Source organism: Arcicella aurantiaca (assembly GCF_003148625.1).
In the GTDB taxonomy this organism is placed as follows: Bacteria; Bacteroidota; Bacteroidia; order Cytophagales; family Spirosomataceae; genus Arcicella; species Arcicella aurantiaca.
The window spans coordinates 1-53,263 of record NZ_QGGO01000038.1; the positions used below are offsets into that span (position 1 = coordinate 1).

48 protein-coding genes and 1 pseudogene are annotated in these 53,263 nt (G+C 34.0%); 33 read left to right on the forward strand and 16 right to left on the reverse strand.

Going from position 1 to position 53,263, the window contains the following annotated elements; translation table 11 throughout:
* The 3 genes from LV89_RS25635 to LV89_RS22355 form a co-directional block, all read left to right on the forward strand.
* Positions 1–195, forward strand: a 195-nt coding sequence (locus LV89_RS25635; RefSeq protein ID WP_211321257.1) for a hypothetical protein, incomplete at its 5' end; no start/stop codon positions are given.
* Between the two features lie 260 nt (positions 196–455).
* Positions 456–785 (forward strand): hypothetical protein, encoded by a 330-nt coding sequence (locus LV89_RS22350; protein ID WP_109745156.1) that lies wholly within the window; start codon positions 456–458, stop codon positions 783–785.
* Positions 786–790: 5 nt separating this feature from the next.
* Positions 791–1,018, forward strand: coding sequence for a helix-turn-helix domain-containing protein (locus tag LV89_RS22355; RefSeq protein ID WP_109745157.1), 228 nt, complete (start codon positions 791–793; stop codon positions 1,016–1,018).
* Between the two features lie 386 nt (positions 1,019–1,404).
* Here LV89_RS22355 and LV89_RS22360 read toward each other — a convergent pair whose 3' ends face one another.
* The 8 genes from LV89_RS22360 to LV89_RS25370 all read right to left on the reverse strand — a co-directional run bounded on the left by LV89_RS22360 (position 1,405) and on the right by LV89_RS25370 (position 7,510).
* Complete coding sequence (locus LV89_RS22360; protein ID WP_109745158.1) at positions 1,405–1,599, reverse strand: hypothetical protein; 195 nt, start codon at positions 1,597–1,599, stop codon at positions 1,405–1,407.
* Between the two features lie 202 nt (positions 1,600–1,801).
* Complete coding sequence (locus LV89_RS22365) at positions 1,802–2,194, reverse strand: hypothetical protein (RefSeq protein ID WP_109745159.1); 393 nt, start codon at positions 2,192–2,194, stop codon at positions 1,802–1,804.
* Positions 2,195–2,603: 409 nt separating this feature from the next.
* Entirely contained in the window at positions 2,604–3,452 is an 849-nt protein-coding gene (locus tag LV89_RS22370) for a hypothetical protein (RefSeq protein ID WP_109745160.1), read from the reverse strand.
* A 46-nt stretch (positions 3,453–3,498) separates the two neighbouring features.
* Positions 3,499–4,443 carry a hypothetical protein gene (locus tag LV89_RS22375; RefSeq protein WP_109745161.1) on the reverse strand — a complete coding sequence of 315 codons (945 nt, stop codon included), beginning with the start codon at positions 4,441–4,443 and terminating at the stop codon, positions 3,499–3,501.
* Between the two features lie 9 nt (positions 4,444–4,452).
* Positions 4,453–4,641: a hypothetical protein gene (locus tag LV89_RS22380; RefSeq protein ID WP_146199239.1), complete on the reverse strand. Its 189-nt coding sequence runs from the start codon at positions 4,639–4,641 to the stop codon at positions 4,453–4,455.
* A gap of 225 nt (positions 4,642–4,866) precedes the next feature.
* A complete protein-coding gene (locus LV89_RS22385) occupies positions 4,867–6,531 on the reverse strand; it encodes a tyrosine-type recombinase/integrase (protein ID WP_229201580.1) in 1,665 nt (554 codons plus the stop codon).
* Positions 6,532–6,591: 60 nt separating this feature from the next.
* Positions 6,592–6,939: a single-stranded DNA-binding protein gene (locus LV89_RS22390; RefSeq protein WP_109745163.1), complete on the reverse strand. Its 348-nt coding sequence runs from the start codon at positions 6,937–6,939 to the stop codon at positions 6,592–6,594.
* A 427-nt stretch (positions 6,940–7,366) separates the two neighbouring features.
* Positions 7,367–7,510: a hypothetical protein gene (locus LV89_RS25370; RefSeq protein ID WP_158279665.1), complete on the reverse strand. Its 144-nt coding sequence runs from the start codon at positions 7,508–7,510 to the stop codon at positions 7,367–7,369.
* 152 nt (positions 7,511–7,662) lie between these two features.
* Here LV89_RS25370 and LV89_RS22395 point away from each other — a divergent pair, with 152 nt between their 5' ends.
* Positions 7,663–8,724 carry an IS1595 family transposase gene (locus LV89_RS22395; protein WP_109745164.1) on the forward strand — a complete coding sequence of 354 codons (1,062 nt, stop codon included), beginning with the start codon at positions 7,663–7,665 and terminating at the stop codon, positions 8,722–8,724.
* Here LV89_RS22395 and LV89_RS22400 read toward each other — a convergent pair.
* Complete coding sequence (locus LV89_RS22400; RefSeq protein ID WP_109745165.1) at positions 8,710–9,519, reverse strand: hypothetical protein; 810 nt, start codon at positions 9,517–9,519, stop codon at positions 8,710–8,712. The two genes, LV89_RS22395 and LV89_RS22400, sit on opposite strands and share 15 nt — an antisense overlap.
* Positions 9,520–9,801: 282 nt before the next feature.
* Here LV89_RS22400 and LV89_RS22405 point away from each other — a divergent pair, with 282 nt between their 5' ends.
* Positions 9,802–10,272, forward strand: coding sequence for a hypothetical protein (locus LV89_RS22405; protein ID WP_109745166.1), 471 nt, complete (start codon positions 9,802–9,804; stop codon positions 10,270–10,272).
* Between the two features lie 1,077 nt (positions 10,273–11,349).
* Here LV89_RS22405 and LV89_RS22410 read toward each other — a convergent pair.
* Positions 11,350–14,520, reverse strand: a complete 3,171-nt coding sequence (locus LV89_RS22410) for an efflux RND transporter permease subunit (RefSeq protein WP_109745167.1) — start codon at positions 14,518–14,520, stop codon at positions 11,350–11,352.
* A 230-nt stretch (positions 14,521–14,750) separates the two neighbouring features.
* Here LV89_RS22410 and LV89_RS22415 point away from each other — a divergent pair, with 230 nt between their 5' ends.
* The 7 genes from LV89_RS22415 to LV89_RS22445 all read left to right on the forward strand — a co-directional run bounded on the left by LV89_RS22415 (position 14,751) and on the right by LV89_RS22445 (position 22,767).
* On the forward strand, positions 14,751–14,945 hold the full coding sequence (locus tag LV89_RS22415; RefSeq protein WP_109745168.1) for a hypothetical protein: 195 nt from the start codon (positions 14,751–14,753) through the stop codon (positions 14,943–14,945).
* Between the two features lie 155 nt (positions 14,946–15,100).
* Positions 15,101–15,271 (forward strand): hypothetical protein, encoded by a 171-nt coding sequence (locus LV89_RS25380; RefSeq protein ID WP_158279667.1) that lies wholly within the window; start codon positions 15,101–15,103, stop codon positions 15,269–15,271.
* Between the two features lie 64 nt (positions 15,272–15,335).
* Positions 15,336–16,493, forward strand: a complete 1,158-nt coding sequence (locus LV89_RS22425) for a DUF4221 family protein (protein WP_109745170.1) — start codon at positions 15,336–15,338, stop codon at positions 16,491–16,493.
* 73 nt (positions 16,494–16,566) lie between these two features.
* Positions 16,567–16,944 carry a hypothetical protein gene (locus LV89_RS22430; RefSeq protein WP_146199240.1) on the forward strand — a complete coding sequence of 126 codons (378 nt, stop codon included), beginning with the start codon at positions 16,567–16,569 and terminating at the stop codon, positions 16,942–16,944.
* A gap of 32 nt (positions 16,945–16,976) precedes the next feature.
* Entirely contained in the window at positions 16,977–18,527 is a 1,551-nt protein-coding gene (locus LV89_RS22435; protein ID WP_109745172.1) for a DUF6734 family protein, read from the forward strand.
* A gap of 62 nt (positions 18,528–18,589) precedes the next feature.
* Positions 18,590–19,675: an efflux RND transporter periplasmic adaptor subunit gene (locus tag LV89_RS22440; protein ID WP_109745173.1), complete on the forward strand. Its 1,086-nt coding sequence runs from the start codon at positions 18,590–18,592 to the stop codon at positions 19,673–19,675.
* Between the two features lie 26 nt (positions 19,676–19,701).
* Positions 19,702–22,767, forward strand: coding sequence for an efflux RND transporter permease subunit (locus LV89_RS22445; RefSeq protein ID WP_109745174.1), 3,066 nt, complete (start codon positions 19,702–19,704; stop codon positions 22,765–22,767).
* A gap of 135 nt (positions 22,768–22,902) precedes the next feature.
* Here the strand turns inward: LV89_RS22445 and LV89_RS22450 are convergent, their stop codons facing one another.
* From LV89_RS22450 to LV89_RS25975, 3 genes are all read right to left on the reverse strand, one after another.
* Positions 22,903–23,562 carry a transposase gene (locus tag LV89_RS22450; protein WP_109745175.1) on the reverse strand — a complete coding sequence of 220 codons (660 nt, stop codon included), beginning with the start codon at positions 23,560–23,562 and terminating at the stop codon, positions 22,903–22,905.
* Between the two features lie 64 nt (positions 23,563–23,626).
* Complete coding sequence (locus LV89_RS22455; protein WP_109745176.1) at positions 23,627–23,914, reverse strand: transposase; 288 nt, start codon at positions 23,912–23,914, stop codon at positions 23,627–23,629.
* Positions 23,915–23,968: 54 nt separating this feature from the next.
* Positions 23,969–24,247 (reverse strand): transposase family protein, encoded by a 279-nt coding sequence (locus LV89_RS25975; RefSeq protein WP_109745177.1) that lies wholly within the window; start codon positions 24,245–24,247, stop codon positions 23,969–23,971.
* Positions 24,248–24,759: 512 nt separating this feature from the next.
* On the opposite strand from LV89_RS25975, the gene LV89_RS22465 reads away from it, so the two are divergent.
* From LV89_RS22465 to LV89_RS25750, 14 genes are all read left to right on the forward strand, one after another.
* On the forward strand, positions 24,760–25,191 hold the full coding sequence (locus LV89_RS22465) for an HYC_CC_PP family protein (protein ID WP_146199241.1): 432 nt from the start codon (positions 24,760–24,762) through the stop codon (positions 25,189–25,191).
* Between the two features lie 81 nt (positions 25,192–25,272).
* Positions 25,273–27,513: a TonB-dependent receptor gene (locus LV89_RS22470; protein ID WP_109745179.1), complete on the forward strand. Its 2,241-nt coding sequence runs from the start codon at positions 25,273–25,275 to the stop codon at positions 27,511–27,513.
* A gap of 13 nt (positions 27,514–27,526) precedes the next feature.
* Entirely contained in the window at positions 27,527–28,084 is a 558-nt protein-coding gene (locus LV89_RS22475) for a helix-turn-helix domain-containing protein (RefSeq protein ID WP_109745180.1), read from the forward strand.
* Between the two features lie 32 nt (positions 28,085–28,116).
* Complete coding sequence (locus tag LV89_RS22480) at positions 28,117–29,175, forward strand: YncE family protein (protein ID WP_109745181.1); 1,059 nt, start codon at positions 28,117–28,119, stop codon at positions 29,173–29,175.
* 48 nt (positions 29,176–29,223) lie between these two features.
* Positions 29,224–29,568 (forward strand): heavy-metal-associated domain-containing protein, encoded by a 345-nt coding sequence (locus LV89_RS22485; protein ID WP_109745182.1) that lies wholly within the window; start codon positions 29,224–29,226, stop codon positions 29,566–29,568.
* A 44-nt stretch (positions 29,569–29,612) separates the two neighbouring features.
* Positions 29,613–30,212, forward strand: coding sequence for a DUF3347 domain-containing protein (locus tag LV89_RS22490; RefSeq protein WP_109745183.1), 600 nt, complete (start codon positions 29,613–29,615; stop codon positions 30,210–30,212).
* A gap of 252 nt (positions 30,213–30,464) precedes the next feature.
* Entirely contained in the window at positions 30,465–31,169 is a 705-nt protein-coding gene (locus LV89_RS22500) for a heavy metal translocating P-type ATPase (protein ID WP_109745184.1), read from the forward strand.
* Positions 31,170–31,286: 117 nt separating this feature from the next.
* Complete coding sequence (locus tag LV89_RS25930) at positions 31,287–31,565, forward strand: hypothetical protein (RefSeq protein ID WP_310588795.1); 279 nt, start codon at positions 31,287–31,289, stop codon at positions 31,563–31,565.
* An 88-nt stretch (positions 31,566–31,653) separates the two neighbouring features.
* A complete protein-coding gene (locus LV89_RS22510) occupies positions 31,654–35,985 on the forward strand; it encodes a CusA/CzcA family heavy metal efflux RND transporter (protein ID WP_109745186.1) in 4,332 nt (1,443 codons plus the stop codon).
* 11 nt (positions 35,986–35,996) lie between these two features.
* Positions 35,997–37,229: an efflux RND transporter periplasmic adaptor subunit gene (locus tag LV89_RS22515; protein WP_109745187.1), complete on the forward strand. Its 1,233-nt coding sequence runs from the start codon at positions 35,997–35,999 to the stop codon at positions 37,227–37,229.
* A 125-nt stretch (positions 37,230–37,354) separates the two neighbouring features.
* Entirely contained in the window at positions 37,355–38,548 is a 1,194-nt protein-coding gene (locus LV89_RS22520) for a di-heme oxidoredictase family protein (RefSeq protein WP_109745188.1), read from the forward strand.
* A 1-nt stretch (position 38,549) separates the two neighbouring features.
* A complete protein-coding gene (locus LV89_RS22525) occupies positions 38,550–38,993 on the forward strand; it encodes a QcrA and Rieske domain-containing protein (protein ID WP_109745189.1) in 444 nt (147 codons plus the stop codon).
* A gap of 5 nt (positions 38,994–38,998) precedes the next feature.
* Positions 38,999–39,793 carry a porin gene (locus LV89_RS25745; RefSeq protein WP_229201581.1) on the forward strand — a complete coding sequence of 265 codons (795 nt, stop codon included), beginning with the start codon at positions 38,999–39,001 and terminating at the stop codon, positions 39,791–39,793.
* Between the two features lie 188 nt (positions 39,794–39,981).
* Positions 39,982–40,233 carry a hypothetical protein gene (locus LV89_RS25750; protein ID WP_229201582.1) on the forward strand — a complete coding sequence of 84 codons (252 nt, stop codon included), beginning with the start codon at positions 39,982–39,984 and terminating at the stop codon, positions 40,231–40,233.
* Positions 40,234–41,057: 824 nt separating this feature from the next.
* Here the strand turns inward: LV89_RS25750 and LV89_RS22535 are convergent.
* Positions 41,058–41,903, reverse strand: a complete 846-nt coding sequence (locus tag LV89_RS22535; protein ID WP_109745190.1) for a ParB N-terminal domain-containing protein — start codon at positions 41,901–41,903, stop codon at positions 41,058–41,060.
* 11 nt (positions 41,904–41,914) lie between these two features.
* Positions 41,915–42,859: a ParA family protein gene (locus tag LV89_RS22540; RefSeq protein WP_109745191.1), complete on the reverse strand. Its 945-nt coding sequence runs from the start codon at positions 42,857–42,859 to the stop codon at positions 41,915–41,917.
* A 684-nt stretch (positions 42,860–43,543) separates the two neighbouring features.
* On the opposite strand from LV89_RS22540, the gene LV89_RS22545 reads away from it, so the two are divergent.
* The 6 genes from LV89_RS22545 (at position 43,544) to LV89_RS22570 (ending at position 50,998) form a co-directional block, all read left to right on the forward strand.
* Positions 43,544–44,926, forward strand: a complete 1,383-nt coding sequence (locus LV89_RS22545) for a replication initiation protein (RefSeq protein WP_109745192.1) — start codon at positions 43,544–43,546, stop codon at positions 44,924–44,926.
* 497 nt (positions 44,927–45,423) lie between these two features.
* Positions 45,424–47,874, forward strand: a complete 2,451-nt coding sequence (locus LV89_RS22550; RefSeq protein ID WP_109745193.1) for a TonB-dependent receptor — start codon at positions 45,424–45,426, stop codon at positions 47,872–47,874.
* A gap of 65 nt (positions 47,875–47,939) precedes the next feature.
* A complete protein-coding gene (locus LV89_RS22555) occupies positions 47,940–48,341 on the forward strand; it encodes a hypothetical protein (protein ID WP_146199242.1) in 402 nt (133 codons plus the stop codon).
* A gap of 34 nt (positions 48,342–48,375) precedes the next feature.
* Entirely contained in the window at positions 48,376–49,458 is a 1,083-nt protein-coding gene (locus tag LV89_RS22560; protein ID WP_109745195.1) for a hypothetical protein, read from the forward strand.
* Positions 49,459–49,846: 388 nt separating this feature from the next.
* Complete coding sequence (locus tag LV89_RS22565) at positions 49,847–50,206, forward strand: VOC family protein (RefSeq protein WP_109745196.1); 360 nt, start codon at positions 49,847–49,849, stop codon at positions 50,204–50,206.
* A 330-nt stretch (positions 50,207–50,536) separates the two neighbouring features.
* Positions 50,537–50,998: a MarR family winged helix-turn-helix transcriptional regulator gene (locus LV89_RS22570; protein WP_109745197.1), complete on the forward strand. Its 462-nt coding sequence runs from the start codon at positions 50,537–50,539 to the stop codon at positions 50,996–50,998.
* A gap of 221 nt (positions 50,999–51,219) precedes the next feature.
* Here the strand turns inward: LV89_RS22570 and LV89_RS22575 are convergent, their stop codons facing one another.
* Positions 51,220–52,341, reverse strand: coding sequence for an ATP-binding protein (locus LV89_RS22575; RefSeq protein ID WP_109745198.1), 1,122 nt, complete (start codon positions 52,339–52,341; stop codon positions 51,220–51,222).
* A gap of 718 nt (positions 52,342–53,059) precedes the next feature.
* Between LV89_RS22575 and LV89_RS22580 the strand changes: the two are divergent.
* A pseudogene (locus tag LV89_RS22580) lies at positions 53,060–53,263 on the forward strand (DUF4372 domain-containing protein); the annotation flags it as partial.

Sequence of the window (53,263 nt, forward strand, 5' to 3'; positions counted from 1 at the left end):
ACCCGCTGCATTGGGGTAAATAATAGGAAAACTGACGGTTTTGGGTTTCTTTTGTTTGGTTTTCTGTTGCATCTTCTTGTTGTTTTTGATGAAAAAAATACAAAGAAGATGTATATAAAGGTTTATCAATATTCTGAACGGGGTCAAATAAATGCCACCAATGATTGCAACACAAGCTCTATAAAAAGATTATAGAACACGATACATCTCAACCGGAATGGCCATCGGGCTACGAACACCAATTTTAAATCGGTCTATTTCTCTTTGTGTCGTAAACGTACAAACGTTAGCCTGCTTTTGCAACTCGTTTTTTTGAGTAGGGGGAATTACCGCTAACGAAAAAGTATTGGCGAGGTTGGGGGCTTTGAAAACGTCTCGCCCGAACTGATGCTAAATTGAAAAACTAATATTTACCGCTGTTGGGATGCGTTCCATCAGCCGAAACAAAAGCTAAAATGAGTACAAATATTCAATCACTTCCGTCAGCCCCCAATCTTGCCAATACTATGTTGGGCGTGGTTAAGTTGTCGCCCGAACAGAAAAAGCAAATTGATACTTGGGTAGAATTTCGAGCTAAACGAGATTTTACGAAAGAACAAAGGGATTTTTCATATCAAAAATGGTATAAAGGTGGTAGGGGCTGGAATAAAATTTGTCAGGGTGGAGTTGGTCAAATGTTAATTTTATGTTGGTATCACCATCAATTTAAGCCTAATTCTAACGAATGGCGACCTTCAATTATGATTAATTGTCTATTAAATAAATTGTCAAACGGTAAAATATAATTAAAATGACTGGTCAGCAAGTAAAAAAAATGCGTCTTGAAATGGGATTAACTCAAAGAGAGTTTTCGCTAAAAATTGGACTTAAAACACAAAGTCCACTCTCAAAAATTGAAGATGGATTTATGGATTGTATTCCATATTCTTCAAAAATAAAAGAGGTTTTTGAAGAATATAAGCAAAAAAGAATAGCCCATCTTGAACGTGAAATTTCGTTTTTGCGGTCTTTCTTTTAATCACGCACAACGAAAAAGTATTTATGAAGAAGGGGGAATTTGGAACTCGTCAGTCCGTAACTGTTGCCGTGTTTTGTTCCAATGTTGAATAACTTCCAACTGCTTAATAGGTTTCCGTCCGACGGTGCAAATGTTTATTAATGTACTAATGTTCAATAACTTACGTCAGCCCCCTTTTTCATAAATACTATGTTGGCGGAAGATTTATTATCGTAGTCCGAGCGAGACTGTCCCACGGGGGGATGCGTTATGTCGGACGTTATCCAAAAACTAAAATTATGTTTAAGAAACAAACTGAAATTCAAAAATCCTTTGATTGTGCAGGTTACAAGGAAAAGAACGTTGTCCTTTACTTTTTTGGCGTTGTAATCTACCGTTCAAAAACGCTATTTCTCTAAAACAAAAGTCAGCGTTGAACAATATAAAGTATTGCTTGGTGCAATTTGGTAAAACTGAACAACTTTGTACCCTTCACTTAGATACTTATTAAGTTGTGGGTATTCGTGTTCGGAAAAATGCGTTTTTCCGTTGCTATCCATTTCTGGTGTTGCGTTGATATTTACTGAAATTACTTTTTGCATTGTCTATGTGTTTAAAATTTAAAAATAAAAATTATGTCAAATACAGTCAAAAACCCTCATGGTTCATTTTTTGATAATAATGTGATTGTCGCAAGAGAAAGTCAGGACGGCAGTCCATACTGTCAAGTTGGAAACGGGCTATTTTCTTTACACATGGATTCATATTTGATAATCCCATTGGAAAAGATAAATAAAGAAGAGCTTACCAAGCTGGGCTATTCTCACTTGTTTCAATAGTAATTGAGTGTACTTTTCCAAAAGTATTGTTAGTCATTCTGATATTGGAAGCACCCACAATTTTAATACCGTTTCCAGAAGCCCCTACGCAACTTCTATAATATGCCTCTACGCTACTTCTGAAGTGTTCGTAGTTGATATGGTCGTGTTTAGAAAAAGGATTGCTTACTTGTAATGGGTCAGTTTCATAAGAGAAACTACTGCCATAGTCTTGTCGAATGTCGCAATGGTAGTCAAAAGTTTTGCCATTAACTGTAACCGTGAAGAAAACTCTTGAAACTGCGTGTTCGTTGTCGCTGCCAAATTCTTGCGAATCTTGTACGCACTTGTAGAACGTGATTTGGGCATTATGTTTCATAATTATTTTAAAAATTAAAAGTTTCAGTTGAGGAGTAAACTGTCCCACGAGGGAGTTTTAAATTTTCCGCCAACGTACAAGTATTTATGAAGAAGGGGGGATTTGGAACTCGTCCGCCCGTAACTGGTGCTGGGTTTTGTTCCAAAGTTGAGTTACTTCCAACTGCTTCATAGGTTTCCGTCCGACGGTGTAAATGTTTATTAATATACTCATGTTCAATTACTTCCGTCCGCCCCCTTTTTCATAAATACTATGTTGGTGGCTGCCGCTTTTCCTCACCTGTCAAGTGTCCATGAGTAAAGTGTCGAGCAATGAGTCCATTTAAAGTAAGTTGAAACAAAACGCACAGTAGTAAAATCTTTCACATCGCCCATCGTCCAAACAAGTTTCAATTTAATTTTATTTACCTTTACATAGAGGTAGAAGAACCATCTAAAACTTGTCCTTCTTCATAAATATCTTCTTTTTTTTCTTTTTTCAGTTTAGTTATCTTTAATATCGCAGAATCTTTGTCTGTGGGTAATTGATAAACTTTACCATCAATTTTAATGTCAAAGAAATCGCTTTCTGCTGAATAATTTTGTTTAAATATTTTCAATACACTCACCTCATATGAGTAATTCCCACAATCATATTTAAACTTATCGTACATATATAAATCACGCTCACCATAATCTACCCCATCAGAGCAAATATAAAATTGTCCAAGAATTTTATTATCATCACTATTAACGTACAAGTCAATAATCCTTAACTGAGTTTCAAATTTTCCGTCATGAAAAGACTCGCTATTTACAGCATAATATATATACTCATTTTCCTTTGCTTTAACCTCATATTCATTTTTTTTCTCAACTGCCTGTTCTCTTTTTATTACTATTGTGGCAACTTCTAATGTTGTATTGTAGGCGAGTAAGGTGCATTTATACTTATTATCGTTTTTATCTTCAAAATCAAAACTGTTTCCAATGAAAAGTACCTCCATTGAAGTGCCAGATTTAGGTAATGAAACATTATAGAGGTTGCCTGCACCATTATCAAATCCGATTATCAAACCCGATTCTGGATGTTGAAATGATTCATTTATTTTTATATTTATAGAACCATCGGGGTTTATTAAGGGTAATTCAGATTTTTGTTCTTCAATTTTTACTGACTCGTCATCGGAACATTTTGATAATCCCCAGAAAAATAATATCAAAATTGATAAGAAAAAAACTGATAACCATTTATCCAAAAATCCAAATATATATCTCATTGAAATTGGTTTTAAGTAACAAAATTATTTTTTCTGATAACGTAAATCAAATAAGGTTCTTACTTCTTGCATAAGTAATGAACGTTTTGACGTATGAGTCGTTATAATCGTTATTGTCAAAACGACCAATAATATCGGGAATATAATTATCAAAATATAGGTTGTATGAATTTGCTTGTAATAAATTGAATTCATATATGACACGTTCAATTGCACTAATTATTTTGGATGTTTTTTTAAAATGACCATCGTTTATATGGTCTAAAATCTCCATAAAAAACTCCATTTTCTCATTAGTTGTTAACGAAACATTTTGAAAATCATTTGATTTGTATGAAGACTTGGTTATAACAATTCTGAAAATTTCTAAAAGCACCTCTTCTCTGAAAGGTACTGATTTGAAACTCTTTGAGTAAGATAAAGCCCATTGGAATGCCTCCCAAGCTGGAAGTGATTTATTAGTTAATGACACTAAATTATCTATAACTGCATTTCTCTGATATGCGTCAAAGTGCTGAGGAAAAACATCCCTCATAGCAATAGATGCTTCCCCTTTATTAGGGTAAATTGCTCGTGCTTCTTGTAACCATTTTAATCTATCGTAATTATGGCTCGAAGCTGATACAGCCATAAGAACCAAAATCTTTGATGATAGTTCTTTGTCTCCTTTAAAATCTTGCCAATAATTGTGATAAATATCCCATTCTAATATGTGAGACCTCACTTGGTTTTCAATACTTATTTCGTTGGAATTGTAGTATGTAGCACCCTGTATTTTTATAATATCCTCAACTCTACATGGTATTTGATTATTTAAAAGATATTTGGCAATCTCTTTGACATATTTAATGGCTTCTTGTCTCTGTTGATAACTTGTGTTACGACCATTGCTTCTATGTACATAAACAATTTTGTATTTATCAATAAATGCTTTCGGGTCGCTAACATGACCATCTTTATAGTTTTGCGAAAATAAATCGAAAAGTCCCATTCTAAATATTTAGTTAACAGTTCCACAAATACAACAATAGTAGTTTTTACCTTTTCTAACTCCTGTTAAAAGCATAGAAAGTCCACCTGTTAGAAGATAGCCACCTACGATTTTGGCTGTTGAAAGAGCTTTGTCATCAAATTCTTGATGAACAGTTACACGTCCACAATTTTTACATTTTTGAGATTTTTGTGCCATTTTGAACATTATTTAAATAAAAGGCTGTCCACCACCTTGATGAACAGGGTGAGTTAAAAGCATTTTCAAGGAAGTTCTGTTTTTTCCGTTGCGGTTGCCACCAACGAGCGTATAACCGCCATAGGCACTGTTTTTTTATAGTTTATGGCAGTTATATCGCATGTATCTGAACCTTTTTTGATTTTTGTTTGGTGCAGATTTATTTTTAAAACTACGTATTTTTTTCTAAATGTCCAATTTATCCAAAGGACTTTTTATTTGGTCAAAACCTTTGGTTGTGATATGGGTATAAATCTCTGTGGTCTTTGAACTGGAATGCCCTAAAAGACTTTGAATGTACCGTATATCTGTACCATTTTCAAGTAAATGTGTTGCGAAACTATGTCGTAACGTATGCACACTTACGTCTTTGATAATGCCTGCCTTTTGTACGGAGGCATGGAAAATATTCTGAATACTCCTTGTAGAATATTGTTCTCCGAGTTTTAGACCCTCAAAAAGCCAAATCTGTGGTCGATACTCTTTGAAATATGCTCTTAAAATGTGGAGTGTTTTCTCTGACAAAAGGGTGTATCTATCTCTTTTACCCTTTGCTTGTTCAATTCTGACTTGCATTCTTTCTGAATCTATGTCTTTGATTTTTAGATTTATCGCTTCGCTGATACGTAATCCTGCCGAATAAATGGTCATTAAAATGGCTTTGTGTTTGATATTTTCAGTGGCATTCAAAATAGCTTTTACCTCTTCTGTACTCAAGACGGATGGTAATGCTTTTTCTTTTTTGGGACGGTCGATGAAATAGAACTTTCGTTGACCGCCCAATACTTTTTCATAATAGAATTTGATGGCATTAATGGACTGATTTTGGTAGGTAATGGATATTTTTCGTTCTGTGACTAAGTATCTCAAAAACTTGATAATCATGGGTTCATCAATCGTTTTTATATCGCAGGTTGGGTAATAATTGATAAACTCCTCAAATAAACCTGTGTATAATTTGATCGTTTTTTGGCTATAACGTAATTCCACTAATTTCATAGAATAATCCTCTGGACAATAGCGGTAATTAGCTAATTTATAAGGGTTTATCCGACTTACTTTGTCGCTTTGTGGTTCCTGTTCTTCGTAGCGAAGAGTCAAATTGAGTAATTTAATTTGTCGCTTAATTTCCTCCAAAAACTGTTCGGTATAAGGAACTGTCCACCATTTATTTTTAACATCCCAAACATGATAAGGGATTGATTTTAAGGCTTTTGAGAGTTCGGGATTGTAGCCGAAAATAACCTTCAAACGCTTAGTGCTGGTCTTGAAAATTAATACTTCGTTTTTAGAAAATGTTACTTTTTCTTTACTGTTTGGAATTGGGTTTTCTATCTCTTCATGTACTTTTAGGTCATGGAGCCGATTGCCAAAATAGTTGACTATCATTTCGAGGTTGCCGGGGTAGTTGGGAATACTCCAAAAATACTGTTCTTTTTCCCATTTACTGTATCGAATAGTCAAGATAAATTTTACATCAACATCGTTTTTCGGCATTTTGACCAAAATTTTTCTGCCAATAACTTCCACATAAATTTTTGTTTTATCAAAGGTTAATAAAATCGTTGGATTTTTTTCAAACTGCTTATTGTCAGGCAATTCTGAATTTTTATTCTCAATTACTTGAGTACCTGAAGTAAGTATTTCCTGTTCCTGTACAAAGCTGATTTCAGGGAAAAGGGCTTTTAGCTTATAAAAACTTTTTTTCTCATCAGGAATATGCCAAGTTTTTAGGTTTTGGCTCCACCGAGCATCTTTAATTTGCTTGATAATGGCGGTAAAATGTTGATTATACGGAAAATCAACTTTAATGCGAGATTGACCTTTATGAATTATCTTGGAAATCTTCATTTTTGGCGGTTATACAATGATATGGTTGGATAGACGCAATAAAAAAGGGTCATAAAGCCCTTAATGGGCTTCATGACTTGCTTTATCGAGCATCAAAAAACTCTCGGCAATGACTTCGGTAACATAGCGTTTTTGTCCGTCTTTGTCGTCGTAAGTTCTGTTTTTGAGTTTCCCTTCCAGATAAATTAAACTGCCTTTGTGCAGATACTTTTCGGCAAGGTCTGCCAAACCTCGCCATAATACAACATTATGCCAGTCGGTATTTGATTGATTTTGTCCGTTAGCATCTTTATAATGTTCAGAAGTGGCTAAGGAAAATTTGGCAACTTTTACATTGCCTTCGAGATTTTGGATGATGGGGTCGTTGCCCAAATTGCCAATCAGTGTTACTTTGTTGAGTCCTCTCATAGGGTAAATTCAAGGGTAGTTTTGATACAGTAGAAATAGTTTGATTCGTAAGATAAGTGATTTATCCAATAAAGGTATTTCAGATTTATCAAACGGTCAGGCATAAAACCTCAGAAAGTGAATGAACCTTAATGCACATACGTCAACTAATTCATTTTTTGGAAAGCTTGAAATAATAAGTTGGGGATTTTAGAACCTGCTTAATGGTCAGTCCAATATTAGAATCTAAGAATCAGAATCGGAATTCCAAGAATCGAGAACCAGAGCGTGATTCCAAGATTCAGAATTTAAGAACCAAGAACCAGAATCCAAGAATCAGATTCAGAATCCCAAGAACCAAGAATCAGAATCAAGAACCAGAATCCCAAGAATCAACAATCAGAATCCCAAGAATCAAGAACCAGCATCTAAGAACCAAGACGTGATTCTACGATTCAGAATTAGAACCAAGACGAGTATTGCGTTTAAAATAACCGATGGAATACCAAAATTTACTCAGTCCAATCAAACGCACGTTTAAATGGACACCCAAAGTGGTTTTGAGGTTTGGCAAAACACGCTCTATAAGCATCAATAAAGAGGTTGAAAGTATAATATTGTAGTTTGCTAATCAAAGTATAAATTATTTTATCATAACTTAGATAACTATACGGAACTATGCACTATTTGGCGGAGCAGTGAAAATAGCTTAATTTGCCCATTTTAACCCTTATTTATCAAAATATGAATATATTTCAAATTTCCGAAAATTTCCCCACAGAAGAAAGTGTAACCGATTATTTCGAGTTTGTACGGTGGGGTAAAAATACAAGATGTTCTCATTGTGGTTCTGATAGAATAAGTAAACGTTATGCTGATTTTAGATATTATTGTAATAATTGTGAGTGTAGATTTTCAGTAACAGTTGGTACTTCATTAGAAAATACTAACCTTTCTTTAAGAAAATGGCTATTTGCCTTCGCTTTAATTACTGATGCAAAAAAAGGTATTTCAGCATTACAACTTCATAGGAATTTAGGAGTTAATTACCGTACTGCTTGGTCAATGTATCACAAAATACGAGAGTTTATGAGTGATGGAAATATTATTTTAAAGGGGATTGTTGAAATTGACGAGACTTATATAGGAGGAAAACCCCGTAAATATCAGTCTGCAAAATTCAAAGACAAAGAACCTTTTGCTCATCAATACTTAGATGAAAAGTTAGCAAAAATTGGAGAAAAGCACTCTTTTGAAAATCCTAATGCGTATAAGAAAAAAGGATTGATTGAAAATGCACCCAGAGGAAGAGGAACTTCTAAAATTCCTGTTGTCGGCATTGTTTCTCGGTCAGGGAATGTCGTTGCAGAAGTTATGCAGGTTACGGATTTTGCTCATATTAGACCAATGGTTGAGCAATACGTCAATATGCCTGATAGTGTTTTGCTAACAGATGCTTATAAGGCTTATGACCGTTTTGATGCAATCATGGAGCGAATAGTTATAGACCATGATAAAATGTATTCATACAAAGGATTAAATACCAATAGTATAGAATCGTTTTGGGCTATTATTAAACGTGGAATAATAGGACAATATCACAGTGTTAGCGAGAAATACCTGCCAAATTATATTGATGAATTTTGCTTCAAATACAATAATCGGAAATTTGATGATATGTTTGAAACGTTAGTCTTTAATTCAATGTTACCTCTTGATTTTACTCCAAAACAAGTGGATTCAAAGATGATTAATGTTAGGATAGGGAAGAAAAGAGCTAAAAGTGGCAATTTAGTGGGGTCGTAATTTTCTATTAACTTCTTTAATCCTTGCTTTTATATAGTCAAAGAAGTTGTCATAATCATCTGCATTAGGAAAATTCAATCTATTTTCTTGAATAAATTCATCGTATTGTATTTTGAATGTAACACAAGTGTCAATAATCAAATAGGGAAACAATATTCCTATTAGAAAATTAATAAAGTAGTTTAAGTAAATGCTGTAAAATACAGGTATCAAATCACATAAGTTTGCAATGCCTAATGCAATTGACAACAAAATAAATGAACAAAATACACCACAAAATAGACCTTTGAAAATATTTTTAGAGGTAGTGATAAAGAATAAATTAAGAAAGAATACCAATATAATCATCAACCAAGCTGAACTAAAAAACTTAAAACTAAACAATTCAACCGTATTGATTATGGAATATCTACCAATATATATACTTTTCATCTCTGCCTTTTGGGTTTGTGGAACATTCACACTTGGTTGGGTGAAAGAGTTTTTGACCTTTAAAAGAAATCTTGACAAATGAGAAGAATAATGCTCACTATTATAAATTTCAGCAATCTTATTTTTTGCGTAAACTTTTGTAAGACTATCAGATAGACTATCTTTTTCCATTTTTGTATATTCTTGTATTGAAATTCTTTTTTTTGTGTCAAAATCGCTTTCAGTGTATCCAAAAAGCATATCAAGTGCTAAAATTACAGTGATTGTCAAAAATATCGCACCGATTACTTTTGCAGTTTTGTTTTTTAAAAATATGGTTATTAAAGCTATAATTGCACCCCCAGCAGTTAGTTCTTCAGTCATAAGATATTGATTTAATAGTATTTAATTATAAAAATAGAAAAAACATAGCAATCCGCCAAATAGTGCATAGTTCCGTAACTATATACCAATCAATAACCTCCATAAAACAAATATGTTCCTACATTTTCAAAACTTTCTCCAAAAGAGTAGTATTTTTAGGGGTATTATTCATCATAATACGCATAATACTTATTATCTTCATAATCCTCATAAAATGTTTTATGAGGATTATGAAGATGATAAACCCTTCTGAGTGGCTTTAAAATTCATCAAACACTATCCATGAGAATTATTCAAAAAAAAAGTCCCGCTTGTCAGAATGATTTTGAAGCAAAGCGAAAAAACCAAATTTACTGTTCCTCATATTGCAGAGAGGATACAAATAATGGCAAACTAAAAGCGAAATACCAACACCTTCAAACCTTAGAAAAAGAGCAAACTATAAATGACCAGTACAAATTAAAATTCAAAAATGCCATTAGAATTATAGCGGTGGAATATGACGAAAATGGACAGAATGAAGAAATAACCTTTGAAGGAAAAAGGTTTAAAAAAGACATTCGCTCATCTCGACTATTGCGACCTTTGGGTTTAAGTTTTTGTGATGTAATGACGAAGCAATCAAATTTTCGGATTGCCGTGTATATTCCTGATGAAAAAGCAATTTGTATAACAGCCCGTTCTTCATCATTTTCTCCCAATGATGAAATCGTTTACAGGCTAATATCAAAACAGAAGAAATTAACGCCTTAAAGCTCTTTGCCGAGTCTTCAAATATTGGCTCAAACCCCAAATTGAGCCAATAGAGATATTTCCAACCTGTTTACGAAATTGGGCATTTATCGTGTAAACGTCCGTAAACACCCATCTCTACGCCCGTTTATACCCTTGCTTACCTTTGTTTACTGCTATAAACCAACGGTTTAACCATAATCTTTACCGTTTTGAAAAATAGAAGTATATGTAAACAGAAAATGCCCTAAAATCAGCGGAGACTGTTTACAAAGAAAATATTAGAAAACAGCATTATTCTAAGAAATATGAGTTTGCGAATATGCTCCGCTCAAAGCGGTCAGAGGGTTTTGCGAGTATAAAAACGATAGTTTTTGTATTCGCAAAACATACCTCGCCGTTTAGCAGTGCATTAAAATTCAGTAAATAAATGAATAAAATTTAATCCTTTCTGAGAGAAAAATGAAAATGTTTCTGTTTGTCTTCGATACGTCTTCGATAAATCGCCAATAGACAGTGTTTTACGCATTTTGTCTTCGATGCGTCTTCTATACGTCTTTGATACGTCTTCGATAAATGAAAAGATTTCTCATCAGCTTTTGTGATGCTAAAACATTCCATCTTTGTATTTTTCTTAGGTATGTAACGTTACAAAGAAGCGTTACGTAACGTTTCAAGAGGTGTTTTTGAATAATATGGGTTTTATATTTTAATGTAACCATAACAGATTTCCCGATACTATATTCCGATAATAGGTCGTTATCGAAATATACAACACTGAAAACTATACATTCAAACCCTTAACTTTTAACCGATTTTAAAACAACCAGCTACTTACTTTATTTCATAGTTTATGTTTTTTAAATGTAATTTTGAAGAATATGCAGCTAATGGAGAGGTTCTTGAAAAGACAGCTCTTCATTAAAATAGGTGGTGGTATATTTTGCCCAAATGGATCCCATTTGGGCAATTTGTTTTATAATAAAATGGTGAAACGTGGTTCACATTAAATTAATGATAAGCATTTTTATGATTTTTGAAATGCTAATGATACTCTTCAACCTCAGCCTTAATTCAATTAATGATAGAAAGTAACTTTCACCGAAACCTCAAAAACAGAGGCAAATACAAAATAATCCCAATCAACGACATCATCAGTCCACCTATCGTTCCTGCACCGAGAGCAAACCAAAAGACTTCATTTTGACCATAAATCAAAAATGGAATTAAACCTACTACCGTAGAGAGAACTGTCAAAAGGATAGGAATGATTTTATGGTTATAGGCTTTGATATATAGTTTGAAAGGTTTTGCGGTAGGGTGTAGTTTTTGTAAGTTATTAAATTCTGCGATAATGAAGATTGCGGCACAAACTACATTACCACTTAACAATACAAATGAAGCATATCCTCCTTGGTCAAAGTTAAAATCGAACCAATAAAATATTAAAAATACGCCTATAAATGAAATCGGTATGAGCATAATCAACGCTAAGGGTTGCAATAATGACTCAAAAATAATGGCACAAATTATATAAATCAGCACTATCACTAAGCCGATTAGCCAATATTGTTGTTTGGCTTCTTCACTGTACCAATCATAGCTCGTTTTCTTAACGGTATAACCCAAGGGCAGTTCTGCTCTGATTTCTGCCAGAGTTTTATCCAAAAATTTCTCCCCAAAATTTTGACTCCCAAAATATTCAAAACTTACCATTCTGAGATATTCCTGATTTTCCTTATGAATTTCTGGACTAATTTTCTGTTTTTCAGACTTCGCAAAATCAGAAAGTTTTACCACATTTTTTTCCACCTTTACCGACTGATTCATCAATGACCAAACATCAAAATTCTTACTATCATCTGGCACTACTTTAATTTGTTCATATTCACCATTCATCAATTGATAAATGTCGGGGCGTGAACGTATATTTTGACGTTGTAAATACTCATAAACCTCTGCATTGGTTCGCCCGTATAAGGCTAAGTGTTTCGGGTCGGTTTCTAATACAAATTCATAAAGACTTTTATTATTCCAAAAATTCAGGCTCTTGTTGATATTTACTTCTTGAATTCTTGGATGAACCTCTAAACGCTTTTTCAATAGAGTTACTTGGCGTTCCAATTCGTTATAATTGTAGCCGTGCATGATTACGTTGAAAGTAGGTGTGCTATTTTCATCCAAACTCTGACTAAATCCCTGACCAACTCCATAAATATCCCAATTGATTCCACTCATTTCTGTTGAGAAAGCAATCATTCTATTTTTCAGAATGTAAGGAAACGAACCTTTTTCATACTCTGGCTTAAAATAAATGGTCATACTTCCGTTCTGTCCGTTATAAATCCGAGTAATAAAACGGTCAATTTCTTTGAATTGGCTCAAATAACTTTCTACTCGCAAATACAATTCGTTCATTTGCTCAATAGTTGCTTGATTGGGTAATCCTGCATTGACGTATAATGAAGTTCGTTCGTTTTTTGAATAATACGATTTTTCGTAAACATAATTTACAAATAGTCTCAAACTACCCCCAAATACCTTATTGACAGTTGGCTGAATGTTTTCTTGATAGTATTCGCTTCCGATGCTTGGGTTATAATACTTTGCTAAAGGGTGGGTTTCTTCCAAACGATTAGGTAACATAAAGACAGGTAAGCCGAAAGCAAGGAACATTAGAACAAAAGATATTTTACGAAACCGCAGAAAGAAGAGGATTATTTTTGTATAAATTCTACTCATTTTTGATATTTTTCTTAGCTTTTTTATACGCTTAATCTCTTGATTATCAGGCGACATACCTATTCTTTCTATCAAGGCAGGAACAAAAAATAGAGCAACAAGCAAGGAAATTCCCAAGACAATAATCATCACTACGGCAAAATCCAATAGGTCTAATTTGGTCTCTTCTGGCAGAAACCAAATAACCGTCAGCCCTGCAATGGTTGTGAGCGTTGCCCCCAATAATGCCATAAAAACGTTTAGATTTTTGTATCTGCGATAATGGTCAATCATTACGATTGTATTATCTATCAAAATACCCAGAGATGTGGTAATGGCAGCCAAAGAGTACAGATGAATCTCGATTTTGAGGAAATAGAAAATAATGAAAGAAAGTGCCAAGTTAACGATTAGGCTCAATAAAATTACCATTGTATATCGCCAACTACGGGTAGTAAGCCCTACAAAAACCAACAAAATCAAGATTGCCAGACCTGATTGTACCCAAATTTTATCTAAATTCTCTCTAATATATTCCGTTGCATCGTATTCAATATTAGTTTGATAGGTTGGGGGAAGGGTTTTAGCAATCTCCGCCAATTTAACTCGAATAGCTTTAGATAAACTTAACTGATTTGCTCCAATATCTGCCTGTATGACCAACGTAACGGCATTTTTTCCATTAATTCTATAAAATTCCTCAATGGGTTGTTCGTTGCGACTGACCTTCAAAATATCCGAGAGATGAATAACCCTACCCAAATTTTTTGTGTCTTTTTCTCTCAAAGGCAGGGCTATTTTCTCTAAATCTTTACTAATTTCTTCAACAGATTTTGGGCTTAGAATATCCTGAGATTTTGGACTCAAAATGACGTTCATTTGTTGCCCTTCGCCATTACGGACTAAGCCCAAACTACTTTGTTGATATTGGTTTTTGATGGCTTTAATGATTTCACTTTCAGACATTTGCAGGTTTTCTAATTGGCTTCTGTTATAGGTCAAAACCCATTCTTGGCGATTTCCTCCGTAAACATTTACGGTATAAATTCCTTCAATTTGGGCTAATTTGGGCTTTAATTGTTCTTCGGCATAGACTTTTAAATCACTCAAACTGGCTTGTCCATTGAACTGCAATGACATCAGCGGTTTTTGCTGCGTTTCTTGGTCGGGCGAATTGAGGCTAATAATGGGATAACTGACCTCTTTAGGTAGTTGTGGGTACAGTTGCCTTACGAGCGTTGCGACTTCAAAACGCAATTGGTCAAGGTCGGCAGATTTATCAATTTCTATGGTGATATACCCATTGCCGTAACCCGAAGCAGAACTCAATTTGGCAATGCCCTGCAAGGTACTAAATGCACCTTCTAACTTAGCAGACACTTGACGTTCAAGCACTTCTGGCGAAACACTACCCCAATAATAAGAAACCGTAATACTACCTGATGTTTTGGAAGGATTGAGCTGAATAGAAAGTTTTGGAATAAGGGCAATGCCTATGATACTAAGGACTACGAAGGAGGTTAATAGGCTGTAGGAGGATTTTTTCATGGTTTAGAAATATATTTAAAGAAACAAATATACATTTAAAACTTAAACTCATTTTGACCCACTTATATTATTTCAAGACATTTTAAACATTTTACATGTCATTTGAAGTAGAAAAAACTCTTTATTAAAACTAAATCTTAAAGATTCGTGTATATTTTTTCCAAAATTGAATAAAATTTTCTTATTTTAGCATCGTTAATCTACTAACATCCTAAAATTTAAATTTTACTATGACAAAACCTACACATTTATCCAAACCCATGACTCGCCATCAAGTAGCCGAAACACTTGGTATTTGTTCCAAAACACTTTCAAGATTCTTTGAGAAAGAAGGTGTCAAAGTTGAACCCCGAACATTACTAAAACCAAAATTAGTGGAATTAATCATCAAGAAATATCATGGAGAAGAAGTCGTGTCTGATTAAGTCCAATTAAGTCTCAAAATAGGTATTGGATTTTAGCATTTTTGCTTGAAAATTTGGCTTCTGAAAAACGTCTTTCAAAAATGCCGAATTTGATATGCTGGACGCAGATGATATTGGAAGGTTGCAAAATGTTTTATTTTAAAATATTTAAGAAAATGAAAATTAATCAAAAATTTGCGAAGAAGGCAGTAGTGGTGGCTTCCATGACTGCTGGTGTGATAGGATTTAGTTCAATGTTTAATGAAGCTCAGGCATCTGGTCGTAACATGCTTTGGAATGGGAACCACTGTTATGTTCATAGATTAGGGAATTGTGCATCATATTAACTATTATTAGTAGCATATAGGGAGAGATTCAGTATTTCTCTCCCTTTTTAAAACAGATATTATTATGAAATACATATACGTTATTAGTGTTCTTTCGTGTTTTTTACTTAATTGTAAGCAAGTGGAAAAGGAAAAAAGGAAAGATATTTTTGTTATTAGTGATACACTATTAATTCCAGTTGATAATACCGTAAGTGCAGTCGGTAACTATTATAACTTTAACTATAAAGGGAAAGATGGAGAGGTTTTAGTTGTGCCAAGTTTGAATAATGAACTCCTTTTTTTTAATATGGGTAAGTCTTCGTTAATTAAAAAAATAAGATTGCAAGAAGAAGGTCCTGATGGTATTGGTACATTTGGAAATGTCAATATTGTCTCTGAGGATAGCATAATTATAAATGGAAGTAATCCTCTTGAAACATACATACTGGACAAAAGAGGAAGCAAATTGTCAACTTTTTCCATGGCAAAAAATGAAGATCTTAAATCCAGAGGAATAGTTGGTCAGCCAACAACCAGTTTACTTTGGATTGACAAAAAAGTTATTGCTTTTGCCCAAACCAATCTTTTAACCAATAAATTGGGTGAAAATTATTATCAGTTAAATGTCAAAGCTTTAACAGCTCTTAACACTGAAACTTCAAAATATGAAATGTTACCAATTAAATTTCCTACTAATATGAGTGATGGAAGTGGTTTTTGGGATGTATTCCACTTTACTCCAAGCGTAGCAATATTAAATAAATCACTTTATTACACTTTTCCTGGCAGTGATAGTTTATACTCTTTCAATTTAATAACTAATCAAAGAAAGCAGGTTTCAGCTTCAAGTATAAATCTAAAAGAAGGAAATGGCGTTTTTGAAAAAAATTTCACCACTATTACAGAGATGTTTAAAATTTATGCCGAAAATTGTTCTTATGTGAAAATTTTGTCCGACAGATATAATAATAGAATTTATAGAATTATAGCCCACCCAACAGATAAATGGAAAAATAGTGGTAATATGAACGATGTACTAATATCCAAGCCATTTTCAATTCAGGTATTCGATACAGACTTAAATTTCTTGGGAGAGTCTGGTATATTTCCAAAAAATTCATTCGATGCAATAGATTCATTTGTAGCTGAGAAAGGGCTTTATATTTCTAATAATCACCCTTCAAACCCCAAAGTAGATGAAGAGCATTTATCATACAGTATTTTCACACTCAAAAAATAAGATAAAATCAATTTTTGTGTTGATGTTTTGTTTAAACATTTTTCAAAGTTGTGATATTTCTCAGGAAAAAATATTGGATATAATTATTCAGAACGAAGCTGATGTTTCTGAAGATTTTTCAGGATATATACTTATTATTCCAAATGAAGGGTGTCATTATTGTATAGATGAAGCATTTCAATTTGCTAAGAAAAATCTCAATAATAGACAAATATATTTTATTATTACTTCTGACTTTGATTTTAAACGTTCAAAAGTTCGGTTTTCTCAAAATGAATTATCTGCTAAAAATCTTATTTTTGATACAAAACAGGTTTGTAGCAAAATTGGCTTACGCCAGAACTACTTGATTTTATTAACTCTCAAAAATGGTAGTTTAGAATCTCAAAATAATTTAGTGCCTGACGATGTAAAGAAAAATCTCTATCAGGTTCAAAAAAGTATCAAATAAGATTGATTCCTATTATCTTAAAAAAAATATAAATGAAAATAGTTCAAACTCTTTGGGTAAATGATAAAAAAGACATAAGAGCAGGCTGGCTAACTACAAAATACCACTTGATGAGTTGGGGATTGAGTATTTTGTCTTTCAAAAAATATTATAGTAGTATTGAATTAATAACTGATGAGTATGGAAGGGAATTATTAATAGATAAGTTAAACTTACCGTACTCAAGTGTGAGTCAGTCGCAAGAAACATTCACTTCGATTTATAAACCTCTTTGGGTACTTCGCAAGCTCTATTCTTACTCTCTTCAAAATGAGCCATTTATTCACGTAGATAGTGATGCTTATCTTTTCAGTCCTTTCAAGTCAGAACTACTAAATTCTCCACTTATTGCTCAAAATAAAGAATATGACCACCTTAATTATCTCACTGGATTCAGTGAAGTTTTAAGGTACTGCAATAATATTCCTGATTATTTCAAAAAGGATAATAATGGAAGAGTATCGGCAGTTAATGCTGGTATCATGGGAGGGAACAATTATGAATTCTTTAAAACTCTGAATACAGAGTGTAGTTTATTTGTTGAAAATAATATAGATAGATTTCATCAATTAAATATAGATTACTTAAATATAATTGTTGAGCAGTTTATATTTTTAAAATTAGCGGAACATTTAGGACAAAAAGTTACTTACCAATTCATAGATGAAATAGGTGCTAATGGGATATATAATTCATTCGGGTTTCATTTATTACCTAATCAGATGGATTATATTCATTTGATGAACTATAAACATAATCATACATCTTGTGAACAGATGGCTCAAAGGCTTTACATTGAAAGCCCAGAATTGTACGAGAGAATAATAAAAGTTTCCAATGAATTGGAGTCAACAAAAGTCTCATTGTTTATTGAAAATAACTCAAAAACGTTAGAAACATTTTTTTACAGAACAGACTTGATAAATCAGTATATAGGTTTAAACCTTAATTTACAAATAACTTCTCTTAACTTTTTAACTGAACAAATAAATGCACTTCCAGAAAATCCAAAGAATACTATTTTACGAGATGCTTTTCAGTATGAATTAGAAAAATATCAATTTGTTCAAAGTTTACCATCTGTTAATGATTATGTTCAATATCGAAAAATCCAATCTTTGAAAATCAATGAGATTCTATCAAAATCTGATGAAGAAATTTTATTGAGTTCTGTAACTTTTGGAGAATACGTTACCCAGATAGAAAGCGAATGGAAATGGGCAGAAATCAATGAATTTACAGGACAAGATAGTGGCATTGATTATAGGTTAAATTTAGAGCAAGAGCCATCCTATTTTCAAGTAGTTTTATTTTGTTATCCTGTGTCAATGACCGTAAAAGAGCAACTATCAGACACTTTTACGATTATGATTATTGATGTTTTGCAACAAATAGAGAGCAATACATTAACGGTTCAAGAGATTATGGAAAATATATCAGAGGAAATCTATTCACTCAATAAAACAAATACCTTAGAGGAACTCAAAGTAAATATTTTAACTAAGGTTCGCTATTTACTCTATCAAGGCATTTTAGTATTTTAAGTAGAAAATACCTGTATCTTCGTTTTAATTTTAACACTACAAAAGTCGCCATAATCACCTCGATGCAAAAAACAATTTTTATAATATATCTACTATTCATTCTAACCTCCTGTCAAACTAATAATAGCGTTGACCAAAAAGAAGAAGAAGGAAAATCAAAAATTTCTCAAACTACTGAAAACGTGGTTACGGTTAAATTAGCAGAAAGTAAAATCAAACCTTTTCCTTTGCAAGTAATGGCTACAGGTAAGGTAACAGCCCTTGCACAAGCAAATATTAATTTTAAAACTACGGGTATTATTGAGAAAATTATGGTTCAAAACAGTGCTACTGTAAAGACGGGGCAGGTTTTGGCAGTTTTAGATAATGCCCAACAACGCATAACCTTGCAACAAGCCCAAGACCATTTGCAAGATACAAGAGTAGAACTAAACAAATTGTTATTAGAATTTGGTGGCAAAGACCGTGATACTACTTCGGTTTCAAACCGTATCATGGAAAATATTAAAGCTAAATGTGGGTTTACTAAAGCTCTCACTAATTTACGAGATGCCCAATTGAAATTAGAAAATACCTTTTTAAAAGCTCCTTACGCTGGCGTAATTGCGAACCTCAAAACCAAAGCCTACAATACAACACCCGCTACTGAGCCTTTTTGTACAATATTAAGCCGTGAAAGTTTGGTTGTAGAAGTTTCAATTTTGGAATCAGAGTTAGGAGTCATTACTTTGGGGCAGGTTGCTAAGGTAAAATCATTGGCATATTCCGAAAGAAACTACGTGGGTAAAGTCTCAGAAATTAACCCTTTGGTCAATGAGCAAGGTTTGGTCTTGATAAAAGTACGAATCCAAAACCCAGACCAATATCTCTTGGAGGGTATGAATGCCCAAGTAATCATTGAGAAAAATCTCCAAAATCAAATCGTTATTCCCAAGGAAGCCGTAGTCGAAAGGTCGGGGAAGAAGGTAGTTTTTGTCTATGAAAATGGACTTGCCAAATGGAATTATGTTACGGTAGCCCACGAAAACAGTCAAGAAGTAGCTATTTCTGAGGGTTTGAAAGTGGGGCAGAAAGTAATAGTGGAAGGCAATTTGAATTTAGGGCATGATGCGAAGGTGGCATTAGAAAGCAATTCTCCTAAGCCCTAATGCCTAATCTTTAACCCTTAAATTAGATGGTTCGTTTCCTCTTACATCGCCCCATAGCCGTACTGATTACTACCTTTGCGTTAATGGCTTTGGGTTTGGTTACATTTAATCAAATTCCAGTTTCGCTACTCCCAGATATTGCCATTCCTGAGATTACAGTGCAGGTAAGTTACCCCAATGCTTCTGCTCGTGAACTACAAAAAACAATTATAAAACCCCTTAGAAATCAATTACAGCAAGTAAATCATCTTTCAGACCTCGAAGCCGAAACCCAAGACGGCTTGGCAATTATCAAGCTTCGCTTTGATTTTGGTACAAATATCAATCTTGCCTATATAGAAACTAATGAAAAAATTGATGGCATCATGGGACAATTACCCCGTGAAATAGAACGCCCAAAGGTAATCAAAGCGGGTGCAGGAGATATTCCAGTTTTTAATTTAAACGTTACTCAAAAAGGGCAAATTGATGGTTTGGGTTTACAACTTTCTGAATTTTGTGAGAATGTGCTTCGCCGAAGAATTGAACAAATGAAAGAAGTTTCTTTAGTGGATATGACAGGACTTTCAAAACCCGAAGTAATCATTATTCCAGACCGTTCAAAACTGCAAAGTCTTGGCATTACGGAGCAAATATTAACGCAGACCTTACAAAAAAATAATATTGAATTAGGCAATTTATTAGTGAAGGATGGTCAATATCAATACAATATTCGCTTTGCTTCAACCCTAAAAACACAGGCTGATATTGAAAATATTTATTTAAAAATTGGGGATATTCAGAAAGGTGGAGAACGAGTTTTGCAACTGAAAGACCTTGCAAAAATTAGTATTCAAGAACAAAAACTAAGGGGGCTTTATACTTTCAATGGCAAAAGGGCTGTATGTCTGTCTATTATTAAACAGTCTGATACACAGCTACTCAAACTCAGAAAAGAATTAAATGCTCAGATAGAACATTTTAAAGAGGACTATCCAACTTTAGAATTTAGCATTAGTCAAGACCAAACAGAGTTATTAGATTTATCCATCAGTAACCTCATTGGTAATATCTTGTTTGGCGGTTTGTGTACATTCGTGATGATATTTTTTTTTATGAATGACCTCAAAACTCCCATTCTCATTGGTATTGTTATTCCAGTTTCGTTGGTTGTTACTTTTCTTTGTTTTTATTTATTCCATATTTCAATCAACATCGTGTCATTGGCAGGTTTGGTTTTGGGAATTGGAGAAATCATTGACTCTGCCATCATTGTTATAGAAAATATTGAGCAATACCGTGAAGAAGGACATCCACTTGACGAAGCCTGTATTGACGGAACGCAAGAGGTTATTATGCCTTTGTTTACCTCCATTCTGACAAACTCAGCCGTATTTTTACCCCTCATTTTTATCAGTGGTATTGCAGGGGCATTATTTTTTGACCAAGCTATTGCCGTTTCACTATCTCTGGGAATTTCATTGTTATGTTCCTACACATTGATACCTGTATTGTATCGGCTATTTTACCTAAAAGAAGAGCGTTTGAAAGGATTTGTTCCGAAGAAAATCACATGGTTAATGCGACAATCTGAACGTATATATGATGGTCTGTTAAATTTAGTATTCAGACAAAAACTATTGATGTTAGGATTTTTTATCTTGCTAATAGTCATTATTATTCCAGTTTTCAAAAGCCTGGACAAAAGAGGAATGCCAATCATCAGTAGGACAGAATTAGAAGCAAAAATTGATTGGAATGAAGCCATTACCATTGAGGAAAACAACCGCAGAGTTAATCAAATTATTGATCAAATTGCCCCTAATACAGATAAAAACCTGACTATTAGTGCCTTTGTTGGGCAGCAACAATTTTTATTAAATAGAGAATTACAACAAAATTTCAATGAATCGCTATTGAGTATTAAGGTAAAAAGTAACAAAGAATTTGAGCAGACAAAGAAAGAAGTTGAAGATTTAATCAAGGTAAAATACCCTAATGCCATTGCTTCTTTTGGGGCAGCTAAAAACGTATTTGAAGCTTTATTCAATACCTCAGAAGCACCACTACAAGCACGTATTGTGAGCAATAACAAAGCAGAAGTGCCTGATATTCAAATGATAACACAAGTCTATCATCAATTGAATCAACAGGGCTTTATAACTTCACTCCCCTCTCAGCAAAGTAGGGTTTATATTCAAGTCCTAACCGAAAAAATATTGTATTATGATGTTGATTATGAGCGAATTGTCGAGGTTTTGAAAACCATTTTTAATGAAAATAATTTGGGAAGTTTAAAAGCTGAACAGAAATATATTCCAATCTTATTAGGCAGTAATTCCCAACACATTGATGCCTTGATACAAAACGCAACTGTCCTCAGTAATAAAGGGCAAATTTTACCGATAAAAGAACTGATAAGTATTTCAAATCAGAAAGATTACAAATCTTTCTTTTCTGGGAAAAATGGAGATTTTATTCCTTTTGATTTTAATTTGGCTAATCAAGAAATACCAAAAGCTCAAAGTGAAATTCAAAATACAATCTTGAAAAATGCCAATTTGAGCGTGAGTTTTACAGGAGGGTACTTTCGTAATTTGGGTTTCGTGAAGGAATTGGGAATAATTATTTTGGTGGCAATAGCATTACTTTATTTCATCCTCACTGCTCAATTTGAGTCCTTAGTACAACCTTTAATCGTTATGCTAACGATTGCCTTTGGACTTACGGGTGCAATGGTTCTATTGTTTTTTGCAGGAAATAGCATCAATATTATGTCCGCAATTGGTATGATAGTTTTGATTGGAATTTTAGATAATGATTCTATTCTAAAAATTGATACTATGAATCGTTCAAAAGATACCATGTCTTTAATTGATGCCATTAAACTATCAGGAAAACGTAGGCTAAAATCTCAATTAATGACTTTCTTGACTACTATTTTAGGACTTTTCCCGATACTATTTTCTTCTGGACTTGGTGCAGAGCTTCAAAAGCCCTTAGCTCTTTCTGTGATAGGTGGAATGTGCTTAGGTTTATTCATTTCATTGTCATTTATCCCTTTGATTTATTGGTTTATGTATAGCAGAAGAGTAGCAGTTGATTCAAGATAATAAATTTAGAGGATATTTACTTTTCAGAAATGACTTAAACGTTTGCTTAAATTCCTCTTTTCAAGGCTGAATAAATTAAACAAATAGTTTATGTATATTCCAGTGAAATAGGTTCTTCGTCAATTTTGGTGAAATCTACCATTTGCTGGTTATCACCACTCTTTTTCTAAGTAGCTGAAAAATCGCCCGACCGTACATTTGCCGTTTGATAGTTTTGAGCCTATTGACCTGACCCTCTACGGGGCCGTTGCTCCATTTAGACTCAAACCCATGAAAAACAGCCTTATAATCACTGAGAATTCCTTTGGCAAAACCTTTTATATGCTCTTCTTCATCATTTAGGATATTTTTGCACCAAGTCATTAACTTTTCTCCTGTTTTATCCTTCATAAATCTTCTGAAATTCAGAACAGCATTCCTGACTTTTCTGATGACAGGATTAGCGTCAATTAACCGAGTTAAATATGCTTTGGGAACTTCATCCGTCCAATCCTTGCGAAAAGACCCCAACCAAATACTTAATTGTTTTGAGGAATAATATTTCACTTTTACTATTTCAAGCATAGTTTCAACAATAGTTTTAGGGTAGCCTTTCATCAGCTCATAAACAGCCCTAATTTTATATTTAAAGCCTTTTTCTTGAATTTCTTTATAAAGATTTTTGACTGACTGTTCTCCTTCATTCCAGCGTTTTATGAGATAATCTTCGTAATCAAGAATATTACTTTTCTTGTGGTTTACTTTGGGAAGGAATGTTGTTCTTTCCCAATAGCTATTCAAGGTATTTCTTGGCATCCCAAAATTTTTTCTTCAGATTTTAATTCAACTGCAATCTGCTTAATACTTTGTCGTTGGGTATTCAAAAAATAATTTCTACCGAAGGATGCTCTAAAGGCCACTTTGTTAGCGTTTTAGCTTCCCTATCAGGTAGCAAATCAATTACTTTATTCTTCTCTAAATCAACAATGATTGTCCCATAATCAAAACGTTTCTTAAAAGCCCAATCATCCACTCCTATGATTTTGGGCAGAATTATTGGCTGAAATGGACACTTAATGATGAGCCTTAAAATCGTAGAAGCACTTACTTTTACAAAAGATAAAATTCCGATGCGTTGTGTGGGATTACCTCCTAATTCAAGCCCCATAGATGATAGTAATTCATTGAAGCGATCAAATCTTCTTGAATAACTCTGAAGATGTTATTGGAATCGCTCACTAAAAATCTTGCGAACACAATTTGTATTTTCACAAAAGAACTTCCGAACTTGTAAATGTACTGTGGTAATTTTTCCAGAAATCGGTAAATCACCAATAATTCTTAAATACCTACTGTGGATTTTAGAACTGCTCTCCCGACAAATAGGACATTGGCTTGATACTTGACTACTGACAACATTCAAATTTATGGTAGTGTCGGTATGCTGAAAATTGGAAAGGGTTAAATCCAGTGCAATGGGGAGAAATAGAGATTGTTCCACCCTCCAAAACTAAGCTAAAATAGAGGCTTTCACCAAAATTGACGAAGAACCTAAGAGATTTACAATAAGATTGTTAAAGAAATGCGGACAAATTTTAACTACGTATGTCGGAGGAATCTGGTTCTTCGTCAATTTAGCTAAAATCCTGTTTTGGAGTAAAAGAGAGAGCTAAATTAGAAATTGAATACTCTAAAACTTATTTCATTAGACTATATTTTAAATCATAATGATTTTCTTGAAGTTGAGTTTAAACAACTTTTTGTCAAATTTGAATGAGAGCCAATTTTGTCAGAATCATCTATTTCGGATAAAATGCTTTCTCTGAGACTTTTTTTAAATGTAATACTACCCCTTTTTACAGCTCTGTTGATATTTTTTTATGCTGTAAACCAACGACTTAACCCATATTTGCATATTTTCCCAAAAAGAAAAGTAATCCGAAAATTATATAAAACAAAGCCTTTAAAATATAATAACTTGAACATAAGGTTATTAGTATCTTTGCAGTAAGAATGAAAACACGTTTGACTCGCATATTTTGTTTGCTTATGGCAATGCAGGTACTTTTTATGAGTACAGGCTTCTCCATGATTGAGCATTATTGCAAGATAAAAGGCAAGCAAACGTTCATTTTTACAACTCCCCCCAAATGTTGTGCAAATAAAATCAAGCACGAAACTCAGTCAAAGTCATCAGTAATTAAGAAGAAAAAATGTTGTGAAGAACACACGACTTTTCTGAAAATTACGCCTAATGCTTCTCATGGTTATGAGGTAATACCAGATTTTGTGCATCACAACTGGATTGATATTACGCCAAAAATATCAATTGTTTCTGCTTGGGCATCTGAGGTCGTATCTTTTCAAGTTCCCCATTTTTACAGTCCAGCACCGCCACTTTCAGGGCGGAATCTTCTCGTATTTATTCAATCGTTTCTTATCTGATACAGTCGGTTAGAATTGCATCCTATTTTCTTGATTTTACCAAGAAAACGAACTCAATTTTTAAGCTAAACTGTATCATTTATGTTTCATATCACTCCTATTTCTGTTTTTCATAAACAGAAAAACTTACTCGTATTCCTGTATTTTATCACTTTCGGAGCATATTCTCAAAATCTAACAGGTATCGTTTTAGAGAAAAAAGCCGATGGCAAAACCGAAGCTCTCATTGGAGCAACTCTTCGTTGGAAAAATGCTCATAACGGAGCATCCACCAATTCAGAAGGTAAATTTACCTTGGTGAAAAGCCTTGAAAATCACGAACTAATTATTAGTTCGGTCGGCTACAAAACCGATACCATCATGGTACATTCGGTTAATTTTCTAAGGATTTACTTACAATCTGAAAGTTCAACTTTACAAGAAGTGGTCATTACGGCTGGTAGTACCAATATAGACCGCATGAATCCCATTCAAACGGAAATGATTACCGCTAAAACTCTTGGTAAAGCTGCCTGTTGCAACTTATCCGAAAGTTTTGAAACCAACGCCAGTGTATCGGTGAGTTATGCCGATGCGGTAACAGGTTCAAAACAAATTCAATTATTGGGATTAAGTGGTAATTACATCCAAACCAATACCGAAAATATCCCCAATCTCAGAGGCTTAAATACCACCTTTGGCATCAACTTTATTCCTGGCACTTGGATTTCTTCCATTGATGTTGGCAAAGGAGCTGGTTCTGTGGTAAATGGTTACGAATCCATGACAGGACAAATAAACATTGAACTCCAAAAGCCTGATTTAGCAGAAAAGCTATCCTTAAATACTTATTTTAGCAGTTTTGGACGGGCTGAAATTAACCTAAACCTTGCCAATAAAATCAATAAAAATTGGTCGGTTGGTTTACTTACTCACGCATCCACTTTACAAACCCGTTCGGATAAAAATAAAGATGGGTTCTTAGATTTACCCCTTTATTCACAGTATAATGCCTTGAATCGTTGGAAGTTTCAGAACGAAAAATACATGGTTCAATTTGGCATAAAAGGCTTGTACGAAGACCGTTTAGCTGGACAAACCAATTTCACAGCAGAACAAAGAGGTTCAAGATTGGTGTATGGTTTTGGAAGTTTAACCAAACGAATTGAATTTTTTAGTAAAACGGCAAGGCTATTTTCTGATAAACCCTACAAAGGATTAGGCTTAATTCTGAGTGGTATTATCCACGATAATCAGTCGTATTTTGGACTAAGAAACTATATAGGAAAGCAAAAAACTTTGTACGGTAATTTGATTTATCAAAACATTATTGACAATACCAATCATCAATATAAAGCAGGTTTAAGCTATTTATTGGATGATTATAACGAAACTTTATCGGGCATTACTCCACGACTCAGACAAGAATCGGTGACAGGTGCTTTTTTTGAATATACCTACACTTATCCTACCAAATTAACCGTAGTAGCAGGTGGAAGAGTTGATTTTCATAACCTGTACGGTACAAGATTTACGCCCAGAATTCATACCAAATATGACATAAGCCCAAGCGTACACCTGAGAGCGAGTGCAGGTAAAGGCTGGCGAGTGTCCAATCCCTTAGCGGAAAATTATGGTTTATTGGTCAGTTCCCGAAGTGTACAAATTGACTCCAATTTGCAACCCGAAGAAACATGGAATTATGGCGTAAGTCTGAGTAATGAATTCCTACTATTTGGCAAAAAAGCCTCTTTAATTTTTGATACCTATCGAACCGATTTTCAAAATCAATTGGTGGTAGATATGGAAACGGCAGGTTTGCTCAAATTCTATAATTTACAAGGACGCTCATATTCCAATAGTTTTCAAGCAGAATTTAATTATACCCCTATCAAACGATTTGAGGTGAAATTAGCCTACCGTTTATTTGATGTGAAAAATGATTTTACCAACGAAGACGGTTCAAAAACCTTATTAACTCGTCAGTTTTTAAACCGAGATAGAATTTTATTTAACGTTGGCTACGCTTTGCCGTATGATAAATGGAAGTTTGATTTTACATGGCAATGGAATGGTGCAAGGCGATTACCCAATATGCCCGAACACTTAGGGTTGAATTGGCAGACCACCGCCCCTGCATTTTCTAATATCAATGCCCAAGTTACCAAAACATTCTTGAAATGGGATATGTACGTGGGAGGTGAAAACCTCAATAATTTCACGCAAGCCAATCCCATCATTGCTGCTGATGACCCCTTTGGAAGAAATTTCGATGCGGGTATGTCGTGGGGACCCATTATTGGGCGAATGGTTTACGTGGGAATGCGTTACAAAATCAAATAAATTTTACAGAACCATGAATTTATATATCAAAAATATGGTTTGTGACCGCTGTAAAATGGTGGTTACAGACATCTTTAAACAAATCAATATTTCACCCATTAGTGTAGGATTGGGCGAAGTTGTTATCCAAGAAGACCTAAGCGAAGAACAGGAAGATGCTCTGAGTGTTCGTTTGCAGCAAGTCGGTTTTGAATTATTATCCGATAAACGAATTCAAACGGTGGAAAAAGTGAAAACTACCATTATCGAGTTAGTGAATGAACATCCTGATATACTCCGTAAATACAATCCATCGGTCTATATTTCAGAAAAAGTGGGCAGAGAATACAAATACTTGACGACTATATTTTCAGCAATAGAAGGAAATACCATCGAGCAATTTTTGATTTGTCAGAAAATTGAAAAAGTCAAAGAATTACTCATTAAAGATGAATTATCGCTGAGTCAAATATCCGATGTTTTACAGTATAGTAGTGTTCAACATCTTTCGATGCAATTTAAAAAAATAGTAGGTTTTACAACGACTCATTTTAAGGAATTACAAAAACAAAAATATGTATTAAAAGAATAAACATCATTTAAACTTCAAAAAATAACAGAAAAATGAAAAAGATTATCATTCCTATTTTTAGCATCATGTTAGGTGGTTGTATGAATATGACAACCGAACAGCCACAATTAAATATTAACTATCCAGCCGCTTATGTGGTTAATGGCGAGAGTAGCACGTTATCCGTTATCAATTTGAATACCAACGAAGTAACTGATTTAATCCAATTGACCGATAATTCTGGTACTCAAATGTCGGGTATGAATATGGGAGCATTTTTATCTTATCCACATCATATCTATTTGAATCCTGCAAAAACACAGATTTCGATTGCAGCACCTGGCATGGATTTAAGTGCTGGACATTCCATTAATACCGCAGGAATGACTGGCAAAGTAGCCGTTTTGGATGCCAACAAAGGTACTAATGTGAAAGTTTTTGATTCTATCGGTATGAACCATAATGCTATTTATACGCCCGATGGAGCAGAAATCTGGACTTCTCAAATGGATGAAGCAGGAAAAATACTGGTCTATGATGCTAATACCTACGCTTTAAAAACGAAGATTTCAGTAGGAAAAGAACCTGCCGAAATTACTTTTTCCAATGATGGAAATACGGCTTTTGTAGCCAATGGCATGGATAATACCGTAACAGCGATTAACCCTAATACCAAAATTATTGTAGGTACAATTCCCGTTGGGCTGAATCCTGTGGGAGCGTGGACGGGTTCGGATAATCGAATGTACGTGGACAATGAAGATGGTCAATCAGTTTCCATTATTGATGTAAAAACCTTGAAAGTGGTAGAAACCATTGCATTAGGTTTTATGCCAGGTTATGTAGCGTATCAAGGTGATATGAAAGAAATGTGGGTAACTGACCCAATGGCAGGTAAAGTGCATTGGTGGACAAAAGATACCAGTGGTAAAATGATTCATGCAGGAGCATTTGCCACCGCTGGAGGAAGTCATGCCATTGCCTTTAAAGACATGACGGCTTACGTGACCAATCAAGAAGCTGCCAGTGTTTCTGTCATTGATGTAATGCAACACAAGGTTACAAAGACAATTTCGGTAGGTAAAAAACCCAACGGAATCGTTATTAGATAAAATATAAATAATTTAAAATCAATTAATTAAACGCAAAAAACTCATCCAATGAAAAATGCAATTTTAACCATCATACTGGTAATTTCTTCTGTTATTAGCTACTGTTCAACTCCAAAATTAGAAACGGTAAAAATTAAAACTTCTGCCATTTGTGAAATGTGCAAAGCAACGATTGAAAAAAAGTTAGCTTTTACCAAAGGTGTAACTGAATCCAATTTGAATTTAGATGATAAAGTAGTAACGGTCATTTATAATCCTAAAAAAACGGATGTACAGAGTATCAAAAAATCTATTTCCGAAGCAGGTTATGATGCCGATGAAGTGATGGCAGATGAAAAAGGATACAATAAACTATCAGATTGTTGCCAAAAAGATGCTAAACCGCATCATTGATTTACGTTCATCAATTGGACTTTTAAACATTAAAATCTAAAATCATGAAAAAAATATTGGTTGTCTGTTCATTACTTGCTTGCTTTTCAGCCAAAGCACAATTGAACATTCCAGAGCCGAGGCAACAAACCGCTACCCACGCTGGACACGATATGAGTAAAGACATGGGAGGTATGAAAATGGAAAATACTACCCCAAAACCAACATTAGACCCAGAAGTACAGGCGAGCATCACCAAAAGTTTAAGTAATTATTACGCCTTGAAAAATGCGTTGATAGCCGATGATGGAAATACTGCCAATGTACAAGCAGGTGAATTAGTAAAGACGATTTCGGCATTGCCAATGGCAAAATTAAATACCCAACAGCACACCCTTTTCATGGGATTATCCGAAAAAATCAAATTTGATGCCAGCCATATTAACGAAACAAAAGACGTAAAGCATCAAAGAGAGCATTTTAATGATTTATCGAATAATGTTTTTGCTTTGGTAAAAGGCTTAAATGCGAATCAAAACCCTGTTTATCAACAATACTGCCCAATGGCAAAAGCGTATTGGTTGAGTGATAACGCTGCGGTGAAAAATCCGTATTATGGAAAGCGTATGCTTACTTGTGGAAAGGTATCGGAGACGTTGAAGTAAATAAATAAACCCGAAAATTATATAAGACATACTCTAAATTGCGTAACAATCAATTTGCTGATTTTCAAAACTTTACATTATATAAATAACTCTATAAAATGTAAACCGTATAAAAATGAAAAATTCAAAAGTATGTATAGATGCTTGTTTAGCTTGCATGATTGAATGTGAAAAATTGCAGACCATGCCACTTGTTGCAAGACTTGTGCAGAAGCGTGTAGAAAATGTGTAGAAATCTGTAAAATGTAGAAAATGACACATACCTATCAACTCTCGGGTATGACCTGTGGTAGCTGTGAAGCCAAAGTAAAAAGTAGTTTGTTAAGTTTAGAAAATGTTACCTCGGTAGAAGTGTCAAAGGATTCTAATACTGCCATGATTTCAATGGATAAGCATATTGCCCTTAGTGATTTTCAAAAATCATTAGGAGGAACGGAGAGTAAATACCAAATATCAGCCTTGCAACATACTGAAATTGTAGAGCAAGCAAAATCTTGGTTTGAGACTTACAAGCCCATTTTATTGATTTTTGGCTACATTTCAGCAGTAACTTTATTAATTCAAATGGGGAATAATTCTTTTAATTTTATGCAATGGATGGGGCATTTTATGGCAGGTTTCTTCTTAGTATTCTCCTTCTTTAAGTTGTTGAATTTAAAAGGATTTGCTGAAAGTTATCAAATGTATGATGTGCTTGCGAAACAAATACCTGTTTGGGGTTATCTGTATGCTTTTATTGAATTGGGATTAGGTTTGGCGTATTTAATGAACTTCCAACCCATGTTAATTAATACCATAACTTTTGTAGTGATGAGTATTAGTATCATTGGGGTTTTGCAAAGTGTGTTAAACAAAAAGAAAATCCAATGTGCTTGTTTGGGGGCGGTGTTTAATTTACCGATGAGTACCGTAACTATTATTGAAGATGCTTTGATGATTGTGCGGGCGTTACGTTAAATTATTGAGCTTTAAAATAATCTTTTTGCCTACCTGTTGCACTGGTTTTTCTCCTACATTTGCCCAATGAAATTCTTTTCAGTCATATTCTCTTTATACATTCTCATTCTCTCGTGTATGCCTTGTGGTGATACGGAAGACTGTAAGGTATTGGATAATGGAAAAGAAACTTTTTCGCAAACTGACCACCAAGACCACCAAGAGGATACAGAATCATGTTCACCTTTTTGTACTTGTGCTTGTTGTGGTTCAACCATTGTTTTTAGTTTTCAGTGTGCTGTCTTAATGACTGAAAATACCCCTTCTTTTTTTTCCCTAAGTGAGAGAATCATCCCTAAAAATGACTCTTTTGCTTCTAATTTCTACGGAAATATTTGGCAGCCGCCCAAAATCTAAAATGTTGATATTTTACTGTTTTTAATCATTACTGATAAGCCCTTTTCAGTAGGGTTTTCTGTATTTCAATAAAATTTAGATTCAAAAAATGTTAGATAAAATCATTCATTTTTCCATCAATAATAAATTTATTGTGGGATTATTCACGTTGGCATTGGTGCTGGTGGGCATTTACAATTTAAGTCGTTTGCCCATTGATGCCCTACCCGATATTACCAACAATCAAGTACAAGTTATTACTACCGCCCCTACTTTGGCAACCCAAGAGGTAGAACAATTTATTACTTATCCCATTGAGCAAACGATGAAAACGATTCCTAAAATCGTTGAAATGCGTTCTTTTAGCCGTTTTGGGTTAAGTGTAATTACCCTTGTTTTTGAGGAAAACGTAGATATTTATTGGGCAAGGCAGCAAATGAGTGAAAAACTCAAAGATGCCGAAAGACTGATTCCCAAAGGAACAGGCATTCCCGAATTAGCTCCCATTAGTACAGGTCTGGGCGAAATTTACCAATATGTTATTTACGCTAAAAAAGGTTTTGAAACTCAATTCGATGCCTCAAAACTGCGTAGTATTCAAGATTGGGTGGTGAAACCTCAACTATTGGGAACGGCAGGAATTGCCGAAGTAACTACTTTGGGTGGCAGTCTGAAACAGTATGAAATAGCTGTGCAACCTGACCGACTCAAAAGTATGAATGTAACCATTACAGATATTTTTGAAGCCCTCGAAAAGAACAATGAAAATACAGGTGGTGCATACATCGACAAACAGCCTTATGTCTATTTTATTCGGGCTTTGGGAATGGTTAAAAACATTCCTGATATTGAAAAAATAGTTGTCAAAACTAATAATGGCATTCCTATTTTAGTCAGAGATGTTGCCAAAGTACAAGAAGGTTCAGCTTTGCGATACGGAGCTGTTACCAAAGATGGCAAAGGGGAAGTGGTAGGCGGAATGGTGCTGATGCTCAAAGGTGAAAACTCGTCCGCAGTGGTAAATCGAACCAAAGCCAAAGTTGAACAAATCCGTAAATCATTGCCCGAAGGCGTGGCTCTTGAACCATTTATTGACCGAACAAAATTGGTTAATCATGCCATTGGAACAGTTGAAAGCAATCTTTTGGAAGGAGCATTGATTGTCATTTTTGTGTTGGTATTGCTTTTGGGCAATTGGCGAGCAGGTTTAATTGTGGCATCCGTTATTCCTTTGGCGTTACTTTTTGCCGTAATCATGATGAATCTTTTTGGCGTGAGTGGCAACTTAATGAGTTTAGGAGCGATTGATTTTGGACTTATTGTGGACGGTGCAGTTATTATTGTAGAAGCGGTTATCCACCGACTTCACCAAAATAAAGAGGGCAATTTGGATAGCCAACAAATGGATGATGAAGTTTTACACGCTGCCACCAAAATCAGAAGTAGTGCTGCTTTCGGTGAAATCATTATCTTAATTGTGTATTTACCTATTTTGGCTTTGGTTGGTACAGAGGGAAAAATGTTTAAACCAATGGCTCAAACGGTTTCCTTTGCTATTTTGGGAGCTTTTATACTTTCGCTGACTTACGTCCCAATGGCTTCTGCTTTGTTTTTGAGTAAAACCATTAGCCATAAAAAGAATATTTCAGATAAAATTATCGACTTTGTTGAGCGTTTTTATCGCCCAATTTTAGAGAAAGCCTTACAATTAAAAGCACTTGTTTTAAGTATTTCAGTAGCATTATTCTTGATAGCCTTATTGGTTTTTAGTCGGATGGGGGGCGAATTTATTCCTACTTTGGAAGAGGGAGACTATGCTATCAATTTTAGAATTGCCAATGGTAGTTCTTTGAGTATGAGTATTGAAACTTCCACCCAATTAGAAAAAATACTGAAAAATAAATTTCCCGAAGTAGTAGAAGTAGTAGCAAAGATTGGTTCTGCCGAAATTCCCACTGACCCCATGCCCATTGAAACGGGGGATTTAATTATCATTCTAAAAGATAAAAAAGAATGGACAACGACCCAAGATTTCTATGAATTGGCGGAAATGATGAAAGAAGAAATGGAGCAAATTCCAGGCGTTGGTTTTGAAGTTTCGCAACCTATCCAAATGCGTTTTAATGAATTAATGACGGGCGTAAGAAGTGATGTAGCCATTAAAATCTTTGGGGAAGATTTAGAAAAATTAGCGGCAACCGCCAATAATGCTATTGGTTTAATCGGAAATATTGAAGGTGTGGCAGACATCAAAGCCGAGCAAGTGACGGGTATGCCACAAATTACAGTACGTTATAATCCTGATAAAATGGCTCTGTACGGCTTGAACGTAGGCGATTTGAACAAAGTTGTACGAACAGGTTTTGCAGGAGAAGCCACAGGAGTGGTTTATGAAGGTGAAAAACGTTATGATTTAGTGGTACGTTTAGATAAGGATTTTCGTCAGGATATTTCTAACGTAAAAAATATATTCATCAGCCTTCCATCGGGTAATCAAATTCCTTTGGAACAAGTGGCAGACGTAAATTTTGAGCAAGGTCCCGCCCAAATAAGTCGTGAAGACGGCAGACGTAGAATTGTCATTGGCTTGAATGTTCGTGGACGGGATGTAAAATCGGTGGTCAATGATATTCAAGCAAAATTAGATAAAAAATTGAAATTGCCCGAAGGCTATTATGTAACGTATGGCGGGCAATTTGAAAATTTAGTGGAAGCCAATAAACGGCTTGCAGTAGCTGTTCCTGTGGCATTACTCTTGATTTTTATTCTCTTATTCTTCACTTTTAAATCCGTCAAACAATCCCTTTTAATTTTTACTGCCATTCCCCTGTCAGCCATTGGAGGCGTATTCGCTTTGTGGTTGCGTGGAATGCCTTTTAGTATTTCGGCAGGAATTGGTTTCATTGCCCTTTTTGGCGTAGCAGTTTTAAATGGAATTGTACTCATTGGCTATTTTAATCAATTAAAAGCCGAAGGTTGGGACGATATTTTAGAGAGAATTAAAGAAGGGACAAAAGTACGTTTACGTCCCGTAGTAATGACAGCAGCCGTAGCTTCGTTGGGTTTTCTACCAATGGCATTGAGTAGCGGTGCTGGGGCAGAAGTCCAAAAACCTTTGGCTACGGTGGTGATTGGTGGACTGATTACGGCTACTTTACTGACGCTGATTGTGTTGCCAATTTTATATTTATTATTAGAGAAAAGTCTAAAAGTAAATAAATCAATTGTTACGACCATTATTTTATTGTTGTTTTTGGGAGGAAATATCAATGCCCAACAACCTTTAAATTTAAGTCAAGCCATAGAATTAGGACTAAGAAACAACCAACACATCCAAGTTAATGAGCTGAATATCAAGGCACAAAATCAATTAAGACCAACTGTCAAAGAATTGCCAAAAGCAAAGATAAACGCCATGTTGGGGCAATACAATACCCGAAGTTTTGACCAAAATTATAGCATTTCGCAAGAATTTAGTCCTTTCTTATTTCAAGCAAAAAAGGAGTTAATTAACGCCAATATCAAAAAAAGTGAACTGGAATTATTGCTAACAAAGCAAGATATTACCGCCCAAATTCGCCAATCTTGGAATGCCATTTTGTATTGGTCAGCCGTGAATGAATTATTACTGAAACAAGAAGAATATTTACAGATTTTTGTCAAATCAGCAAGTCTAAAATTTACAACAGGTGAGAGCAATCTTTTAGAAAAAACCACCGCTGAAACCCAACAACAAGAATCCATCCAAATCAGGAAACAAAACGAAGGCATGATTTTACGAGAGAAAATCAAACTCAAAAGCATTCTCAATTGGAAAGAAGATTTTGTATTGACTGAAAACAGTTTTGTTCCTGCCAAAGCCTTGTATGCTGATTCGGTTTTCCTCAATCAAACGCCTGTGTTAGCACTTGCTATGCAACAAATTGAGCTTGCCAATGCCAATAAAAACGTTGAAAAAGCCCTGAGAAAACCCGATTTTACGGTAGGGTATTTTTTGCAATCACTCACGGGTAATCAAGACATTGAAGGACAAAGTTTTTATTATAATGGTGTTCCCCGTTTTCAAGGCGTTAATCTCGGTATCAGTATTCCACTATTTGACAAAGCAAGCAAAGCTAAAATTCAAGCCGCTGAAACAATAATTTTAGGACAACAAAAAAATGCTGAATACCTTAAAAATCAACTCAGTAGCCAGTTACTCCAACAAATTGAAGAGCAAAAGGTCAATCAATCCTTGATAGATTATTACACCAAAACGGCTTTGCCTAATGCAGAAACGATTGGGAATAATGCCAAAAAAGCCTTCCAAAATGGCGAAATTGGTTATGTGGAATACTTGCAAAGTTTAGATACGGTGTTGAAAATTCAGCAGAATTACCTCAACGCCGTTAATCAATTCAATCAAAATAATATCAATATTCAATATTTATTGAACAATTAAAAAAATAGAACATGAAATTTAATCATCATATCATAAAATATAGTGCTGTACTTTTTGTAATCATCAGTATTTTATCCTGTCAAAAAAGTACCGAAACCACCACAATCGAAGAACATCACCAAGACGAAAAAGGGACGGTTGAACTTACCCAAGCACAGGTGAAAGCATCACAAATTATCTTGGGAAATTTTGAACGGAAAAACCTGAGTGAAGTCGTTACTGCTAATGGATATACCAAATTACCCCCTCAAAATCAGGCAGATGTGTCGGTTTTTATGGCAGGAATTATTAAATCCATTGCTGTGATAGAAGGACAATATGTAAAAAAAGGACAAAATTTAGCTACTTTTCAAAGCATAGAATATAATAATCTGCGTTTGCAGAAAGCAAAATTAACCGAAGAAATACAACAGGCTAAGGTAACGAAAGAGTATTTAAGCATAGATTTCAACCGTCAAAAAGAATTGAGTGAAGAAAACATAACGGCTAAGAAAATCTTTCAAAAAATAAGTGCCGACTTTGAAGCCATTAAAAGTAAAATTGAAAATTTAGAACACCAAATCAAGATTTTAGAACAGACTATTTCACTTAGTGGAAAAGAAAATTCTACCTCCATTGCGATTTTAGCCCCTATTTCGGGTTATATCACAGCAGTAAATGTAAAAATTGGAAGTAGTGTAGCTCCAAACACTTCTCTATTTTCAATCGTGGATAATTCCAAAATGCACGTTGATTTATTGGTGTATGAAAAAGACCTTTTTAAAATTAAAGTAGGGCAAAATGTACGTTTTGTGCTGACCAATCGAGGAAATCAAGAAATTATGGGCAATATTTTTAGCATTGGTCAAGCCTTTCAAAATGAAACGAAATCAGTAGCGGTTCATGCAGATATTAACAACCATAAAGCAGGTCTCATTTCGGGAATGTATGTAAGTGCCTTAATTGATATTGGTAAAAATGACGTAAACACCTTGCCTATTGATGCCGTAGTGAAAGCAGAAGGGACGACATTTATTTTTATTCAAGATGTTGAAGCGACAAAAGGCAAAGAAGAAAAAGAAAGTAATGAACAAAAAGAAGGCGTACATTTTAAGCGAATTGAAGTAAAAACGGGAACAGCCCAATTAGGGTTTATTCAAGTTAGCCCTCTTCAAGAAATCCCATCGGGAGCAAAAATTGTATTAAAAGGTTCGTATTATTTACAATCATCCATTGCCAATGCCGAAGGTGGCGATGAACATTAAGGTAAATCAAAAGGTAATATTTTTCTTCGTAATCTATATTTAATAATTAATGTGTACCTAATAATATTTTTAGATTAGCCTAAAAACGTTATACATTTGCATATAAATTTTAATTAGGATAGAATATGAAAGTAAAATATTACCTTTTCATCTTAACATTGGGCATTTTTTTTACAACCGCTTGCGAGGCACTTTTGCCCGTTTCACCCACTGAGGATGAAGTTTTAGATGGAACAATCGCAGCATTGAATACCGCAGAAACGGCTCAACATTTACGGGGAGATATTGCCTTTACAAAGGTTTTTACCTCCGTAACAGGTCTGGGACCCATATTTGTATCCAATTCATGTGTAAGTTGTCATGCTGGCGATGGTAAGGGACATCCCTCTGCCAGTTTGATTCGTTTTGGGCAAACCGATGAAACAGGCAATCAGTTTCTGACAATGGGAGGTCCTCAATTGCAACATCAAGCCCTAATAGGTTTTATGCCCGAAACCCTACCTTTGGGGGCTTCACATTCTACTTTTGTTGCTCCAATAAATACAGGGTTAGGTTTTTTAGAAGCAGTTTCCGATGCTGATATATTGGCATTAGCTGACCCTGATGATAAAGATAATGATGGTATTTCTGGCGTTGTTAATTGGATTGAATTGCCCGATTTTGTAAAACCAATGCCCAATGCCATTAGCAAAGATGGTAAATATATAGGTCGTTTTGGCAGAAAAGCAGGGGCATACAATCTATTCAATCAAGCGGTGAATGCCTATAATCAAGATATGGGAATTGTGAGTTCTTTTTCACCCATCGACGCTTATAGCGGTAAAGAGTCTGACCCCGAAGTAAGTAATGCCGAAATTGCAGATATTGTGCAATACATACAAACGCTCAAAGCTCCCATTCAAAGAGGGGCTGAAATGGCAGACATAAAAATGGGAAAGCAACTTTTTATGAGTATTCAATGCGGTGCTTGCCATCAGCCAAGTATGAAAACTAATAGTTCGACTATTGCAGGATTATCCAACAAAACATTTAGTCCTTATACCGATTTATTGATGCACGACATGGGGAAAGTCTTAGACGATAACTATACCGAAGGTTCTGCCAAAACCTATGAATGGCGAACAACGCCACTTTGGGGATTAGGATTGGCTAAAAATTCGCAAGGAGGAAAATACTATTTAATGCACGACGGGAGAGCAAAAAGCATTGAAGAAGCCATCAATCTACATGGTGGAGAATCCCAAAAAAGCAAGGCAAAATATACCGCTTTGAGCAATACAGAAAAACAACAATTATTAGCCTTTTTAGAAAGCCTTTAACATGGAAAGACGTGATTTTATTCGTACAAATTGCCTCGCTTGTCTTGGTTGGAGTACCATCTTAACTACCCTAACAGGTTGTATTTCAGCTTACTATGCCAAACAAGTTGATTTTAAACAAAACAATTTAATTGTCAAAAAGAGCGAGTTTGTTGAAATCAAAAAAGATAAAAAAATAATCCGTAATGTCATTGTAGCAAAATACGAAAAATTAGGTTTTCCAATTGCTCTTTTTCGTTTGGGCGAAGAACAATATTCAGCCGTTTATTTGGAATGTACCCACCAAGGCAACGAAGTACAACCACACGGAGACTATTTAGTTTGTGAAGGACACGGAAGCGAGTTTGATAATAAAGGAAAAGTAACGCAAGGGCCAGCCGAAAAACCTTTAAGAACCTTTATGGTTAAAACCGACCAAGAAAATATTTACATTGATTTATCGTAATGAAGATGAAAAAATATCAACTATTATCTGTACTATTAGTGTTTTGTCAATTTGTTTATGCTCAGACAGATACAACAATTTTTAGACGAAAAGTGGTCTTAGATTCTGCCCAAAATGGGATGAATATGGATGCCGTTTATAATCGACCTTTCCTCCAAATTGGGCGTACACCTCTGGGCATAGGAGGATATGCCGAAATGAACACCAATTATGCCGTTACTGATGGAAAAGGTGAAGGTTTTTCTTTTCAAATGAGACGAATGACCCTATTTTTGGGCGGGAGCTTGCACCGAAAAATTAAATTTATGTCCGAAATTGAGTTTGAAGACGGCACAAAAGAAATTAATATTGAATTTGCTGCCCTTGATTTTCAATTCAATAATTTGGTTAATTTTCGAGCAGGAATAATCATGAATCCGATTGGAGCATTCAACCAAAACCATGATGGTCCAAAATGGGAATTTAGCGACCGCCCCATTTCAGCAACGCAAATGCTCCCTGCCACTTTTAGTAATGTAGGCATGGGTTTTTATGGTAAAAAATATGCCAAACAATGGGTTTTCGCCTATGAAGCCTATTTAACCAATGGTTTTGACGATACCATTATTGACAACCAAGCCAGCCGAACCTCTTTACCTGCTGCCAAAGCGAACAAAAATCGTTTTGAAGAAAGTAGCAATGGACAACCGCTTTTTACGGGAAAAATAGCCATTAGAAATCGAAAAATAGGAGAATTGGGACTTTCGTATATGGGTGGCGTTTACAATAAATTTCAAGACGATGGGATGGTTTTATTTTAGATGAAAAAAGAGCCGTAAAAGTATTCGCCTTAGATTTTAATACAACCATCAAAAAAACAAAAACCTTCATTACAGCCGAATGGGCTTGGGTAAATGTTGATTTACCGCCAAATTATACGGTACAATTTGGTAGAAAACAAAGTGGGGGTTTCATTGATATTGTTCAACCCATTTACAAAAAGCCATTAGTGGGCTTTCCAAATTCAGTTTTGAGTTTTGCCTGTCGTTTTGAACAAGTAGATTGGAATGTAGGGATATTTAAAGAAACAGGCGATAATATTTACGATGAAGTATTTTCTATTATGCCAGCCCTCAGTTGGCGACCCATTCCATCAACTGTCATTCGTTTTAGCTATCGTTATCAAAAACAGTGGGATATTTTGGGTAATCCCCCAGCCCGTACAGGAGCATTTCAGTTAGGCGTTTCGAGTTATTTTTAAGCGTATGTTCTGGAATTACAACTTATTGATAATAAATGAGATAAAAGCGATTTGTAACATAGACTCAGCCAATTTAGCTAACCAAAGCTTCTTTCGACCTGCCAACGTTTTTTTGTGGAATAAACCCTTTCGTTGATTCTGGTTTTTGTGCAATTTCAAACTCCCACTTATAGGTTATTCAATATATTAGACTTCCTGCGAAAGTGTTTTACGACTTAAAACACTTTCGCAGGAAGTCTATTCTTTAAATGTGCTGTTATAGCCATGTCTGCTGTTATTTTTTAACCTTTGACAATAAACCTTCTACTTTCTTTACAATGGCTTTTTGTTCGGAAAAAGGGGGCATCTTTTAACTTCGTACCATTAAGTAGTCGAGCAAAAATTTTCGAGTGTTTCAATGGTAATTAGTGCAATCAATGCCCCAATAAGCGATATTTGATAAACACGATAACTTTTGCTCAATCACTTAAAATTAGCTTGCCCATTTTGTTAAATAGTATTAGGCTCTATTTGAATTTTGCGACAAACTCTTAAGTTTTTTAAAAACCCTTAGAAATAAAAATATCGCAAATTTCTGATAATCAACCAATTATAAGACTCATTTTAGATTTAATCCAAATGGTGATTTCGCCCAATATTACAACATCACCAAAATATTGATTTTGGTCAATATAGACAAGATTTAAGATTTTGGAGTCCAAAACAAAAAATAGGAGATTTTGAGGTTTTTGAAAGGATAGGCTAACTTGCTATACAGAAACCAAGTTAGCCTAATCATAAGTGCAAATTTTGCACTTATGATTAAAATGCAGAAAATCAATAAGTTATATAAATTTTTTCAATTCTTTTACTTTTTGCACTAATGCTAAATAATCCGATTTTGTACTTATACTGATAACTAATTTGGCTATTTCTTTTTTCCGATTTATGCTCTCATCGCTTACTTTTACTAAATCAGTTTCATTTTCCTTAAATGGATTCAGCGAAGTTAATGTTCCAGATTCAATTGTTTCATCTCTACCCAAATTTTGAATATGCGAACGACTCGTATTGATATTACCTGCTAAAACTTGTTGTTGAAGTTCTGGAGCTAACTTGGCGATTCCTGCCGCAAAATTTCCATCGTTTTTGATTGTTCTTGGACTAACTTTAAATTCAGTAGCTAAAATTTCTGAAAAATCACCCTCTTTTTCTGTTCTATCATATTTCCCTTGAATTCCTTTTTCTCGATTATATCTCAAACCTCTAAAGTATGACATTTGCTCAGGTGTGAGATTACGACGACCTAATTGGTAGTCAATCATATAATCTTTTACCTGCTCAATACTCTCAAATTGTAAGAGAACAATTTTAAAATCAATGGCATATTTTTGACAAATTGAATATCTATTATGTCCATCAATTAACACGTAAACCACTTTCTCTGGATTATCAGAATTAGCATCTAAAACCTTCTGAGTTGTTTCCCAAATAGCTAAAGGGTCTTTACAACCTTGTTTTAAAATATTAGATTCTAAATTCGATAATTCATCTGAAGATAAAGGCGTAATAAACTGTCTAAGTTCTTCAACAACAACTATTTCTTTTTTTATTTTTTCTAATTCTGAGAACGTAGAATTAGGAAGTTGAGCAGTAACTGATTTTAGTCCTGTCATAAAATCTTTTGCCATGATAAAAAATCTTAAATTTTTATTACTTCTTTTGTTAATTCCATATATTGATTTGCTGAGCCAGATTTACCCGAATAGGTAAAAATATCTTTCTTGGCTACTTGAGATTGCTTAATCGTCGTAGAAACATCAATTACAGTATCAAAAATGGTAAAATGAGAATATACTTCTTTGATATGGTCTATCATTCCACGATGTACACTTTGGTTTTTGTGAACCATCGTGAAAAAAATACCTTTCACCTTTAAAGAATAATTTAGATGCTCTCTTATTTCGAATATTCTATTGAAAAGATTTTCGACTCCATGATAAGCAGAAGCTTCTGGCTGAATAGGAATCAAACATTCATGTGAAGCCACTAATGCACAGGTGGTTAAGATATTTAAAGATGGCGGGCAATCAATCAGGATATAATCATATTTATCTAAATACGGTACCAAATTATTGTATAATCGTTTTTCACTTCCGATTGAATTTACTAATTCAGATTCACGATATGCCATTTTAATATCCGAAGGCACAATGTGTAATTTTGGCTCAATTTCAATAATTGGCAAAGGTGCTTTATCCAACAATGTCTCTATTAGTTGACTGTCAGGACGGTGTACGCCAAAACATTGAGATAAATTCCCCTGTGAGTCAATATCAATCATTAAAATTCTATTTCCCATCAATGATAAAGCTTTCCCAATGTTAATTGTAGAAGTTGTCTTACCGACCCCTCCTTTATGGTTTACAACCGAAATAATCTTTGCTTTACTAAAAAGCTCATCAGAATATCCATATCCCCGCAATACAGGTAATAATTTAGATAAATGATTTTCATTAAGGTTTATGAGTCCACCTTGTGCTTTATAAAGTGTTTTTGAAGGCAATCCAGCTTCTTTCTCAATCTGTGAGTGATTTAAAGCTGGCTTCATTTGTAAAAAACGAAGAACAATATCTTGAGTTAGCATGATAATAGAATATTTTACCCAAATATAGATAATTATTTATCATTTTACACTACAAAAGAACTATTTATATCCTAATAATTATATACACTAAAACTAAAATTGTAAAAACGACTTTTATAGGGTTTGTGTGTTGTGTTTCTTTCAGATGATGTAAATACTTGATAGTCAGAACATTGTATATTAAATTATTGATATGTGAAATTGTAAAAACGACTTTTATAGGGTAACAAAGCTCACTAATAACAATACAAACTTTTTAAATGTATATCAGTTAAAATAAAAGTGGCTATTTGTCCAGTAACAAACCATTAAAAGATGGATTTCTCACAAATAGCTTAAACCTATTATTTTTAGTAATTTATTTTACTGTTTGTTTTTCTTTTATTTAATTTCTTATTCTTTTCATTCTTTCAGCCATTGTAAGCCATTGATAATCAAAATGTTATAGGGTTTAAAACGACTTTTATAGGGTTTAAAACGACTTTTATAGGGTTTAAAACGACTTTTATAGGGTCTTAAAACGACTTTTATAGGGTTTAAAAACGACTTTTATAGGGTTTAAAACGACTTTTATAGGGTCTTAAAAACGACTAACAAAAAAATAAGTCGTGATGATAAATATTTAATTTAGATAAGCAGTATCTTTGAATTACGACAACAAATATTCAAAGTCGTTTTTCTACTATGGAAAGCATACAACAATTACCCGAAAAAAGAGAAATGGCTCTACAAGCCATTTCTAAAGACCCATATAGGTTAATAAAAACCAATCCAATTATTAATGCGAAGTTTGATATTACAGCAGTTCAAATGAAAGTATTTTTAAAGGTTGTAGCGTCTATTGACCAAAGTGGTGATGAAATGCCAGAAATTAGTATTTCCATCAAAGAGTTTCAAGAATTTGTGGGAGGTAAAGCCAAAAATATTCATAGTTACTTACAAGATGAATTGACCAAACTCCGTAAAAAAGATTTATATTATGAAGACGATAGAATCCGATTAGAAGCAAGCTTTTTCAGCTCAATCATTTATCATAAAAAAGAAGGCTATTTTACGTTTGAATTTTCAAAAAATATAAAACCGTTTCTACTTCAAATCAAAGATAATTTTACCGTTTTAGATATTCGCAATATTATGTATTTGGATAGTATATACGCTATCCGTTTTTATGAATTTTGTAAAGAATTTGAACGTTTTAGAACATTTGAATTTGAGGTAGATGAACTGAAAGAAAAATTTGGGCTTACAGATAGATATAAAAATTATTTTGACTTTAAATTAAAAGTAATAAGTCAAGCAAGAGCAGAATTGATAAAGAATTCTGAGCTATATTTTGATTTTGAAGAAATCAAAATAGGGAAGAAGGTGGTTCGGTTAAAATTCTTTATTTACAAAAACAAGCCAAGTACTCTTATTGGCGATGATACCATTAAAAACGACCAAATCAATGAAATCAATTTTTTAGTGAACGATTTTGTAAATGATAAGGTTGTGTCTTCTTGGTTTAAAAAATATCCTTACGAACAAATAAAAGAAGGCGTTTTATATGCCATAAAAGAAAATAAAAAGGGAGTGGTTAAGGAAATGGATAAATATTTGCAAAAAATTGTGGCAACTGCCAACTTAGTAGATAACGATGAAATAAAGAATCAAAACAAAATCAAAAAGAATAAACAGCAAGCAAATTTACAAGAAGTTGAAAAGCAAGTTTTAGCAATTGAAAAACTCAAAAATGATTTAAAACAGACCTATTTTCAAAAGAAATTAGACTTGGCTCATCAAATTATTCAAAATAATAGTAAGTTTTTCAAAATAGTGTTAAAGCAATTACAAACGGATACATCATCCGAAAAAAGTAATTTTTTAGCAGAATTAGCCCTTGAAAATTATAAAGGAAAGAAAGATTCAAAAGAGGATTTTTTACAAAATTTTTCAAATGGAGCAACATTTCAATCTTACGCATTAGATTATATTAGCAAAGCATTTCCAGAAGATTTTAACAAGATTAAAGTGGAGTTTTTGCCTTTAGCAGATAAGTTAGGGATTTCAGAAAATGAGTTATTATAAAAGAGGTGTGCAAATATTGTACTTGCACATCTCAATTCTTTTTATCTAAAATTTAAGGTACATCATTATACAGCGAAGAGGAATTGCAGCATTAGGTCGATGAGTTTGATATAGCAATAACTATCCTGTCGAAACAGAAGCAATATATTATTGCTTTTTGCAAATTTTGATACTATCAAATCAATACTTCATCTAAACCTTACAACCACAGACATTTAACGGCTTGCAACGAAAACTCCCGTGTAAAGATACCTGCTGTACTTCACCTATGTCGCCTCGGTTATACTTATCTGTCTCTTAAAGAATTAGAAAATGATTAATCCTCCAATATTCTTTCTCATCAAATAATCTTCTTATCCATTCTAAAACTCACAATTATTGCATTAGGTAAAACAAATGCTTTTTATTTAGAATAATTCCAAATAATTCAACTTTTATTTGGAATTATTCTAAATAGAGTCAAACTTTGCATCGTTAAATCCATAAAATCAAGCAACATGAAGCATTTATATACAACAATTTTAGTTTTTTTTAGCCTCTGTACCTTCGCTCAGAGTTCCACCATAAAAGGAAAAATCATTAACGAAATGGGCAAATCTGCCGAATTCGTTAACATTGAATTGAAAGGCAAAAATAAAGGAGCAATCAGTGATGAAACGGGGGAGTACAAAATAGAAAACGTCAAAGCAGGGACTTATGAAGTGGTGGTTTCTGGTATTGGAATTAAAAAGAAAAGCGAAACAATAACAATTCCTATCGGACAAAATATAATTATAACGAACTTCAAAGTTGAAGAAAGTATTGGAGAGTTAGATGAAATAGTTGTTTCAGGTTTTAGAGAACGTACTTACCGAAATGAAATGTCAATTGCGGCTGCAAAATCATCTATTCCTCTCAAAGATTTACCACAATCAGTTAGTTATGTTACCAAAGAATTAATCATTGACCGTCAGGCTTTCAGAGTGAATGATATTTTAAAAAATATCAGTGGAGTAAGTCTTAATAATTTTGAAAATAGATTTACAATGAGAGGAATTGCGGGGAACAGCTACCAATTTATTAATGGTTTAAGAGTGAGCGGTCGTTCTTTCAACTCGCTGGTAGTCAACAATTTGGAAAGAATCGAAGTAATGAAAGGACCTGCATCTGCTCTTTACGGCAATACAGAACCAGGCGGTTCAATCAATAATGTGACAAAGAAAGCATTATCTGTTGATAGAAAATCAGTGAATGTTTCAATTGGTAGTTTTCAAACTTTGAGAGCTTATACAGATTTAACGGGGCCTTTAAATAAAGATAAAACAATTCTTTATCGTATGAATGTAGCCTATCAAAATAGTGCCACTTTCAGAGATTTACAGGAGCGAGAAGATGTTTCTATTGCTCCAACTTTATCTTTTGTACCAAATGAAAAATCAAGAATTGATGTCGATTTCGTGTATAGCATCGTGGGCGGAAGAACTGAAAGAGGACAACCACTTTATGGGCTTTCAACACAGGGGGCTTCTCGCTTATTTACAACTCCTATTTCACAAAGCATGTCCAGAGCAAGTGATTATTTAAAGGAAAATACCTTTTATTTATCGGCAGCTTTTAATCATAAATTCAATGATAAAATTTCGATGAATGTATCCTATTTAAAGTATAAATTCTTTGAAGATATGGTTGAACATCGTGGGGGAAATGCTTACGCATTGGATAGTGCAGGAAAGGAAATTACCTCATTATTACTTCAAAGTACCATTGAACGCAAACGTACACGCTATGATGATAATTTGACAGCCTATTTTAATTTCAACGTAAATACGGGTTCATTAGAACATAAATTACTGATTGGCTCAGATTATATTCAAAGTGAAGTACCCGTTGGCACCGTAAACGGAACGGCAACTGGATACAGAAACAAAGCTAACACAGGTTCTATTGCTACTTATGACCGCACTAAAAAGAGTTTGTATCTCCTTGATGCAAAGGGAAATCCAGTCCCGAATGTACCGTTTTATAATTTAGCAAATCCAGATTATAGTGTTGCTAATACGGATAATTATTTTACGACACGCACCGTAAATCCGACAACGCTTTATTACTCGCAAAGTGTTTATATTCAAGACCATATCAAGTGGAATAAACTACAATTGATGTTGGGGCTTCGTCAGGAATTTTATACTGATTTTCTAAATTACAAGGCAAGCACAGAGAAAAAAGTAGAACAAAGTGCGTTGATTCCAAGAGTCGGTTTGGTATATAGTCTTAATTCTCATATTAATTTATATGGAACGTATGTAGAAGGCTTTCAACCTCAAACAGCAAGTACCATTGGTTCGCCAGAAGTTTTTGGAGGTCCATTTGACCCACTTACGAGCAAAATGATTGAATTTGGAGCAAAGACAGAATGGTTTGATAAAAAATTAGCTATTAGTGTTGCTGCATATCAAATTGAGCAAAATAATATTTTAGTAAATGCTCAAAGCACTACAAATACACAATTATTAGAACAAAGAGGGCAAGAAACTTCAAAAGGAATTGAGTTTGAAATTACGGGAAATATCTTACCAAATTTATCAATCAATGCTAATTATGCCTATAATGATGCACGAATTACGAAGAGTAAAATAGAATCTCAGATTGGTCAATTAAAAGAGGCTGCACCACAAAATCAAGGAGGTTTTTGGGCTAAATATACCATTTTGGGTGGCAAAATCAAGGGCTTCGGTATTGGAGTTGGGGCAAATTTTGCAACTGAACAAAACACCAGACTAACCTATTTTACTTTGCCCGGTTATTCTGTAATTGACGCCGCTTTGTATTACCAAGTAAAGCAAATGAAGTTTTCTTTGAATTTGAATAACATTGAAAATAAATTATACATCGTTTCACAAGCCAATCCAAACATGGTTGGGCCAGGTTCTCCAAGAAACTTCATGTTTAATGTTGGATATGCCTTTTAAAGCTAAAGGCATCGTATCGGGTATTTCAATAGCACAAAACAATCATTTAGTCAACCGACAAACGCATGAACAATCTTCAAAAAATCATCATTCTTTGGCTACTATTTGTGGTATGTATGATATTCCATTTCAATTATCACGTAGGCGAGCTTTTCTATGGTATCGACATCAAAAGACCCAATGCTAATGGTGTTGTTCCGATTAGTGCCGCCATCGTGAGATTCGTTTTTGAAATACTACCAATGATGTTCATAACATTCTTGATGTTCATTGAAAAAGCATGGCTTCGGGTATTCAATTACTCAGTTTCAATTCTTTACACTTTAGCGAATGCTGCTCATCTTTTTCAAGAATTACGGAGCGAAAAATTTGACCTTTCACAAATCAATTTATTGTCATTTGTGCTTGCTCTAAGTCTTTTACTCAATTTAGCCAGTTGGAAATGGTTAAAAGAAAGTTCCCAATAAATTACAATTATATTAAAACTTAAACTCAATTAAAATGAAAAAACAAATTTTACTTATTGCTCTTGTATCACTTTCTATCTTATCGTGTACAAAAAACGAAGTTAAAATTGACCCTTTAGTTATTCCTACTAATTATGATGCAACAACATTTGCTACAAATACAGCACCTGAAGTAGCACTTAGAGCAGATTATGTTACGTTAGAAAATGAAATAAAAAAAGCTCGTGTAAAAGGAACGGTTGTAGAAGCGGCTATTTTAAATAGCTTATACACAAAGTCAATTGCTGGACTTTCAACGGCTTATTACAAAGCAACAATTCCTACAATTAATGAAAAAATAGCCAAAGCCAGTAAAGCAAATGCCAACTATTTATTAGGGAAAACGCCTGCTGAAAACGGTGTAGGAGGAATTGCGGGCGGATATTTATTCGACGAGAAAGGTCTTGATTTAGAACAGGTTATCTCAAAAGGATTGTTTGGTGCATTTCATTATAATCAAGGGGTTACTTTACTATCAACTCCAACTCAGGCAAATTTGGACAAAGCTATATATTACTTTGGAGCAAATCCATTATTTCCTAATACCAACAATCCCCTAAAATCAACCAGTCCAGATGTGTATTTAGCCAATTATGCGGCACGTAGAACCAAAGGTAGTGGGGGACTTTATTTGGAGGTAAAAGCCAATTTTATTAAGGCACAAGCAGCCATCAAAGCGGGTTCAAATTATAATAAAGAACGTGATGAAGCTATTGAAGCCATTTTATTGAACTGGGAAAAAGCCAATGCCGCAACTGTAATTAACTATTTTAATGATGTTTATACCAAATTAAGTATCGTACCAACTACTGATGCTTTACGTTCGGGAGGCTTACATTCTTTCGGTGAAGCAATTGGTTTTTTGGGTGGATTTAAAGGTATTGCAAAAAAGAAAATTACCGATGCTCAGATAGATGAACTTTTGGCAAAAATGGAAAACCCTTCAAAATTAGTAGGTAATCAAGCAGAGGTTGATAAAATATTAGAACTTTCAAAATCATTGCAAACAATCTATGGTTTTACGGCTCAAGATATGCTTGATTTTAAACAAAATTGGATAACTGTTGAAGAAAGATAAATTTTATTCTCCTCAAACTATTAAGTATGATTTAGGCTTATGATAAGCCTAAATCATGCCCTCTACTTATTATCAATTCTTAGTAAGAATAGCATTTATTTGCCAATTACCGAATTAAATTAATAGGCAATTCGCATAAAATTTGTTCTATTAGACCTTGTATTTACTTTTTAAAATTTGGAGAAGATTGTGCAAATGTAGTGCTGACGTTTTTCAAATGCCCCACCATTACCAGTATGTAAACTGTTAGCGTCTGAGTAATACAACGAAACCACCCCACTAACAAAACCCATCTTTATTTTAGCGACTTCAAGTAAGAATTATGAAAAGGCTTGCTTATTGTTGTCGCATATATTATATTTGCGACAACAATTTAAAGATACATAAAATGATACAATTAACATTTGCCTCTCTTCAGGTAAGAAATTTAGAAGCATCAAAATCCTTTTACACAAACAAATTAGGATTTGACATTGATAGCACTAACCCCCAAGCTTGTGTTTTCAAATACAATCAAGGACAAGCAAGCTTTGCAATTCGTACACCACTTGAACCACTTGAAGGAAAAGAATTAGGAATTGGGGTTGCACTTTGGTTTGCTGTGGAAGAAAATGTGGACGAATTGAAAGAAAAATTCATTACAAATGGAGTTACTACAACTGGAGCAATTATAGAAACTCCTTTTGGTAGAGCATTCCACGTAAAAGATATTGATGGATATAAACTTACTTTTTTAAACACAAAATAAAAATGGATATGAGTAATAAAATATTAATCACAGGTGCAAAGGAAGTTTAGGAAGTAAGGCTATTAACCGCTTAAAAGAGAAAACCAAAATTGAAAACCTTTGTAGAAGAGGCTATTCAGTCTATTTCCCCTACAAAAACTGAATTTGAAGCACAAATGACTAAATTTGGTTTACCAAGTCATATTATCGAAATATTTAGCTATCGCTAACAGAGAATTTGACCAACAATCAAATGATTTAGAAAGAGTTTTAGGGGAAAAAACAAGTTCGCTATCTGAGTTTTTACAAGCCACTTATGAGTAATATCAGTTCAAAAATTTCTTAAAGATTATGTCTAAAAAAATTGAATTTAATTTTAAAAGCCCAAACGAAAGTCCTGGATATTTACTCGGACAACTTACTTTATTGTGGCAAAGAAAGCAAAAAAAGGTTTTAGACCCATTAGATTTGACACAAACTCAATTTGCTCTGTTATGTGCATTAGCTTGGCTTTCAAACAATAGCAATAATGTTACGCAAATTGACATTGCCAATCAAACAAATTTTGATAGAATGATGGTGTCAAAAGTTTTAAGAACATTAGAAGAAAAGAAATTTGTAACCCGACAAGAACACGAAATAGACACAAGAGCAAAAACCATTCGCCTAACAACTATCGGAGAAACTGTTTTGCAAAAAGCAATCATTGAAATAGAAAATGCCGACATTGATTTTTTTGCTTCTTTGGACATTGAACTTGCACTATTCAACAAGAATATGATACAACTTATTGATAAAAACAAGACCGTTTAAATGTACTGTCTCCTCCAATAACATCGCCTTAGGTATTTGTATTTCTCATTTTTAATGAACCCTACAAGGATTTAGCCTAATAGATGAATGATTGATACGTTGAACAAAGAACTTGGAAAATCTCTCTCATTTTTCTTCAATCACTTCAAAACTTTTTTCTTCTATCTTATTTACAGGTAGCTGAATTTCTCTCGTGCCAAGTGTAATAATGATGTAGTTTTTCATGTCAAAAATTCTTCAAAGTTTTGTGTACTGATAATTTTCTTTTCAATTGGTTGATAATTTTCTACAAATGAACTCGGAAATTTAGCCTTTGCCTTCGGATTCCATTTGAATTCGTAAGCATACATTTGTCCTCCTTGTTCTTCTATATAATCAATTTCTTGTTGGGCATGGGTTCGCCAAAAATACCCTTTGGCATTACTATTATTGTATTGATTTAATTTGATACGCTCACTAATCAAAAAATTTTCCCATAATGCTCCAATATCTCCTCTTAATGCTATTGGGTTAAAATTACCGATTAGGGCATTTCTGATGCCATTATCATAAAAATATATCTTACGACTCGAACTGATTTCATTCCGAATATTTCTACTAAATGGATTTAATCTAAAAATTACGTAGGCTTGTTCTAATAAACCAATATATTGCTCAACCGTTGCACGGTCGATTCTGAGGAGTTGAGCCAATTCATTATAAGAAACCTCAGAACCTACCTGCAACGCTAACGCAATCAGCAGCTTTGATAGGATTTCGGGTTTTCGAATTCCTCCATAATTAAGCAAATCTTTGTATAGATAACTACTTGCCAACTGTTTTAATACCCCTTCTTCTTGCCCCAAATTATTAATTACATCGGGGTACATTCCATAAATAAGACGAAGTTCAAATTGTTGTTTTGAACCTAAATAGCCAAAATGATTGGTTAATTCATTCCAACTAATTGGGTACAAATTATATTCCCATTTGCGACCCGTCAGAGGCTCATTAATATTACTGCTTAATTCTAATGCCGACGAGCCACTAACCACAACCCTCACATTTTTGATTCGGTCGTGAATAATTTTCAATGTCAATCCAATATTATGAATCCTTTGTGCTTCATCAATAAAAACGGTTGTATAATTCCCAATGATTTGTCTGAGCTGTACTTCTCCAATATTTTCGAGGCTTTGTTGTGTTACAATATCGTCACCATTCAAAAATAAGTATTGCCCTTCTTGACTACATAGTTTTTCCAAAAGTGTCGTTTTTCCTACTTGACGTGGACCTAAGACAATCAAAATTTTTCCATCATTCCAGTGTGTTTCTAAATGCGATTGCAATTTTCTTTCTATCATTTTATATAAATTTATAGATTAGCTTCTGTAAATTTATATAAATACATTGAATATTTTAGATTTATTTAGGGCTTTTAAACGAAATTCGTACTATTTTACCCTTCTCCATGACTAAACTTACCCTATAAATAAGCCCTTTTGGTTGTGAAGCAGAATCTACCATTTCAAACTTTTTTTCTTCATAGCCTTTCACAAATTTCTTTACCTATCTGTTGCAAACAATAGCTAAAAATGAGAAGCTCAGAAAAAATGTTTCCAGGTTGCATGACGAGAGGGATATTTTAAAAAAGTCTCGACAAGCATTCCTATAAAGAAAGTCAGTATGTTTCTGATAACGTTATTAAGCTCATCAACAAGACCTTTAACATCAAGAAAAGTATGCGTAGAAAGTCCGAATGTTATGATAATGGAGCTTTTTTTTAGTTTATGCTGAATTTGAGTTAAAGACTGCCGAATTTGAGTTAGTTATTATAAGTGCTTTATACTGAACTTTGCCATTAGTTTATTTCGCTTTTGAAAAGGATATGTCAAGTCTTCAAAAAGACTTCATGAAATAATATCTCTTTTAACGACTCTCCAATTACGACATATTACAGAGTTCATATTTGTTGAATTTCGGTAATCCTCATTTTATGAAAACATACATACCCAAGGGAAGTAATTCACTATTGTCCGAAACGTTTAAATCGTTTAAATTAGTAGCCTAAAAATTAAAATTATGGCTACTAACATTCCCGTTAAGACTTTACTTGGATATTTACCTGATTCACTAATTGAGCGTTTATCTGTTGAACATAATGTTGATAAACAAGTCAAGAAACTTGAAGGCAAAATTGTATTTAAGTTGTTACTTTATGGGGTATTAAGTTCCTCACAGTTGAGTTTAAATGTATTGATTTCTCTATTTGACAAAATAGGTTTT

Coding starts and splice junctions, on each gene's coding strand:
- LV89_RS22400 (WP_109745165.1), bottom strand. CDS start 9,519: ATGACTGAAGAACTAACTGCTGGGGGTGCAATTATAGCTTTAATAACC.
- LV89_RS22525 (WP_109745189.1), top strand. CDS start 38,550: ATGGAAAGACGTGATTTTATTCGTACAAATTGCCTCGCTTGTCTTGGT.
- LV89_RS22540 (WP_109745191.1), bottom strand. CDS start 42,859: ATGCTAACTCAAGATATTGTTCTTCGTTTTTTACAAATGAAGCCAGCT.
- LV89_RS22550 (WP_109745193.1), top strand. CDS start 45,424: ATGAAGCATTTATATACAACAATTTTAGTTTTTTTTAGCCTCTGTACC.
- LV89_RS22555 (WP_146199242.1), top strand. CDS start 47,940: ATGAACAATCTTCAAAAAATCATCATTCTTTGGCTACTATTTGTGGTA.
- LV89_RS25380 (WP_158279667.1), top strand. CDS start 15,101: ATGAAAATTAATCAAAAATTTGCGAAGAAGGCAGTAGTGGTGGCTTCC.
- LV89_RS22510 (WP_109745186.1), top strand. CDS start 31,654: ATGTTAGATAAAATCATTCATTTTTCCATCAATAATAAATTTATTGTG.
- LV89_RS22450 (WP_109745175.1), bottom strand. CDS start 23,562: ATGCCAAGAAATACCTTGAATAGCTATTGGGAAAGAACAACATTCCTT.
- LV89_RS22465 (WP_146199241.1), top strand. CDS start 24,760: ATGAAAACACGTTTGACTCGCATATTTTGTTTGCTTATGGCAATGCAG.
- LV89_RS25745 (WP_229201581.1), top strand. CDS start 38,999: ATGAAAAAATATCAACTATTATCTGTACTATTAGTGTTTTGTCAATTT.
- LV89_RS22535 (WP_109745190.1), bottom strand. CDS start 41,903: ATGGCAAAAGATTTTATGACAGGACTAAAATCAGTTACTGCTCAACTT.
- LV89_RS22415 (WP_109745168.1), top strand. CDS start 14,751: ATGACAAAACCTACACATTTATCCAAACCCATGACTCGCCATCAAGTA.
- LV89_RS22565 (WP_109745196.1), top strand. CDS start 49,847: ATGATACAATTAACATTTGCCTCTCTTCAGGTAAGAAATTTAGAAGCA.
- LV89_RS22470 (WP_109745179.1), top strand. CDS start 25,273: ATGTTTCATATCACTCCTATTTCTGTTTTTCATAAACAGAAAAACTTA.
- LV89_RS22350 (WP_109745156.1), top strand. CDS start 456: ATGAGTACAAATATTCAATCACTTCCGTCAGCCCCCAATCTTGCCAAT.
- LV89_RS22390 (WP_109745163.1), bottom strand. CDS start 6,939: ATGAGAGGACTCAACAAAGTAACACTGATTGGCAATTTGGGCAACGAC.
- LV89_RS22385 (WP_229201580.1), bottom strand. CDS start 6,531: ATGAAGATTTCCAAGATAATTCATAAAGGTCAATCTCGCATTAAAGTT.
- LV89_RS22570 (WP_109745197.1), top strand. CDS start 50,537: ATGTCTAAAAAAATTGAATTTAATTTTAAAAGCCCAAACGAAAGTCCT.
- LV89_RS22380 (WP_146199239.1), bottom strand. CDS start 4,641: ATGGCACAAAAATCTCAAAAATGTAAAAATTGTGGACGTGTAACTGTT.
- LV89_RS25930 (WP_310588795.1), top strand. CDS start 31,287: ATGCCTTGTGGTGATACGGAAGACTGTAAGGTATTGGATAATGGAAAA.
- LV89_RS22455 (WP_109745176.1), bottom strand. CDS start 23,914: ATGGGGCTTGAATTAGGAGGTAATCCCACACAACGCATCGGAATTTTA.
- LV89_RS22475 (WP_109745180.1), top strand. CDS start 27,527: ATGAATTTATATATCAAAAATATGGTTTGTGACCGCTGTAAAATGGTG.
- LV89_RS22520 (WP_109745188.1), top strand. CDS start 37,355: ATGAAAGTAAAATATTACCTTTTCATCTTAACATTGGGCATTTTTTTT.
- LV89_RS22490 (WP_109745183.1), top strand. CDS start 29,613: ATGAAAAAAATATTGGTTGTCTGTTCATTACTTGCTTGCTTTTCAGCC.
- LV89_RS22410 (WP_109745167.1), bottom strand. CDS start 14,520: ATGAAAAAATCCTCCTACAGCCTATTAACCTCCTTCGTAGTCCTTAGT.
- LV89_RS25370 (WP_158279665.1), bottom strand. CDS start 7,510: ATGCTTATAGAGCGTGTTTTGCCAAACCTCAAAACCACTTTGGGTGTC.
- LV89_RS22360 (WP_109745158.1), bottom strand. CDS start 1,599: ATGCAAAAAGTAATTTCAGTAAATATCAACGCAACACCAGAAATGGAT.
- LV89_RS22560 (WP_109745195.1), top strand. CDS start 48,376: ATGAAAAAACAAATTTTACTTATTGCTCTTGTATCACTTTCTATCTTA.
- LV89_RS22435 (WP_109745172.1), top strand. CDS start 16,977: ATGAAAATAGTTCAAACTCTTTGGGTAAATGATAAAAAAGACATAAGA.
- LV89_RS22445 (WP_109745174.1), top strand. CDS start 19,702: ATGGTTCGTTTCCTCTTACATCGCCCCATAGCCGTACTGATTACTACC.
- LV89_RS22485 (WP_109745182.1), top strand. CDS start 29,224: ATGAAAAATGCAATTTTAACCATCATACTGGTAATTTCTTCTGTTATT.
- LV89_RS22545 (WP_109745192.1), top strand. CDS start 43,544: ATGGAAAGCATACAACAATTACCCGAAAAAAGAGAAATGGCTCTACAA.
- LV89_RS22365 (WP_109745159.1), bottom strand. CDS start 2,194: ATGAAACATAATGCCCAAATCACGTTCTACAAGTGCGTACAAGATTCG.
- LV89_RS22395 (WP_109745164.1), top strand. CDS start 7,663: ATGAATATATTTCAAATTTCCGAAAATTTCCCCACAGAAGAAAGTGTA.
- LV89_RS22375 (WP_109745161.1), bottom strand. CDS start 4,443: ATGGGACTTTTCGATTTATTTTCGCAAAACTATAAAGATGGTCATGTT.
- LV89_RS22405 (WP_109745166.1), top strand. CDS start 9,802: ATGAGAATTATTCAAAAAAAAAGTCCCGCTTGTCAGAATGATTTTGAA.
- LV89_RS22440 (WP_109745173.1), top strand. CDS start 18,590: ATGCAAAAAACAATTTTTATAATATATCTACTATTCATTCTAACCTCC.
- LV89_RS22515 (WP_109745187.1), top strand. CDS start 35,997: ATGAAATTTAATCATCATATCATAAAATATAGTGCTGTACTTTTTGTA.
- LV89_RS22500 (WP_109745184.1), top strand. CDS start 30,465: ATGACACATACCTATCAACTCTCGGGTATGACCTGTGGTAGCTGTGAA.
- LV89_RS22575 (WP_109745198.1), bottom strand. CDS start 52,341: ATGATAGAAAGAAAATTGCAATCGCATTTAGAAACACACTGGAATGAT.
- LV89_RS22355 (WP_109745157.1), top strand. CDS start 791: ATGACTGGTCAGCAAGTAAAAAAAATGCGTCTTGAAATGGGATTAACT.
- LV89_RS22425 (WP_109745170.1), top strand. CDS start 15,336: ATGAAATACATATACGTTATTAGTGTTCTTTCGTGTTTTTTACTTAAT.
- LV89_RS22480 (WP_109745181.1), top strand. CDS start 28,117: ATGAAAAAGATTATCATTCCTATTTTTAGCATCATGTTAGGTGGTTGT.
- LV89_RS22370 (WP_109745160.1), bottom strand. CDS start 3,452: ATGAGATATATATTTGGATTTTTGGATAAATGGTTATCAGTTTTTTTC.